Here is a 57,025-nt window from a genome sequence, read left to right as displayed (position 1 = left end):
CGCCGTGCTGCAGCTGCAGGAACATCTGCCCGCCCGCGTCCCGCACGGCCTCGGTGACCCGGCGCCAGCCCGCCACGTGCGTGTCGTCGTAGATCGCCGGGATGTTCGGGTACGTGGCACCCACCGCGTTCGGCGTCGCGGCCTCCGCGATGATCAGACCGGCCGAGGCGCGCTGGGCGTAGTACGTGGCCATGATCGGCTCCGGTACGCCCGTCGCACTCGCGCGGTTACGGGTCATGGGGGCCATGACCAGCCGGTTCGGCAGCCGGAGGGCGCCGAGGCGGGCCGGCCGGAAGAGGGGGGACGCGTCGGCCGAGTCCTGGACCGTCTTCGCTTCTCCGGAATCCACCGAGGTCGTGCCGCTCATGATCGTGCTCCTTCGTCCGTCTCCCGCCGGGCCGGCGGGCCCCGCTGAACCGACTGTCCCGCGGCGCGCTTCGGATCCGCTGACGGTCCGCTGACGGCCGCCGAAGGCCGGATGATCACCGCTGTGTAGGGTCGTTCCCCATGAGGTTCGGGGTGCTCGGTCCGGTGGCGGTGTGGGACGCCGACGGCGCACCGGTGCGCGTACCCGAGACCAAGGTGCGCGCCCTCCTCGCCGACCTCCTCGCCCACGAGGGCCGCCCGGTGTCGACGGACCGCCTCGTCCACGACATCTGGGGCGACGCGGTGCCCGGCAACCCGGCCAACGCGCTCCAGGCCAAGGTCTCCCAGCTGCGCCGGGCCATCGGCCGCGACCGGGTGCTCCACCAGCCGGCCGGATACCGGCTGCGCCTCGACGGCGACCCGGGCGAGGTCGACGCCCTGCTGTTCCGGTCACTCGCGGCGCGGGCCCGGCTCGCCACGGGACCGCACGCCCGGGCGGCCCTGTTCGCCGAGGCCCTGGAACTGTGGCGGGGGCCCGCCTACGCGGACTTCGCCGACGAGGAGTTCGTACGCCCGGCGGCCCAGCGGCTCGCCGAGGAGCGGCTCTCCCTCGTCGAGGAACAGGCCGAGGCCCGGCTGGAGGCCGGCGACCCCCTGCTGCTCGGCGAGACGGCCGGGCTCGTCGCCCGCCACCCCCTGCGCGAGCGGCTGCGCGCCGTCCGGATGCGGGCGCTGTACGGCGCCGGCCGGCAGCACGAGGCGGTCGCCACGTACACGGAACTGCGCACCCTGCTCGCGGACGAACTCGGCCTCGACCCGAGCCCCGGCCTCGCGGCGCTGTACGAGGCGATCCTGCGGCAGGACGCGGGGCTGATACCGGGCGGGGGGCCGTCCGCGGCGCCTTCCACCGCGAGCCCGTCAGGAGACCCTTCCGCCACCCCCGACCCGTACGGGCTCGCGTCCCAGCGACAGAACCGACAGAACTGCCGGAACCTCCCCACCCCGCCGACCGCGCTGATCGGACGCGGCCTGGCCCTGGAAGCTGTCGGCCGGCTCGTCCGCGGCGAGCGGCTGGTCACGCTGACGGGGCCCGGAGGAGTGGGCAAGACCCGGCTGGCGCTCGCCGTCGCCGAGCGGCTCTCCCGCGACCCGGACGGCGGCCCGCCCGACGGCGTGTGGCTCGTGGAGCTCGGAGACCTGCCCCCGGACGCCGCCGGTCTCGCCCAGGCGGTGTCCGTGACGCTCGGCGTCCGCGACACGGCGTCGTCGGCGCCCGGTCCCGCCGACGCCTCCGCCGTTCTGCGCGCCGCGCTGCGGGACCGCCGCATCCTGCTCGTCCTCGACAACTGCGAGCACGTGATCGAACCGGCGGCCGAGCTGACCGCGTCCCTGCTGCGTGCCGCCCCGGGGCTGCGCGTGCTCGCCACGAGCCGGGAGTCCCTCCGCCTCCCCGGCGAAGCGGTGTACGCCGTCGCTCCACTCGAACCCGCCGACGCCGCACGGCTGTTCACCGAGCGGGCCGCGGCGGCGGCGCCCGGCTTCACGCTCGCGACCGAGGCCGGCGGGGAGGATCCGCGGGCCGCCGTCCAGGAGATCTGCGGCCGCCTCGACGGTATCCCCCTCGCCCTGGAGCTCGCCGCCACACGCGTCCGCTCCCTGGGCGTACGCGAGTTGGCCGACCGCCTCGACAACCGGTTCCGCGTCCTCGCCTCGGGGCAGCGCGGCCTCCCGGCCCGCCAGCAGACCCTGCGCGCGGTGATCGACTGGAGCTGGGACCTCCTGGACGACGCCGAGCGGGCGGTGCTCCGCCGGCTCGCCGTCCCCGTCGGCGGATGCACCCTGGAGGCGGCGGAGGCGGTGTGCGCGGGCGACGGCATCTCCCTCGGCGAGGTGCCCGACCTGGTGGGGCGACTGGTCGACCGCTCGCTCGTCTCCGTGGTCGGGACGACGGAAGGCCCCCGCTACCGGCTGCTCGAATCCGTCGCCGCCTACGCGCGCGAACGACTCCACGAGGCGGGGGAGTCCGGGACCGCCGCGGACCGTCACGCCGCCTACTACCGGGCGTTCGCCGAGCGCGCCGAACCCCACCTGCGCGACGCCGGGCAACGGAGCCGGCTCGCCCGCCTCGACACCGAGGCCGCCAACACGCGCGCCGCCCTCGACCACGCCCTGCGGACGGCCTCCCCGCAGGACGCCGCACGCCTGGCCGCCGCCCTGTGCCCCTGGTGGCTGCTGCGAGGCCGCCTGCACGAGGGGCGACGCGCCCTCGCCGCGGCCGTGGACGCCGTCCCCGCCGACGCGTCGGCCGAACTGCGCGTGCTCCACGGCGCCTTCGCCATGCTGACGGGAGGCCGGGCGCCGGAGGCGGACTGCCCCGAGGCGGACATCGCGGACCCCGTACGGCGAGGGCGGGCGCTGTGGCTGTTCGCGTACGGCCTCCACCACGCGGGCGACCCGGCGGCGGCACACGCCGTCAACGCCCGCGCCCTCGACCGCTTCACCGAGGCCGCGGACCGGTGGGGCATCGCGGCCTCCCGGTCCCTGCGCGCCCACACCGCGTTCGCCGCCGGGGACCTGGCCGCCGCCCGGGAGGACGGCCTCGCGGGCGCCGAGGCGTTCCGCGCGCTCGGCGACGGCTGGGGAGAACTGCTGACCGTCCCGGTCCTCGCCGCGCTCGCCGAGATCGAGGGCGACTACGCCACCGCCACCTCCCGCCAGACCGAAGGGCTGCGCCTCGCCGAGGACCTGGGCCTGGCCGCGGAGGCCTCGGCACGGCTCGCCGGCCTCGGCCGCCTGGCGCTCCTGGCCGGCGACTGGGAGCGGGCCCGCGTCCTGCACGAGCGGGCCCGGCGCGCGGCGGCGGAGCAGGGCCACATGTACGGCGAGGTGTTCGCGCTGATGGGCCTGGCCCTCGGCGCGCGCCGCTCCGGCGACCTCGACGCCGCCGAGCACCACCTGCGGACGATGCGGGACGCGTATCCGTCGTCGACCGCCGGAAAACACCTGATCCACGTGGAGCTGGGCTTCGTCGCCGAACTCCGCGGCGAGGCGGAGCGAGCCGCCACGTACCAGGCGCGCGGCCTGGAGTTCGCCGAGCGGCTCGCGGACCCGCGCGCCCTCGCTCTCTCCCTCGAAGGCGTCGCCGGCGTCGCGAGCCTCGCCGCCGCCACGGGCGACACCTCGGGCCCCACCCGCGCCGCCCTGCTCCTCGGCGCGGCGGACGCGGCCCGGCGGAGCGCCGGAGCGCCGCTCCCGGAGGCCGAGAGCGGCGACGTGCACCGCATCGCCGCGGCGGCCGGGTCGGCCCTCGGCGCGTCCGGGTACGCAGCCGCGTTCCAGCGGGGCGCGGCGCTGCCCCTCGCGGCGGCGGTACGTACGGCGGCCGAGGCCGCCGCCGGGACGGCCGACAGCGCGTCCGGCCGGACCGACCGTCCCGGCGGCTTCGACCAAACCGCCGTCAGCCCGGCAGCGGCGTCTCCCGCCAGCGGTTCGTGATCGGCAGCCGCCGGTCCTTGCCGAAGCCCTTCGCCGAGATCTTGGTGCCCGGCGGGTACTGGCGCCGCTTGTACTCCGCCGCGTCCACCATCCGCAGCGTCCGCGTCACCAGCTCCTCGTCGAACCCGGCCGCGACGATCGCCTCCCTGCCCTGGTCCCGGTCCACGTACAGGGCGAGGATCGCGTCCAGGACCTCGTAGTCCGGCAGCGAGTCCGTGTCGACCTGGCCGGGCCGCAGTTCGGCGCTGGGCGGCTTGGTGATCGAGCTCTCCGGGATCGGCGGGACCTGGCCGCGCTCCTCGGCCGCCCGGTTCCGCCAGCGCGCGAGCCGGAACACGGTCGACTTGTACACGTCCTTGATGGGCCCGAACGCGCCGACGGAGTCGCCGTACAGGGTCGAATACCCCACCGCGAGCTCGGACTTGTTGCCCGGCGCGAGGACGATGTGGCCCTCCTGGTTGGAGATCGCCATCAGCGTCGTACCGCGCAGCCGTGACTGGAGGTTCTCCTCCGCGAGACCCGTGAGGCCGAGCGCGCCCATGTACGCGTCGAACATCGGCTCGATCGACACGGTGCGGAAGTTGAGCCCGGTGCGGCGGGCCAGCTCGGCCGCGTCGCCGCGCGAGTGGTCGGAGGAGTACTTCGAGGGCATCGACACCCCGTACACGTTCTCCGCGCCGAGCGCGTCGCAGGCGACGGCCGCGACGAGCGCCGAGTCGATGCCGCCGGAGAGGCCGACGAGCACCGAGCGGAAACCGTTCTTCGCGACATAGGCCCGCACCCCGATCACCAGGGCGGAGTACACCTCCTCGTCGTCGTCGAGCCGGTGCGCGTACCCGCCCGTCAGCTCCGGCTCGTACGCCGGCAGCGGCTTCTCCGAGAGCACCACCCGGTCGATCCGCAGCCCGTCGTCCACCAGGCCCTCGGGGGCGTCCTCCTCGGCCGCCGGCAGATCCAGGTCCAGGATCACGCTGCCCTCGACGAACTGCGGCGCCCGCGCGATCACTTCGCCGTTCGCGTCCACGACGATCGAGTCCCCGTCGAAGACCAGATCGTCCTGACCCCCGGTCATCGCCAGATACGCGGTGACACAGCCGGCCTCCCGGGCGCGTGTGCTCACCAGCTCGAGGCGGGTGTCGTCCTTGTCCCGCTCGTACGGCGAGGCGTTGACGGACAGGAGCAGCCCGGCGCCCGCGCTGCGCGCCGCCGGCACCCGGCCGCCGTCCTGCCACAGGTCCTCGCAGATCGCCAGGGCCACGTCGACGCCGTGGACCCGGACGACCGGCAGGGTGTCGCCCTGGACGAAGTAGCGGTACTCGTCGAAGACGCCGTAGTTCGGCAGGTGGTGCTTGGCGAAGCGCAGCACGATCTCGCCGCGGTGCAGCACCGCGGCGGCGTTCTCCGGGGAGCCGGCGGGCCTGCCGAGCCGGGGCTCGGCCCGCTCGGAGCGGTCCAGGTAGCCGACGACGACCGGCAGCTCCCCGAAGCCCTCGTCGGCGAGCCTGCGGGCCAGGCCGCGCAGGGCCGTCCGCGACGCCTCGACGAAGGAGGAACGCAGGGCGAGGTCCTCGACGGGGTATCCGGTCAGCGCCATCTCGGGGAACGCGACGAGATGCGCACCCTGTCCGGCGGCGTGCCGGGTCCAGTGCACGATCGCCTCGGCGTTCCCGGCGATGTCTCCGACGGTCGAGTCGATCTGATTCAGGGCGAGGCGTAGTTGAGGCACGCGCCCCAGTCTAATCGTCAGACCGACGTTATGTCCTGGGATACGGGACCCGAGTCCCGGATCACCGACGTGCGGGCCCGTCCAGGGCCGCCGACCATGGCCCCATGACGCTTCCTGACGACCCGACAGACCCGACGGAGCCGACAGACCCGACGGAGCCGACACGCATCGGAGCCCCGGCCGCGCCCGCGCCGACCACCGGGAACTCTCCGGCCCGCCGTAACGTCTGACCCACCATGCCCGGAACGGTGACGCGAGCCTCGGCCGCCCTGCTGGCCCTCGGTGCGCTCGTGTACACCGCCTGGGTCCTCGAAGTCCTCCTCATGACGGGGCTGGACCCGGTCCGGACGTACGTCTCCGAGCTCGCGGCGGCGGACCAGCCGTTCGGCGGCCTGTTCCGGGCGACGGACCTGGCGGCCGGACTCCTCGTCCTGGCGGGCGCGGTGACGGGTCTCAGGGGGACATGGCGGCAGGAGCCCGAGCCGGCCACCCGCAGGTCCCGGCCCCGAGCGCCCCGGCCCCGCGAGCCCTGGGCACTCACCGGCTGGGTCGCGCTCGCCGTCTTCGGGGCCGCCACCGCCGTCGACTCGCGCCTCCCGCTCAGCTGCGCCCCGACCGCCGACCCCGCCTGCGCGGCCCGCGAGACCGCCGGGCTCGTGCCCGCCACCCATACGGCCCATGCCGTCAGCTCCGGACTCGCCATGACCGGTGCCGTCGTCGCCCTCGTCGCCCTGACCGTCGCCGCCCGCCGCTACCGCCGCTGGCGGCCCCTCGCCCGTACGGGACCGGTCCTCGTCGCCCTGGAACTCGCCGCCACCCTCTGGACGCTGGCCGCCGTCGCCTCCTTCGAGGCCGGGCAGGGCCTCTGGGCGCTCGGCGCCGGCCAGCGGCTCCAGGTGTTCCTGGTGGCGGTGTGGCTCGCGGTCCTCGCGTACTCCCTCGCGACCGCCGGGCCCCGTGACCCCGAGGAGGCACGATGACCTCCTTCGTACGGCTCGGGGGAGTGGCCCACCACGTCGCCGTCGACGGCTCGGGACCCATCTGCGTCCTGAGCGCCGGACTCGGCCTGAGCTGGTTCGACTGGGACCCGGTCGTCCCGCTCCTCGCCCCGCACCGGACCGTCGTCCGCTTCGACCGCCCCGGGCACGGCCTCTCGGCGCCCGCCGCCGCCCCGCCCACCGCCGCCGGCGAGGCCCACCGGATCGCCGGCCTCCTCGACGCCCTCGGGCTCGCCGGGCCCGTCACCGTCGTCGGGCACTCCCTCGCCGGGTTCCACGCGGAGGCCTTCGCCCGGCTCCACCCGGGCAGGACCGCCGCCCTCGTCCTCGTCGACTCCTCGGTGGAGGAACGCCCGCGCCCCGGCCGCTCGACCGCCGCCGCCCGCCTTCTCGGCACCGTCCTCTGCGCCGCCGGGGTGCCGGCCGCGCTCGGCCCCGCGCTCCGCCGTACGGCCGTACGCCACGACCCGGCGCCCGCCGAACTGGTCCGCCGCGTCTACCGCACGTCACGCGTCCTGCGCGGCACCCTCCTGGAGAACGCCCGCTACGGAGCCGTCGCCGCGGAACTCCTCGCCCTGCGCGACCGCCACCCCCTCCCGCCCGGCCTCCCCGCCACCGTCCTCGCCGCCCCCGACGGCTCCGCCCGCTGGGAACGGCGCCAACGCGCGCTGGCCCGGCGGCTCGGCGTCCACTACGAGGCGGCCGTGCCGTCGGGCCATCTGGTCATGCTGGACCGCCCGGACGCGGTGGCCCGTGCGGTGCTGCTGCCGGGTCAGGAAGTGGCGTAGACGCTCGTACAGAACGCCTTGATCTGCTCGTCCGACAGGTGCTGCGCCAGGTCGGCCTCGCTGATCATGCCGACGAGCCGCTTGCCCTCGATGACGGGGAGGCGCTTGATCTGATGGCTCTGCATCTCCTCGAGGACCGCGGCCACGTCCGCGTTCGCCTCGACCCAGCGCGGGGTGCCCTTCGCCATCTCGCCGCACGTGATCTTCGCCGGGTCGTGCCCCATGGCCACACAGCCGACGACGATGTCGCGGTCCGTGAGGATGCCGCAGAGCCGCTCGTTCTCGTCGGCGATGGGCAGCGCGCCCACGTTCAGGTCGCGCATCAGCTGCGCGGCGCGGTCGAGCGTCTCGTGTGCCGGGATCCACCGGGCCCCGGGGTGCATGATGTCCTTCGCCGTGGTCATGAGGTGCGTACCTTTCGTCGAAACGCGGTCACCGTGATGTCCCCGAGCAGACTCATTCTCGGCGCACGGCACGGCCCCCGCGACCGCAGGGGTCACGGGGGCCGAAAGGTCCGCGGGCTCAAGGGCTCAGGCGGTGGCGCCGCGCTTCTTCAGCATGTCCGCCATCAGCAGGATCTCCGACTCCTGAGCGTCGACCATGCCCTGGGCGAGGTCGCGCTCGACGTCCACCGAGCACTTCCGGACACAGCCCTCGGCCATGTGGACCCCGCCCCTGTGGTGCGCGGTCATGAGCTTCAGGTACAGGATCTCGGCCTCGCGGCCACTGGCCTTCCGCAGGGCGCCCAGCTGCGCGTGGGTCGCCATGCCGGGCATGAGCGCCCCGTCGAGCGGCCCGCTGTCACCGGTACCGCCCATGCCCATCCACGCCATCGGCTCGACGCCGGACTCCAGCTTCGGCAGCCCCCACAGGTCGAGCCAGCCGAGCATCATGCCCCGCTGGTTGGCCTGGGTGTTGGCGATGTCGTACGCCAGGCGGCGCACCTCCTCGTCCTGGGTGCGGTCCCGGACGATGAACGACATCTCGACGGCCTGCTGGTGGTGGACGGCCATGTCCCGGGCGAAGCCGGCGTCGGCCGAGGCGGTGGAGGGTGTCGCCGGGGCCTCGTCCCGGTCGGCGGAGGCGACGGTGACGGCGCCCCCGGCGAAGAGCAGGGCGAGCGCCACGGCGGTGACCGCCGCCCACCGCGTCCGGTCCGGCCGCCGGGCCGGGGGAGGCGTCAGGAGGTCCTCGTCGTCGCTCACTGGTCGAGTCCGCCGGTGCACGCGGCGCCGGGCTCGGGGGTCTGCGGACCCTGGACGTACTTCGTGAAGAAGGCGTCGATCCGGGGGTCCTCGGCGTTGTCCACGGTCACCTGCTTGCCCCAGGCGGACAGCATGATGGCCCCGGCCTGGTCGTCCACGGGGCTGATCAGCGTGTACGTGGTCTTGCCGACCTTCTCCTCCAGCGACTTCACGTCATCGGCGGCGGCCTTCTTGTTGTACGTCACCCAGACGGCGCCGTGCTCGAGGGAGTGCACGGCGTTCACCTCGGGGATGGCCTTCTTGTAGACCACGCCGTCGCAGTTCATCCAGACCGGGTGGTGGTCGCCGCCGACCGGCGGCTTCATGTCGTACTTGACGGCCGTCTCGACGTGGTTGCGGCCGAGCTTCTCGGCGTCCCAGGACTTCTCGGCGGAGATGGGCGCCTTCGCGGCGGCTTCCTTCTGGTCCTGCTCGTCGGACTTCTTCATCAGTACGAAGGTGCCGAAGCCGACGAGGCCGAGGACGACGACCCCGGAGACGCCGATGGTGATCAGACGGTTGCGGCGCTCACGGGCCTGCTCGGCGCGGCGCATCTCCTCTATTCGGGCGCGGCGGTCGGCGTTGGCGGAGCGGTTGGCGGCCATGGTGATGTCGTCCTTCTTCAGGGGTGGGGTGGAGTTCGGGGGTGGACGTGCGGGGGCGGGACGCCCGCCGCCGCTACGTCCGGAGAACTTGAAGGACGTGCAGGTCCGGCGCGCGCGGCTGGGCGCAGGACCGGCGCGCCGGACCGTCGCAGGACGGCGGGTCGAGACGCGGCGGCCCGCCCTCCGCGTGCGGCGGCGGGTCGAGCGGCGGCGCGCTGAGCACCGCGGGGGAGAGGGAGGGGAAGAGGGAGCAGCCCCCGCGGTCGTACGGGCAGACGTACTCGCTCACGGCGGCACCGCGCACGGCGGTCGCGTGCGAGGCGGCACCACTCACGGCGGCCGCGTGCACATCGGTGGCGGGCACGGCGGTCCGGTGCACGGCGACGCCGACGGCGGTCGGCACGGCCCGCTCGGTGTCCGCCCGGTGATGGTCATCGGCCCCGGGACCCGCCCCCGGACAGAAGAAGAGCGCGGCGACGAGCGTCGCCACGGCACTCACCAGTGCCATGGGACGCGCGTGCCGGGACGGGCGTACGAGCCGTGGGGCCCCCATGGGCGCAGATCGTAGTGTGCGCGGGCCCTCCGTGGGCCGAACGGGGTACCACTCGGTACCGGCGGGGACGGACCCGCCGGACGAACGGACACTCGGATCCGGGCGCTCCCGCGTTACCTGAGTCACACCGGAGCAGGCAGTATGGGTGTGCAACGTGCGCGAAACCATGTGGTGGGATGCTCAGGTGCCCCCCGATGTACCCGAGGCGGTGGGAGCAGGCGGCCTGACCAGCGAGGATGGGTGTGGAAATGGACAAGCAGCAGGAATTTGTGCTCCGTACGCTCGAGGAGCGCGACATCCGCTTCGTACGCCTGTGGTTCACCGACGTGCTCGGCTTCCTCAAGTCGGTGGCCGTGGCGCCCGCCGAACTGGAGCAGGCCTTCGACGAGGGCATCGGCTTCGACGGCTCCGCGATCGAGGGCTTCGCCCGCGTCTACGAGTCGGACATGATCGCCAAGCCGGACCCGGGAACCTTCCAGATCCTGCCGTGGCGCGCCGAGGCCCCCGGCACGGCGCGGATGTTCTGCGACATCCTGATGCCCGACGGCTCACCGTCCTTCGCGGACCCGCGGTACGTGCTGAAGCGGGCGCTCGCCAAGACCTCGGACCTGGGCTTCACCTTCTACACCCACCCCGAGATCGAGTTCTTCCTGCTGAAGGACAAGCCGCTCGACGGCTCGCGGCCGACGCCCGCCGACAACTCGGGCTACTTCGACCACACCCCGCAGAACGTGGGCATGGACTTCCGCCGGCAGGCCATCACCATGCTCGAATCGATGGGCATCTCGGTGGAGTTCAGCCACCACGAGGGCGCGCCGGGCCAGCAGGAGATCGACCTCCGCTACGCCGACGCCCTCTCCACGGCCGACAACATCATGACCTTCCGTCTGGTCATGAAGCAGGTCGCGCTCGAACAGGGCGTCCAGGCGACCTTCATGCCGAAGCCCTTCTCGGACTACCCGGGCTCGGGCATGCACACCCACCTCTCCCTCTTCGAGGGCGACCGGAACGCGTTCTACGAGTCGGGCGCCGAGTACCAGCTCTCGAAGGTAGGCCGCTCCTTCATCGCGGGCCTCCTGAAGCACGCCGGCGAGATCTCCGCCGTCACCAACCAGTGGGTCAACTCGTACAAGCGCATCTGGGGCGGCTCCTCCCGCACGGCCGGCTCGGGCGGCGAGGCCCCCTCGTACATCTGCTGGGGCCACAACAACCGCTCCGCCCTCATCCGCGTCCCCATGTACAAGCCGGGCAAGACGGGCTCCTCCCGCGTCGAGGTCCGCTCCATCGACTCGGGCGCCAACCCGTACCTGACCTACGCGGTCCTCCTCGCCGCCGGCCTCAAGGGCATCGAGGAGGGCTACGAACTCCCGGCGGGCGCCGACGACGACGTCTGGGCCCTCTCCGACTCGGAACGCCGCGCGATGGGCATCGAACCGCTCCCGCAGAACCTGGGAGAGGCGATCGCCCTGATGGAGAAGAGCGAACTGGTCGCGGAGACCCTCGGCGAGCACGTCTTCGACTTCTTCCTCCGCAACAAGAAGCAGGAGTGGGAGGAGTACCGGAGCGAGGTCACCGCATTCGAGCTCCGGAAGAACCTTCCGGTCCTGTAAGCGGTCCCGGCCCGGGCGGAAATGCGTTGCCCCGCAGGTGGGGGACGCCGCAGACTGCCGCCGTGAAGATCACTCCCGTCGCCACCGCGCGGCTCGTCCTGCATCCCCTGACCGTCGCCGCCGCCGAGCGCACCATCGCCCGGGAACCCGGGCCGGAGAGCGTCTGGGGTGAGGGGTATCCCGCGGACGGGGACGTCCGGGCGGCCACCGGGTTCCTGCGCGGGGTCGCCGAGCGGGGCGATCCGGGGGCGTTCCGGCCCTACGAGATACGGGTCGGCGGGGTCGCCGTCGGCGGCGTCGGGTTCCACGGGCCGCCGGACGAGCTGGGGGTCGCGACCGTCGGGTACGGGCTCGTGCCCGGCGCACGGGGGCAGGGGTACGCCTCCGAGGCGCTGCGGGCGCTCCTCGGGATCGCCCGGGCGGCCGGCGCCGCCGGGGTGAAGGGCGACGCCGACCTGGACAACCCGGCCTCGCACCGCGTGATGGAGGCCGCCGGGATGCGGTGCGTGGCGGAGGACGAGGAACTCCGCCACTTCGCCGTGGAATTCCAGGCGTGACGGCCCTAGGGGGTGCCCGGCCTGATCGGAAAGGCACCCCCTAGCCCGCTAGCGTCCGGTGTCATGCCGGAATCCCGCCCCCGTGTCTGGTACGCCGCCTACGGCTCCAACACGCACGTCGAGCGTCTGCGGTACTACCTCGACGGGGGCTGCCCGCCCGGCGGCGCCCGGGAGTTCCCCGGGTGCCGGGACCGGAGCGCGCCCGGGCGGTCGGTGCCGGTCGTGCTGCCGGGGCGGGTGTACTTCGCGACCGACTCGCCCGTGTGGGGCGGCGGGCGCGCCTTCTACGACCCGGTGGCGGACGGCACCGCGTGGGGCGTCGCGCATCTGCTGACGGTCGGACAGTTCTCCGACATCGTCGCCCAGGAGATGTACCGCGAGCCCGGCTCCGACCTCGATCTGGCCGAGGCCCTCGGCACCGGGCGCTGTGTGCTCGGGGACGGGCGGTACGAGACCGTCGTCTGCCCGGGGCACATCGACGACGTCCCCGTCCTCACCTTCACCGCGCCCTGGCCGATGCCGGACGACGGCGGCCTTCGGGCGCCCTCCGCCGCCTACCTCCGGCATCTCGCGGCCGGGCTCGGCCGGGCCGGGGCCTGGCCGCACGCCGACGTCGCCGCCTATCTCGCCGCCTGCCCCGGGGCGGCCGGGCACTGGACCGCGGCGGCCGTGGCCGCCCTCAACGTTCCGACAGCTCCGACGGGGCCTCCTGTACGACCCAGCCGTTGCCGTCCGGGTCCTCGAAGGCCATGAACGAGTTCCAGGTCTCGCCCTTGCCGTCCTCCCAGCCCGCCGCGCCGACGTGCCGGACGGGGGTGACGTCGACACCCCGGTCGAGCAGTTCCCGCCGGGCCGCCTCGATGTCCGTGACGCAGAGCTGAAGGCCCTGCAGACTGCCCGGCACCATCTCCTTCGTGCCCGGCATCGACGGCATCCCGCTGAGCATCGCGATCGAGCAGCGCGAGCCCGGCGGCGTCGCCTGGATGATGCGCATGCCCGGCGCCACCTCGTCGTCCAGGTCGATCTTGAAGCCGCACTTGTCGCCGTAGAACTCCTTCGCGCGGTCCATGTCGGTGACGGGGACCGGGACGACTTCCAGGGTCCAGTTCATGGGGGCTCTCCTCAGAAACGCCAGCGGGTCTGGCCGAAGGGGTCGCCCTTGGCGAAGCCGAAGACCGTGCGAGGCGCGACCGCGAACACCAGGGCCGTACCACCGTCGCCCACGAACGCCCCGTCGCGCACCTCGAATCGCCAGTCCGGCCCGTACTTCTCCACGTACGCCTCCGCGAGCGCCGCCAACCGGTCCTCGTCCGTGACCCGCGCCGCCTCGCCCTCGACCACCAGGTCGAAGCCCTCCCCGAGGGTGGGCGTGCCCGTCGTGAGGACCACCGACGGGTTGCCCGCGAGATTGCGGGCCTTGCGCTCCTCGGGGCCGGTGCAGAAATGGAGGGCGCCGTCCGACCAGACGGCGATCAGCGGCGTCACATGAGGGCGGCCGTCGGGCCGTACGGTCGTCAGCCAGAAGACCTCGGCCGCCGCGAGCCGCGCGGCGGCGTCGGACCAGGACGCCGGGGCCGCCTTCGGGTCGCTGAAGCGGGGGTCGAGGGAAGTCCGGGGGTCGGGGGGAGTCCGCGGGTCCATCGTCGTTCCTTTCGCCGGGCCGGGGGCCTACCGGTGTGCGCCCCCACCTGTACGACCCTCCGGCGCCCGCGAACTCATCGGCCCGCCGGCGTCCAGTGCAGTCGGCCGTCGAGACCGATCGCCGCCACCCCGTCCGTCCCCGCGTCCGGCGCCCCCGAGAACAGGAACCTCTCAAGCCGCCACACCGGCCGCGCCCCCGCCCTGCCGTGCGGCGCCGTCGCCAGGAAACCGGTCCGCGAGCGGACCGCGAGCAGGCCCTCGCCGCCGCTCACCGGGCCGAAGCCCGCGACGCCGGTGCCCGCCAGCTCCGTGACCGGGGAGACCGGGCCCACGCCCGAGAAGTCGGCGCTGCGCAGATCGCCGGAGGCCGGCTTGCGGAACCAGAGCCGTACCCCGTCGCCGTCCGCCGCCGGGCTCGCGCTCAGCGCCAGCGTCGTCGCCGGAAGTCCGGTCCGCGCCGGCCCCGTCAGCGGCCCGCCGGGGCGCTGCTGCGCCCACACGAGGACGGTGTCCGGGGTGCTGGCGAAGACGTAGCCGCGCCCGGCGCCGTCCGTCGCCGCGACCGGGTCGCCGTACACCTCCGTGCCGCCGAGCACCCGCCACGGCCCCCAGCCGCCGTCCGGGAGCTGCTCGCGGGCCGTCAGGCGGTGGCCGCTGTCCCGCAGGACGAGGGTCGCCCGGCCGTCGCCGGCGACGGTCACGGCGGGCGCGCTGATGTCCGATGTGCCCCCGGCGTCGTCCCGTTCGGGCGTGCCGAGCGAGAGCCACGGCCCGAAGGCGCCGCCGGGCACCGTCTGCGCGGTGGTCACGACCTCGCGGTGGTAGCCGGCGGGGCCGCCCGCGAGCACCGTCCGGGTGCCGAAGACCGCGATGCGGCCGTCGGGCAGCGTGACGGAGGTGACGCCGCTGTCCAGGCCGCCGCCGGGCAGCAGCGCCGGTCCGAGCCAGGTGGTGGCGGCCGCCGGCTTCCGCCAGGCGGCGAGCCGTCCGTCGAGCACGGAGAAGGCGTGCAGCCCGCCGTCCCGGTCGCGCTGCACCCAGGAGGTGGAGGTGCCCCGGGCGTACCGGATCGTCTGGGTCCAGCCGCGTCCGGCGGGCCGCGCCGCCACCTTGAGGTCGCCGCAGCCGGCGGGGGTCCCGCAGTCGTTGACGCCGTCGAGCCAGGCGTAGGTCTTCAGGGTCCTCAGCTTCGCGCCGGCCGTCTCGGGGTCGAGGGTGTGCGGCAGGACGCTGGTGGGATAGCCGAGGTAGTTCTGCACGCCGACGTGCGGACGGCCGGGGACCTCGGCGTACCGGGCGAGCGCGGCCTGGGTGAACCTCGCCCCGAACAGGTGGTCCTGGTGGTCACGGAACTTCCCGCTCTCCGGGTACGTGCCCGGGCTCGGGTCCTGCATCCGGACGAAGGTCGGCCGGAAGCGGTCGAGCAGCCCCGCGACCGTGGCCACGACCTGGTCCTTCGTGTACGTGAAGTCGGCGTCGACCGGGGTGCCGGAGGAGCGCTGGGACTCCAGCGCGGTGATCCGGCCGTTCCAGAGGCCGTTGAGGCTGTGCGGCCGGTCCCCGTTGGTGGAACCGGCCTCGCGTATCTGCAGCCACACCAGCCTGACCTGCGGCTGCGCCCGCAGCGTGTCCAGCTCGGCCGTCGCCCCGCCGGCCGTGGGGATCGCGACCCGCTCCCAGGGGCTGGTGCGGCTGCCGGTCGCCATCTCGGCGTACGCGGCGCGGATGCCGTTCTGCCGGGCCTCGGCGTAGTCCGCCTTGTCGGGGTCGGCCGCGGCGGCGTCGCGCGGGCGCGCGTTGACGCCGTCGGACTCGCCGGCCGTGAGGTAGACCGAGGTCAGGGGATGGCCGGAGCGTATCGACTGGGATATGTCCGGGTTCATGAAGAACAGGTCGTCGTCCGGGTGCGCCACGATCTGCACGACGGACATGAGGCCCTTCGAGGACGGCGCGGCCTCCACCGGCCGCGCGGCCGTCGCCGTCTTCGGCTCGGTGCGGTCCGCGCGGGCCCCCGGCGCCTTCCCCGCGGGGCGGGCCGCGTGGGCCTCGGACCGGCCGGCGGGCGCCTCCGGGGCCGGCGTCCCGGCTGCTCCCGTCACCGTGAGCAGCCCAGCGAAGGTGCCGCCGACCAGGGCGGCCGTCACCGCCGTGGAGACGGTCGCGCGGCGGGACGGGAGGAGACGGCGGCGGGGACGGACGGGCATCTTCGGCGGCGTGCTTTCGACGGGGGCGGGCAGGAGGACGGGGCCCGCCCCGAGTGGGGCGGACCTCCGGACAAACAAGACGGACTTTCAAGAAATACGGTTCATCGGGCCCGAAAAGCGATCGATGTGCGAGACGTCACGTGTGATCCGCTGCGAACCGAAGGCCCGGCCGCCGCTGATCCCCGATCCGGATAGGCTCGATCCGCCCGGGCCGACCCGGTGCGGACCTGCTCGGAGGGAGCTGCGGAATGACGGTGCCGGGACGTAGAAGCAGCACCTTCTCACGTCTGCTGCGGCACGGATTCACCGACCCCTCCGCCGCCGAACGGCTCCTGGACGTGCCCGAACTCGCGGCCCTGCGCGGCGATCCCGTCCTCCTCGACGCCCTCGGCGCCACCGCCGACCCCGACCTCGCCCTGCGCGGCCTCGTCCGCCTCGCCGAGGCGCAGCCCGAGACCGAGCGGGGGACCTTCACGACCACGCTGCTCTCCGCCAAGCCGTTCCGGGACCGGCTCCTCGGCGTGCTCGGCGCGTCCGAGGCGCTCGCCGACCACCTGGCCCGCCACCCCCGCGACTGGGAGTCCCTCGTCACCTACGAGGCGGCCGACCTGCACCCGGGGGTCGCCGAGTTCGAGCGGGGGCTCGCCGACGCCGCCGACGCCGTCGCGCTGCGGGTCTCCTACCGCCGCTGCCTCCTCGCCATCGCGGCCCGTGACGTGTGCGGCACCATCGACGTCGCCGAGACCGCCGCGGAGCTCGCCGACCTGGCGACGGCGACCCTGCGCGCCGCGCTGAATCTCGCCCGCTCCGCCGCCCCGGCCGACGCCGCCCAGTGCCGGCTCGCCGTGATCGCGATGGGCAAGTGCGGCGGCAACGAGCTGAACTACGTCTCGGACGTGGACGTGATCTTCGTCGGGGAGCCGGCCGAGGGCGCCGACGAGGGCAAGGCGCTCCAGGCCGCCACCCGGCTGGCCTCCCACCTCATGCGGATCTGCTCGGAGACCACGGTCGAGGGCACCATCTGGCCGGTCGACGCCAACCTGCGCCCCGAGGGCCGCAACGGCCCCCTCGTCCGTACGCTCTCCTCCCACCTCGCCTACTACCAGCGGTGGGCGAAGACCTGGGAGTTCCAGGCCCTCCTCAAGGCCCGCGCCGTCGCGGGCGACCCGGAGCTCGGCGCCCAGTACATCGACGCCGTCTCCCCGCTCGTCTGGCAGGCCGCCGAGCGGGAGAACTTCGTCCCCGACGTGCAGAAGATGCGCCGCCGGGTCGTCGACAACATCCCCGCCGCCCAGGTCGACCGCGAGCTGAAGCTCGGCCCCGGCGGTCTGCGGGACGTCGAGTTCGCCGTCCAGCTCCTCCAGCTCGTGCACGGCCGCAGCGACGCCGGGCTGCACAGCGGCACCACCCTCGACGCGCTCGCCGCCCTCGCCGCCGGCGGCTACGTCGGCCGCGCCGACGCCGCCCAGCTCGACGAGGCGTACCGCTTCCTGCGGGCCATGGAGCACCGCATCCAGCTGTACCGGCTGCGCCGCACCCACCTCGTCCCCGAGGACGAGGCCGACCTGCGCCGCCTCGGCCGCTCGCTCGGCCTGCGCACCGACCCGGTCGCCGCGCTGAACAAGGAGTGGAAGCGGCACGCGGCCGTCGTCCGCCGCCTCCACGAGAAGATCTTCTACCGGCCGCTGCTCGACGCGGTCGCCCAGCTCGCCCCCGGCGAGATCCGGCTCAGCCCGAAGGCGGCCGGGCAGCGGCTCGAAGCCCTGGGGTACGAGGACCCCGCCGCCGCCCTGCGGCACCTGGAGGCCCTGGCCTCCGGGGTGAGCCGGAAGGCCGCCATCCAGCGCACGCTGCTCCCGGTGCTGCTCGGCTGGTTCGCGGACTCGGCCGACCCGGACGCCGGCCTGCTCGGCTTCCGCAAGGTCTCGGACGCCCTCGGCAAGACCCCCTGGTACCTGCGGCTCCTGCGCGACGAGGGCGCCGCCGCCGAGAACCTCGCCCGGGTCCTCTCCGCCGGGCGGCTCGCCCCCGACCTGCTCCTGCGCGCCCCCGAGGCCGTCGCGCTGCTCGGCGACCCGGAGGGGCTGAAGCCGCGCGGCCGGGACCATCTGGAGCAGGAGGTCCTGGCGGCGGTGGGCCGCGCGGGCGACGCCGAGCAGGCCGTGGCGGTGGCCCGCGGGGTGCGGCGCAGGGAGCTGTTCCGTACCGCCGCGGCCGACCTCATCGGCTCGTACGGCACGGAGGACAGCCCCCGCGAGCCCGATCCCGGGGCGCTCGTCGACCGGGTGGGGGAGGCCGTGACCGACCTCAACGCGGCGACGATCGCCGGCGCGCTGCGGGCCGTCGTGCGCGCCGAGTGGGGCGAGGAGCTGCCGACCCGGTTCGCCGTCATCGGCATGGGCCGCTTCGGCGGTCACGAGCTGGGGTACGGCTCCGACGCCGACGTCCTGTTCGTGCACGAGCCGCGGGAGGGCGTCGACGAGCAGGAGGCCGCGCGGGCCGCGAACCGGGTGGTCGCCGAGATGCGCCGGCTCCTCCAGCTGCCGACGGCCGACCCGCCGCTCCTGATCGACGCGGACCTCAGGCCGGAGGGCAAGAGCGGTCCCATGGTCCGCACCCTGAAGTCGTACGCGGCCTACTACCACCGCTGGTCGCTCGTCTGGGAGAGCCAGGCGCTGCTGCGCGCCGAGCCCATGGCGGGCGACCCGGACCTCGCGGAGCGGTTCATCGACCTCGTCGACCCGCTGCGCTATCCGGCCGAGGGGCTCGGCGAGGACGCGGTCCGCGAGATCCGCCGTCTCAAGGCCCGGATGGAGTCCGAGCGGCTGCCGCGCGGGGCCGATCCCACGCTCCACGCGAAGCTGGGGCGCGGCGGTCTCAGCGACGTCGAGTGGACGGTCCAACTGCTGCAGATGCGGCACGGCTGGGCGGAGCCGGGGCTGCGGACGCCCCGCACCCGGGAGGCGCTCAGGGCGGCGCACGCGGCCGGTCTGATCGCGACGGAGGAGGCGCAGACCCTGGAGGAGGCGTGGGTCCTGGCCACCCGGGTCCGCAACGGGGTCATGCTGGTCCGCGGCCGGCCCGGCGACACCTTCCCCTCGGAGCCGCGTGAGCTCGCGGCGGTGGGGCGTTACCTCGGATACGGGCCGGGTCACGTAGGGGAGATGGTCGACGACTACCGGCGGATCACCCGCCGCGCCAGGGCGGTCGTCGAGGAGCTGTTCTACGGGGCGGCGTAGGGGGTGTCTTGTTGATCAGGCGTCGCGAGCCCGGCCTGATCGGCAAGACACCCCCTAGGGCCTCCGAGGGCACGTCACGGGGTGCGCAGGAGCCCCCGGACGTGCGTCAGGTAGCCCGTGAGCGCCAGCTCGAAAGCCTGGTCCGCGCGGCCCTCGGGGACCGCGTCGAGCGCCCGGGCCAGGCGCGGGGTCGCGGTCTCGTCGGCCACCACCCACATCGCCTCGGGGGCCGCGAGGTCGAGCGCCGAGCCGAGGACGAGGTTCTCCAGGGCGATGATCACGGGCATGACGTCCGGCAGCGCGAAGCCCGCGTCGAGGAGGCGGGCGACGGCCCGTTCGTACTGGTCGAGGACCTTCGGCGCGCGTACCGGTGAGGTCATGAGCATCGGGATCACGCGCGGGTGGGCGGCGAACGCGGCCCGGTAGGAGCGGGCCCAGGCGGCCATGGCGGCGTCCCAGGGCTCCCGGTCCAGGGTCCCGGTGTCGATGGCAGAGCACACGTGCTCGCGGAGGAGCTCCACGATCCCGTCCCGTCCGTCGACGTGGTGGTAGACCGACGCCGTCTGCACGCCGAGCCGCTTCGCGATCTGCGGGACGCTGAACTCGCCCTGCTCGTCGACGATCCCGAGCGCCGTGGTGGTGATCCGCTCCCGGTCGAGGAGAGGTCTGCGCGGCCGGCCCATGAATCGTCACTCCCTGTTCAGCTGCCCGTCGGGTCTTCCCGAACCGTCGGAGCCGAGGCTACATTGCGCGAACCGAAAGCCTTTAGGTTTCCTGCCACCGGAAGGGCTTCCCCCGCCATGCCCTCACCCACCCCCGAGTCCACCCCCGAGCTCACCCCCGAGTCCACCCCCGAGCTCACCCCCGGGCCCGCCCCCGACGAACCCCCGGGTCTGAGAACCGGCACCCTCACCACCGCCGACATCACCTTCTTCGTCGTCTCCGCCGCCGCCCCGCTCACCGTCATGGCCGGCGTCGCGCCCATCGCCATCGTCCTCGGCGGCATCGGCGCACCCGCCGGCTACCTCATGGCCGGTATCACCCTCGCGATCTTCGCCGTCGGATTCACCACCATGAGCCGCCACGTCAGGAGCGGGGGCGCCTTCTACGCCTTCATCACCCGCGGCCTCGGCAAGCCGGCCGGCATCGCCGCCGCCCTCCTCGCCATGCTCGGCTACAACGGCATGGAGATCGGCGTCTACGGCCTCCTCGGCACCGCCACCGCCGACACCGGCCACGCCCTGTGGGGCGTCGACATCCCCTGGCTCCCCGTCTCGATCGCCGGACTGCTCCTCATCTGGTACGGCGGATTCCGCTCCATCGACTTCGGCGCCAAGCTCCTCGGCGTCCTGCTCGTCGCCGAGACCGGCATCCTCGTCCTGCTCGCCGGCGGCGTCCTGATCGACGGCGGGGCGAACGGCCTCTCGCTCGCCTCCTTCACGCCCGACAGCGTCCTGGTCCCCGGCAGCGCCGCCGTCCTCGCCTTCGCCTTCACCGCCTTCACCGGCTTCGAGTCGACCGTGATCTACCGGCGCGAGGCCCGCGACCCCGCCCGCACCATCCCCCGCGCGACCTACATCGCCGTCTCCTTCCTCGGCCTCTTCTACGCCTTCGTCGTCTGGACCGTCATCCAGGCCTTCGGGAACGACAAGGTCGTCGAGGCCGCCGCCGGCGACACCGGCGGGCTCTTCTTCGCGGCGATCACCACCTACGTCGGCGGCTGGGCGGCGGACCTGATGCACGTCTTCATCGTGACCAGCGTCCTCGCCTCGCTCCTCGCCTTCCACAACGCGATCAACCGCTACGGCCTGGCCCTCGCCGAGGAGGGCGTCCTGCCCCCGGCGTTCGGCAAGGTCCACCCCCGCCACCGCTCCCCGTACGTCGCCGGCATCGCCCAGACCGTCCTCGGCCTCGTCGTCGTCCTCGGCTTCGCGGCGGCCGGAGCCGACCCGTACACCCAGCTGCTGCTCTGGGTGAACACCCCCGGCGGCCTCGGCCTGATGGCTCTCCAGCTGCTCGCCGCGCTCGCCATCCCGTGCTACTTCCGCCGCGTCCGCCACGACGAGGGAGCCCTGCGGACCGTCGTCGCCCCCGTCGTCGCCGCCGTGCTCCTCGCCGGCGCGATCGCCCTCGTCGTCGCCAAGATCGACGTCTTCACCGGCGCCTCCGCCACCGTCAACACGGTGCTCGTCTCCCTCGTCCCCGCCGTCTTCGCCCTCGGGCTCCTCCTCGCGTACCGGCTGCGCCGCACCCGCCCCGAGGTCTACGCCCGCTTCGCCGCCGAACCCTCCACCGAAGGAACAGAACCGTCGTGCCCGCACCCGACCTCGTCCTCGTCAACGCCCGCGTCCGCGACCCCGGACTCACCGGCCACACCGCCGTCGCCGTCCATGGCGGACTGATCACCGCCCTCGGCACCGACGCCGAGGCCCGCGCCTGGGCAGGACCCGGCACCGAGACCGTCGACCTCGCCGGCGCCACCCTCACCCCCGGCCTCACCGACGCCCACAGCCACCCCGTCTGGGGCCTGGAGATGTTCACCGGCACCGACCTGTCCGGCGTCACCGACCTCGAAGGACTGCGCGCCGCCCTCAGGAACGCCGAGCGCCGCGACGGCTGGATCATCGGCTTCGGCCTCGACCACAACGTCTTCGGCGGCCGCCCCGTCCACCACGACCTGATCGAGGACGTCCTCGACGGCGCCCCCGCCCACCTGCGCCTCTACGACGGACACTCCGTGCTCGTCAGCGTGACCGCCCTCAAGGCCGCCGGCATCCAAGGCCCCCGCGCCTTCGCCCAGCACTCCGAGATCGTCTGCGACGCCGACGGCCGCCCCACCGGCCACCTGATCGAGCACGCCGCCATGGACCTGCTGACCCCGGTCCTGCCCACCCAGTCGTACGCCGAGCGCCGCGACCGGCTCGTCGAGCTGCTCACCGGCATGGCCGCCACCGGCCTCACCTCCGCCCACGTCATGGACCTCGGCGGCGACGACGTACCCGGACTGCTCACCGCCCTGGAGGAGGAGGGCGAGCTGCCGCTGCGGCTGCGCCTCGCCCCCTGGTGCATGCCCGGCACCACCGCCGAGGAGCTGGACGCGCTGGTACGGCTCCAGGAACGGGCCGGACGGCTCTGGGCGGTCGGCGGCGTCAAGTTCTTCATGGACGGGACCGTCGAGGGCGGCACCGCCTGGCTGGAGCACGCCGACTGCCACGGCCGGGGCACCGATGCCTTCTGGCCCGACCCGGCCGCGTACTCCGCCGCCGTACGCCACCTGCACCGCGCCGGGGTCGGCACCGCCACCCACGCCATCGGCGACGCCGCCGTCCGGCACGTCCTCGACACCGTCGAAGGCCTCGGGGGATTCCATGAGGGCGGCCCACGGCACCGGATCGAGCACATCGAGACCGTCCCCGACGATCAGCTGGGGCGTTTCGCGGCGCTCGGGGTCGTCGCCTCGATGCAGCCCCCGCACACCGCGTACACCCGCGCCGACCACACCGACGAATGGTCGAAGCGGCTCGGTGAGGAGCGGGCAGGGCGCGCCTGGCGCTGCCGTGACCTGCGGGACGCCGGGGCGCACCTCGCGCTCGGCTCCGACTGGCCCATCGCCCACTACGACGCCCGGCAGGTCCTCGCCACCGCGCGGGCCCCGCGCGGCGCCGCCTCGGTCCGGCACGGGCTCACCGGTCTCATGGCCCTGGAGGGGATGACCACCCACGCGGCGGTCGCCGCGGGGGAGGAGAGGTTCGCCGGCCGGATCGCCCCCGGCCACCGGGCCGACCTCACCGCGTTCGCCGTGGACCCGGTGGAGGCCCCGGCGGACGAGACCGCCGAGGCCCCGGTCAGGCTCGCCGTCGCCGGCGGCCGGATCACCTGCCGGAGCTGACCCGCGGCTGCGTCTCGTCCGTCTCGTCCGTCGTGCGGGAGGCCTCGTCGGCCTCGTCGCCCGCGCGGTCCGTCCCCTTCGCCGGGGGCAGGCCGCTCCGCTGTGCCGTCGACGCCGCGGGCTCCACCAGCTTGGGCAGGTGGTGCGGCCGTGAGCCGTACCAGAAGTACGAGACGAGGAAGCCGAAGGCGAGGCAGATCATGCCGCCGACCGCGTCCAGCCAGAAGTGGTTCGCGGTGGCGACGATCACGACGAGCGTGGCCATCGGGTAGAGCAGGCCCAGGATCTTCGCCCAGGGCGCCTTCGCGAGCAGGAAGATCGTCAGACCGCACCAGAGCGACCAGCCGATGTGCATCGACGGCATCGCCGCGTACTGGTTCGACACGTGCTTCAGGTTGCCCGAGGCCATCGAGCCCCACGTCTCGTGCACGAGGACCGTGTCGATGAAGTTGTGGCCGGTCATGAGCCGGGGCGGCGCGAGCGGATACAGGTAGTAACCGACGAGGGCCACACCGGTGGTGGCGAACAGGACGGTGCGGAATCCCGCGTAACGGCCCGGGTGCCACCGGTAGAGCCACACGAGCACACCGATGGTCACGATGAAGTGCAGCGTGGCGTAGTAGTAGTTCATCGAGACGATCAGCCAGGTCACCGAGTTCACGGCGTGGTTGACGGCGTGCTCGAAGGCGAGGCCGAGGGACTGCTCGGCCTCCCAGATCCAGTCGGCGTTCTTGAACGCCTGGGCCTTCTGCTCCGGGACCGCGTTGCGGACGAGGGAGTACGTCCAGTAGCTCACCGCGATGAGCAGGATCTCGAACCAGATCGTGGGCCGCCGGGGCGTGCCCGCGCGCAGGCGCGCGAGCCTGCCGTCGGCCACGATGGGTGACGACGGGGTCGTCCGGTTGTCCAAACTCTTCACGGTCGCTTCACCCATAGGAGGAGAGTCTGCCAGATCCCGTCCCTCCGACCGATCATCCCTCGGGCGGGTTCGGGCCGCACCCGGTCCCCCTCAGGAAGGAGTCCCCGGGACGGGCCACGTAGGGGTCAGGCAGAGGGACGGACGGCGGTCGGGGCCGACGCGGTCGAGCCGCGGACGACGAGCTCCGGCATGAAGACGAACTCCGAGTGCGGGGCCGGTGTGCCCCCGACCTCTTCGAGCAGCGCGCGGACCGCGGCCTGCCCCATCGCCTGCACCGGCTGCCGGATGGTGGTCAGCGGCGGATCGGTGAACGCTATGAGGGGGGAGTCGTCGAAGCCGACGACGGAGACGTCCCGCGGCACGTCGAGCCCCTGCTGCCGGGCGGCCCGGATCGCGCCGAGCGCCATCATGTCGCTGGCGCAGACGACCGCGGTGCAGCCCCGGGAGATCAGTGCCCCGGCCGCGGCCTGGCCGCCCTCCAGGGTGTACAGGGAGTGCTGGATCAGTGCCTCGGACTCCTCGGGGCCGAGGCCGAGCCGCTCGGCCATGCCCTGCTGGAAGCCCTCTATCTTGCGGAGCACCGGCACGAAGCGCTTCGGCCCGACGGCGAGCCCGATCCGGGTGTGCCCGAGCGCGGCCAGATGCGTCACCGCGAGCCGCATCGCCGCCCGGTCGTCGGGGGAGACGAAGGGCGCCTGCACCTTGGGGGAGAAGCCGTTGAGGAGGACGTACGGGACACCCTTGCCGCGGAGCTGGTCGTAGCGCGTCATGTCGGCGGTGGTGTCGGCGTGCAGGCCGGAGACGAAGATGATGCCGGCGACACCGCGCTCGACCAGCATGTCGGTGAGCTCGTCCTCGGTGGACCCGCCGGGGGTCTGGGTGGCGAGGACCGGTGTGTATCCCTGCCGGGTGAGGGCCTGCCCGATGACCTGCGCGAGCGCGGGGAAGATCGGGTTGTCCAGTTCGGGGGTGATGAGGCCGACGAGTCCCGCGCTGCGCTGACGCAGTCGCACGGGCCGCTCGTAGCCGAGCACGTCGAGCGCGGCAAGGACGGACTCGCGGGTGGCGGTGGCCACCCCCGGCTTGCCGTTGAGCACGCGGCTGACTGTGGCCTCACTGACCCCCGCCTGGGCTGCGATGTCGGAAAGCCGCGCGGTCATGGGGATGGACTGTACCGGTCACGCGGCGTATTGCCCACCGCACGGATGATGCAAGCCACCTCGCAAGGCCTTGCAGTTCTTGCAGGGCGTGCGGGGTCGGTCACGGGGCGCACGCGGGCACCGGAGGGCGCGCGGGAGGCGTGTGTCATCTGCTGTCAAGCGATGCGACGGCAACCTTCGGGACACGTCGATGTAACGATCGCCGGTGCTTGCAGAAAGTTCTCGCAAGGTCTTTCGGCTCGTTTTCATCTTTGTTACGTTCCTGGCAACCCGGAGCGCCGCGAGGGAGCGGTCGCATGAGGAAGGTTCCAGCCCCTCGTCCCCCCGGGATCAGTTGAAGGAGTTCACATGCGGCGTGGCATAGCGGCCACCGCGCTGGTCGCGGCCCTGGGCGTGACCCTGGCGGCGTGCGGTAGTGACAGCGGTTCGAACGGCGGCGGCTCGAAGAGCTCGGGCGAGCTCTCCGGCACCGTGACCTGGTGGGACACCTCGACGGTCGGCTCCGAGGACAAGGTCTTCAAGAAGGTCGCCGAGGACTTCAAGAAGAAGCACCCCAAGGTCACCGTCAAGTACGTGAACGTGCCGTTCGGCGAGGCGCAGAACAAGTTCAAGAACGCCGCGCAGTCCGGCTCCGGCGCCCCCGACGTCATCCGCTCCGAGGTCGCCTGGACCCCCGAGTTCGCGGACCTCGGCTACCTGGCCCCGCTCGACGGCACCGCCGCCCTCAAGGAGTCGGACGACTTCCTGGAGCAGGCCGCCGCCTCCACCAAGTACAACGGCAAGACGTACGCGGTGCCGCAGGTCATCGACTCCATGGGCATCTTCTACAACAAGAAGATCTTCAAGGAGGCCGGTGTCGCGGTCCCCAAGACCATCGACGAGCTCAAGACCGTCTCCGCCAAGATCAAGCAGAAGACCGGCAACCCCGGCCTCTACCTGCGCGGCGACGACGCCTACTGGTTCCTCTCCTTCCTGTACGGCGAGGGCGGCGACCTCGTCGACGCCGAGAAGAAGACGATCACCGTCGACAACGCCGCCGGTGTGAAGGCCTTCAAGGTCGTCAAGGACCTGGTGGACTCGGGCGCGGCCAAGACCGACGCGACCGACGGCTGGAACAACATGCAGACGGCCTTCAAGGACGGCAAGGTCGCCATGATGATCAACGGCCCGTGGGCCGTCGCCGACACCTACGCCGGCAAGGAGTTCACGGACAAGGCCAACCTGGGCATCGCCCCGGTCCCGGCCGGTTCGGCCGGCCAGGGCGCCCCGCAGGGCGGTCACAACCTCGCCGTCTACGCGGGCTCCAAGAACCTCGACGCCTCCTACGCCTTCGCCGAGTACATGACCTCGGCCGAGACGCAGGCGACGGTCGCGAAGGAGCTCAGCCTCCTCCCGACCCGTCAGTCCGTCTACATCAAGCCGGACGTGGCGACCAACGAGATGATCACCTTCTTCAAGCCGGTCGTCGACAAGGCCGTCGAGCGCCCCTGGATCCCGGAGACCGGCAGCCTCTTCGCGCCGCTCGTCACCGAGTACACCAAGGTCCTCACCGGCCAGACCACCCCGGAAAAGGGAGCCAAGGCGACGGGTGACTCCTACCGCAAGCTCCTGAAGGACTGGAAGTAACAGGAAGGCAGGCCGGCTGATGGCTGTGGACACCCCCAGCCAGTCGGTGGTGAAGGCCGCGGGCGACCACGTCGCCCGCGGCCGGAGCCGCGGAACTGGTAAGCCCCGGGGCGCGGCGAAGAAGCGCTCCCTCTCCACCCACTGGTACGCCTGGGCGATGGTCGCCCCGGTGACCGTCGTGATCGCCGTGATCATCGGCTACCCGCTGGTCCGCGGCATGTACCTGTCGCTGACCGACGCCAACGAGCGGAACGTCGCGCGGTCGATCGGTGTCAACGAGATCCCGGCCACCTACGAGTTCGTCGGTCTCGACAACTACGTCGACGCGATCACCGGCAGCCAGTTCCTCGCGACGCTCGGCTGGACGATCCTCTGGACCGTGTCCTGTGTGGCGATCACCTTCGCCCTCGGCCTGAGCCTCGCCAACATCCTCAACCGCAGGATCGCCGGCCGCTCCGTCTACCGGATGCTGCTCATCCTGCCCTGGGCCGTCCCGGGCTTCGTCTCCGTCTTCGCCTGGCGCTTCCTCTACAACCAGGACAACGGCCTCCTCAACAAGCTCCTCGCGGGCGGCGGCATCGACGCCGTCCCGTGGCTGAACGACCCCACCTGGGCCAAGTTCTCGGTCATCCTCGTCAACGTCTGGCTCGGCGTCCCGTTCATGATGGTCGCCCTCCTCGGCGGGCTCCAGTCCATCCCCGGCGAGCTGTACGAGGCCGCCGAGATGGACGGCGCCAACGCCTGGCAGCGCTTCCGGCACATCACCATGCCCGGTCTGAGCTCGGTGTCGACGACGGTGATCCTGCTCTCCACCATCTGGACCTTCAACATGTTCCCGGTGATCTTCCTGCTCACCCGGGGCGGGCCCGGCGAGGCCACCCAGATCCTCGTCACCCAGGCGTACAAGTTCTCCTTCGAGATCAGCCCGCGCGACTTCGCCCAGTCGTCCACGTGGGGCGTCCTGATCCTGGTCCTCCTGATGATCTTCGCCGCGATCTACCAGCGCGTCCTCCGCAAGCAGGGAGAAGTCTGGTGACCACCACGACCCCCACCCCCCAGGCCGCGAACACCCCGCTCCGCGGACGCCGTTCGCCGCTCGCCTCGGCCGCGCTGCACCTCACGCTCGTCGTGGCGTCCGTGATCGCCGTCTTCCCGGTGCTCTGGGTCCTGCTGACCTCGCTCAAGCCGGCGCAGTTCGCCACGACGACGGACTTCTTCAAGGAGACGACGCTCGCGAACTACACGAACCTGCTGAACGACACCCCGTTCCTCACCTGGTTCGCCAACTCGCTGCTCGTCGCCGGTCTCACCACCGTCGTCGGCGTCTTCATCTCCGCCACCACGGGGTACGCCGTCAGCCGCTTCCGCTTCCCCGGCAAGCGCGGACTGATGTGGACGCTGCTCATCACCCAGATGTTCCCGGTCGCCGTCCTCATCGTGCCGATCTACAACATCATGGCGTCGATGGGGCTGCTCAACGAGCCGCTGGGCCTGGTCATCACGTACCTGACGATCGCCGTCCCGTTCTGCGCCTGGATGATGAAGGGCTTCTTCGACACCATCCCGCGCGAGATCGACGAGTCCGGCTACGTCGACGGCCTCACCCCGTTCGGCACCTTCTGGCGGCTGATCCTGCCGCTGGCCAAGCCGGGCATCGCCGTCACCGCCTTCTACTCCTTCATCACCGCCTGGGGCGAGGTCGCCTACGCCTCCGCCTTCATGGTCGGGGACGAGAACCTCACCCTGGCCGGCGGACTGCAGAAGTTCGTCAACCAGTACGGCGCCCAGTGGGGCCCGATGGCCGCGGCCTCCGTGCTCATCGCCGTCCCCGCCGCCCTGGTGTTCCTCTTCGCCCAGCGGCACCTGGTCACCGGCATGTCCGCCGGTGCCGTCAAGGGCTGAGCCCGACCACCGCCTCCGTACGCCGCCACTCCTTACCTCTCAGGGAAGCCATGACCCAGCATCTCGCCACCCCGGCCGACGCCCCGACCACCGGCACGCACACGGGCTGGTGGAGAGACGCCGTGATCTACCAGGTCTACCCGCGCAGCTTCGCCGACGGCAACGGCGACGGCATGGGCGACCTGGAGGGCGTCCGCAGCCGGCTGCCGTACCTCAAGGAACTCGGCGTCGACGCCGTCTGGCTCTCGCCGTTCTACGCCTCGCCGCAGGCCGACGCCGGCTACGACGTCGCCGACTACCGGGCCATCGACCCCATGTTCGGCTCGCTCCTCGACGCCGACGCGGTGATCCGCGACGCCCACGCACTGGGCCTGCGCATCATCGTCGACCTGGTGCCCAACCACTCCTCCGACGAGCACGAGTGGTTCCAGCGCGCCCTGCGCGAGGGCCCCGGCTCTCCGCTGCGCGAGCGCTACCACTTCCGCCCCGGCAAGGGGAAGAACGGCGAACTGCCGCCCAACGACTGGGAGTCCATCTTCGGCGGCCCCGCCTGGACCCGCACCGAGGACCCGGACGGCACCCCCGGCGACTGGTACCTCCACCTGTTCGCCCCGGAGCAGCCCGACTTCAACTGGGAGCACCCCGCCGTACGGGACGAGTTCCGCTCGATCCTGCGCTTCTGGCTCGACATGGGCGTCGACGGCTTCCGCGTCGACGTCGCCCACGGCCTGGTCAAGGCCGAGGGCCTGCCCGACCTCGGCGCCCACGACCAGCTGAAGCTGCTCGGCAACGACGTCATGCCCTTCTTCGACCAGGACGGCGTCCACGAGATCTACCGCTCCTGGCGGAAGGTCCTCTCCGAATACGACGGCGAGCGCGTCCTCGTCGCCGAGGCCTGGACCCCGACCGTCGACCGCACCGCGAACTACGTGCGCCCCGACGAGATGCACCAGGCGTTCAACTTCCAGTACCTGGGCACCCACTGGGACGCGGCCGAGCTGCGGACCGTCATCGACGACTCGCTCGCCGCGATGCGCCCGGTCGGCGCCCCCACCACCTGGGTGCTCTCCAACCACGACGTCACCCGGCACGCCACCCGCTTCGCCAACCCGGCGGGCCTCGGCACCCAGCTGCGGACCCCCGGCGACCGCGCGCTCGGCCTGCGCAGGGCCCGCGCCGCGACCCTGCTCATGCTGGCGCTGCCCGGCTCGGCGTACGTCTACCAGGGCGAGGAGCTCGGCCTGCCCGACGTCACCGACCTGCCCGACGAGGTCCGTCAGGACCCGTCGTTCTGGCGGGCCAGCGGCCAGGACGGCTTCCGCGACGGCTGCCGGGTGCCGATCCCGTGGACCGTCGAGGGTTCCTCGTACGGCTTCGGCGCCGGCGGCTCCTGGCTGCCGCAGCCGGCGGCCTGGGGCGGCCTGAGTGTCGAGGCGCAGACCGGCGACCCCGGCTCCACCCTGGAGCTGTACCGCAGCGCGCTCGCCGTACGGCGCGAGCGTCCCGAACTCGGTGCGGGCGATTCCGTCGAGTGGCTGGAGGCACCCGAGGGTGTGCTCTCCTTCCGCCGCGACGGCTTCGTCTGCACCGCCAACACCACCGGCCGGGCCATCTCCGTCCCGCTGCCCGGCCGGTATCTCCTCTCCAACGAGGACGTCCAGATCGTCGACGATGAGGCCCTGGTGCCCGCCGACACCACCGTCTGGTGGGCGGTGTGACGATCCCCCTGCCGCGGGGCGCCGGGAACGGCGCCCCGCGGCTCGCGGACATCGCGGCCCAGTCGGGCGTCAGCGAGGCCACCGTCAGCCGTGTCCTCAACGGCAAGGCGGGAGTGGCCGGCGCCACCCGGCACAAGGTGCTCGCGGCGCTCGACGTCCTGGGGTACGAGCGTCCCGTACGGCTCAAACGCCGCAGCGCGGGCCTCGTCGGGCTCGTCGTGCCCGAGCTGACCAACCCGATCTTCCCGGCGTTCGCCCAGGTCGTCGAGCAGGTCCTCGCCGGGCACGGCTACACGCCGGTGCTCTGCACCCAGATGCCCGGCGGCGCCACCGAGGACGAGCTCGTCGAGCAGCTCGTGGAGCGCGGGGTGGCCGGCATCGTCTTCCTCTCCGGCCTCCACGCCGACGCCTCCGCCGACCCGGCCCGCTACGCCCGGCTGACCGCGCGGGGCGTGCCGTACGTCCTCATCAACGGCTACAACGAGCACATCGACGCCAACTTCGTCTCCCCCGACGACCGGGCCGCGGCCCGCATGGCCGTACGGCACCTGGTGGAACTCGGCCACGAGCGGATCGGCCTCGCCATCGGCCCCACCCGCTACGTGCCCTCCCGACGCAAGGCCGAGGGCTTCACCGCCGAGCTGTACGAGCTCCTCGGCGTCGAACGCGCCGAAGCGGAACGGTTCATCAGGCCCACGCTCTTCGGTGTCGAGGGCGGCCACGCCGCCGCCGACATCCTGCTCCGCGAGGGGTGCACGGGCATCGTCTGCGGCTCCGACCTGATGGCGCTCGGTGTGATCCGAGCCGTCCGCGCCTGCGGCCTCGACGTGCCGGGGGACGTCTCCGTCGTCGGCTTCGACGACTCGCCCCTGATCGCCTTCACCAGCCCGCCGCTCTCCACCGTGCGCCAGCCGGTCCAGGCCATGGCGACGGCCGCCGTCGGCGCGCTCCTCGAGGAGATCGAAGGCAATCCCGTGCAGCGCACGGAGTTCGTCTTCCAGCCGGAACTGGTGGTCCGCGGCTCGACCGCGCAGCCGCCCACGAAGGCCCCGGCCGCGTTTCCGCAGGTGGCCCCGCAAGTCCTTTCGTAACAACTTGCGTTGCGGCGTCCGGAGGGTTGACCGGGCGCCGGGGCGCTCGTACGGTCACGGCTGAAAACAGTTGCTGAACTTTTCGGCAACTTCTTGCGACACCCGACTGCGACACCGCCGTCGCACAGGAGGAAGCATGGCCAGAAAAACCGTGGCCGCTGCACTCGCCCTCGTGGCGGGAGCCGCCGCTGTGGCCGTCACGGGAAACGCCCCGGCGCAGGCCGCCCCCACAGGCGACAAGGACGTCACCGCGGTGATGTTCGAATGGAACTTCGCCTCGGTCGCCCGGGAATGCACCGACCGCCTCGGCCCCGCCGGATACGGATACGTCCAGGTCTCCCCACCCCAGGAGCACCTCCAGGGCGGCCAGTGGTGGACCTCGTACCAGCCGGTCAGCTACAAGATCGCCGGACGCCTCGGCGACCGCACCGCCTTCAAGAACATGATCGACACCTGCCACGCGGCGGGCGTCAAGGTCGTCGCCGACTCCGTCATCAACCACATGGCGAACGGCTCCGGCACGGGAACGGGCGGGACCCCGTTCTCCAAGTACGACTACCCGGGCCTCTACTCCGGCTCCGACATGGACGACTGCCGCTCCGAGATCACCAACTACCAGGACCGCGGCAACGTCCAGAACTGCGAACTCGTCCAGCTCCCCGACCTCGACACCGGCGAGGAGTACGTCCGCGGCAAGATAGCCGGCTACCTCAACGACCTCCTCTCCCTCGGGGTCGACGGCTTCCGGATCGACGCCGCCAAGCACATGCCGGCCGCCGACCTCGCGAACATCAAGTCGCGGCTGACCAACCCGAACGCGTACTGGAAGCTGGAGGCCATCCACGGCGCCGGCGAGGCCGTCTCCCCGAGCGAGTACCTCGGCAGCGGAGACGTCCAGGAGTTCCGCTACGCCCGCGACCTCAAGCGGATCGTGCAGAGCGAGAAGCTCGCCTACCTCAAGAACTTCGGCGAGTCCTGGGGCTACATGCCCTCCGGCCAGTCCTCCGTCTTCGTCGACAACCACGACACCGAGCGCGGCGGAGACACCCTCTCCTACAAGGACGGCGCGAACTACACCCTCGCCTCCGTCTTCGCGCTCGCCTGGCCCTACGGCTCCCCGGACGTCCACTCCGGCTACGAGTGGACCCAGAAGGACGCCGGACCCCCCAACGGCGGCCAGGTCAACGCCTGTTACACCGACGGATGGAAGTGCCAGCACGCCTGGCGCGAGATCTCCTCCATGGTCGCCTTCCGCAACACCGCACGCGGGCAGGCCGTCACCGACTGGTGGGACAACGGCAACAACGCCATCGCGTTCGGCCGCGGCTCCAAGGCGTACGTGGCCGTCAACCACGAGTCCTCGGCGCTCGCCCGCACCTTCCAGACCTCCCTGCCCGGCGGCGCCTACTGCGACGTCCAGTCGAACACGCCCGTGACGGTGAACTCGTCCGGCCAGTTCACGGCCACCCTCGCCGCCCACACGGCCCTGGCCCTGCACGTCAACGCGACCGGCTGCGGCGGCGGCACCACCCCCACCACGTCGCCGACGACCCCGCCCGCCACCGCGGGCGCGGCCTTCAACGTCACCGCCACCACCGTGGTCGGCCAGAACATCTACGTCACCGGCAACCGCGCCGAGCTCGGCAACTGGGCCCCGGCCTCCGCCCTGAAGCTCGACCCGGCCGCGTACCCCGTCTGGAAGCTCACCGTCGGCCTCCCCGCCGGAACGGCCTTCGAGTACAAGTACATCCGCAAGGACGCGGCCGGAAACGTCACCTGGGAGTCCGGCGCCAACCGCACCGCGACCGTCCCGGCCTCGGGCCAGATCACCCTGAACGACACCTTCCGCAACTGAGCCCCCTCCCTCCGCAGGGCCGCCCCACCCGGGGCGGCCCCCTCTTCCCGTACCTCCAGGGAGCACCCCCGTGACACGCAAGAGAACGGCGGTCGCGCTCGCCGCCGCCCTGTGCGCCACCCTCGTGCCCGCCGTCCCCGCGGCCGCCGCCCCCCGGCCCCCCGCGCCCCCGTCCGACCGGACGCTCGCGGCCGAGCCCGCCCGCCAGGACCTCACCCGCGAGCAGTTCTACTTCGTGCTGCCCGACCGCTTCGCCAACGGCGACGCCTCCAACGACCGGGGCGGTCTCACCGGCAGCCGTACGCAGACCGGCTTCGACCCCACCGACAAGGGCTTCTACCAGGGCGGCGACCTCAAGGGCCTGACCCAGCGGCTCGACTACATCAAGGGCCTCGGCACCACCGCCATCTGGATGGCGCCGATCTTCAAGAACCGGCCCGTCCAGGGGGAGGGGAAGGACGCCTCCGCCGGCTACCACGGCTACTGGATCACCGACTTCACCCAGGTCGACCCGCACTTCGGGACCAACGAGGACCTGGAGAAGCTGATCGCCGCCGCCCACGCCAAGGGCATGAAGGTCTTCTTCGACGTCATCACCAACCACACCGCCGACACCGTCGACTACGCCGAGCGGAAGTACGGCTACCGCCCCAAGGGCGCCTACCCGTACCTCGACGCCTCGGGCCGCCCCTTCGACGACCGGACGAAGATCGGCGAGGTGGACGCGGACTCCTTCCCGTACACCCCCGTCGCCTCGGGCGAGAAGGCGGACACCAAGGTCCCGGCCTGGCTCAACGACCCCACGATGTACCACAACCGGGGCGACTCCACCTGGGCCGGCGAGTCCGCCGAGTACGGCGACTTCGTCGGCCTCGACGACCTGTGGACCGAGCGCCCCGAGGTCGTCGAGGGCATGAAGCGGATCTACGAGACGTGGGTCCGCGACTTCAAGATCGACGGCTTCCGCATCGACACCGTCAAACACGTCGACCTGGACTTCTGGACGCAGTGGGCCACCGCCCTCGACGCGTACGCGAAGAAGCGGGGCCGCGAGGACTTCTTCATGTTCGGCGAGGTCTACTCCGCCGACACCACCGTCACCGCCCCCTACGTCACCCGGGGCCGGCTCGACGCCACCCTCGACTTCCCCTTCCAGGACGCGGCCCGCGCCTTCGCCTCGCAGGGCGCCGGAGCCGACCGCCTCGCCAAGGTCTTCGCCGAGGACTACCGCTACACCACCGACAAGGCCAACGCCTACGAGCAGGTCACCTTCCTCGGCAACCACGACATGGGCCGCTTCGGCACCTTCCTCAAGCAGGACAACCCGCGGGCGAGCGACGCCGAACTCCTCCAGCGGGCCCGGCTCGCCAACGAGCTGATGTTCCTCTCCCGCGGCAACCCGGTCATCTACTCCGGCGACGAGCAGGGCTTCACCGGCGCCGGCGGCGACAAGGACGCCCGCCAGCCGCTCTTCGCCGCGCGGTCCGCCGACTACCTCGACGACGACCAGCTCGGCACCGACCGCACCCACGCGAGCGACGCCTACGACACGAAGCACCCCGTCTACACGTCCGTCGCCGCACTGTCGCGCCTGACGAAGACGCACCCGGCGCTCCGTGACGGCATCCAGCGGGAACGGTACGCCGAGGGCTCCGTCTACGCCTTCTCCCGTACGGACGCGAAGGCGCGCACCGAGTACCTGGTCGCCACCAACAGCGCCACCACCGAGAAGACCGTCACCGTCCCCGTCGACTCCGCGAGCTTCCGCGTCCTGTACGGCGGTCAGGGCGCCGTCGCGGCTTCCGACGGCAAGGTCACCGTCACCGTCCCGGCCCTCTCCTCCCTGGTCCTCAAGGCCGACGCCCCGCTCCCGGCCCCCGCCGCGAAGCCCACCGTCGACCTCAAGGCCCCCGCCGCGGGCTCCACCGGCACCGTCGAACTCACCGCCGACGTCACCGGCGGCGGCCTCAACCGCGTCGTCTTCGCCGCCCAGACCGGCAACGGCCGCTGGCAGACGCTCGGCACCGCCGACCACGCCCCCTACAAGGTCACCCAGCACGTGACCGCCCCCGCCGGCACCCCGCTCCGCTACAAGGCCGTCGTCGTCGACAGCGCCGGCCGCACCGCGAGCGCCACCGCCGCCACCACGGCCGGCGCGCCCCCGGCCCCCGAGAAGCCCGTCGCCGTCGAGCGGACCCACGCGATCGTCCACTACAAGCGCGAGGACGGGAACTACGACGGCTGGACCCTGAAGGCCGCCGGGCAGGAGGCCGCGTTCACCGGCCGCGACACCCACGGCGCCTTCGCCTGGGTGAAGGTCCCCGAAGGCGCCTCCACCGTCACCTACACCGTCGAGAAGGACGGCACCGCCGACGGCCCCCAGCGGAGCATCACCCTCGGCCGCACCGGCGAGGTCTGGATCACGCAGGGCGCCGACGGCCAGTCCGACACCAACCCGGCCCCGGCGACCCCGGACAAGACCAAGGCCGTCATCCACTACCAGCGCCCGGACGGGAACTACGACGGCTGGGGCCTCCACACCTGGACCGGCGCCGCCCAGCCGACCGACTGGTCCAAGCCCCTCATGCCCGTCCGCACCGACGCGTACGGCGCCGTCTACGAGGTGCCGCTCACCGAGGGCGCCACCTCCCTCTCGTACATCCTCCACAAGGGCGACGAGAAGGACCTGCCCACCGACCAGTCCCTCGACCTCGCCACCTACGGCCACGAGATCTGGACGCTCTCCGGACAGCAGAAGTACCTGCTCCCGACCGTCGGCGGCGCCCCGAACCTCGACCTCACCAAGGCCGAGGCCCAGTGGATCGACCGCGACACCGTCGTCTGGAAGGTCAAGGCCACCGACGCCACCAGCCAGCAGCTGGTGTACGCGAAGGACGGCGGGATCACCGTCACCGACGGGTCGCTCAGCAGCGAGGGCCAGTGGCTCCGGCTGAACCCCTCCTCCTTGAGCGACGCCCAGAAGGCCAGGTTCCCGCACCTCAAGGACTACCCGGCCTTCACCCTGGACCCGCGCGACGCCGACCGCGTCCGCGCGTCCCTGCGCGGCCAGCTCATCGCCACCCAGCGCGCCGCCAACGGCGCCCTCCTCGCCGCCACCGGCGTCCAGACCGCCGGGATCCTCGACGACCTGTACGCGCCGAAGGCGACGAAGGCGAAACTCGGCCCCACTTTCCGCGACGGCCGCACCACCCTCTCCGTCTGGGCCCCCACCGCCCAGTCGCTCGCTCTCGAACTCGACGGGAAGACCGTGCCCATGCGGCGCGACGAGGCCTCAGGCGTCTGGTCCGTCACCGGCCCCAGGTCCTGGGCGGGCAAGCCGTACCGCTACGTCGTGAAGGTCTGGGCGCCCACCGTCCAGAAGGTCGTCGTCAACAAGGTCACCGACCCCTACTCGACCGCCCTCACCACCGACTCCGCCCGCAGCCTCGCCGTGGACCTCACCGACACCCGGCTCGCGCCCAAGGGCTGGACGTCCCTCAGGAAGCCGGCCGCCGTGCCGCTCCGGGACGCCCAGATCCAGGAACTCCACGTCCGTGACTTCTCGGTCGCGGACCCGACGGCGAAGCCCGACCACAAGGGCACCTACCTCGCCTTCACCGACAAGGACAGCAAGGGCTCCCGGCACCTCAAGGCGCTCGCCGACTCCGGCACCTCCTACGTCCACCTCCTCCCGGCCTTCGACATCGGCACCATCCCCGAGAAGAAGTCCGACCAGCAGGCGCCCGCCTGTGACCTGAAGGTCTACGCCCCCGACTCCGAGGAGCAGCAGGCCTGCGTCGCCGCCGCCGCGGCGAAGGACGCCTACAACTGGGGCTACGACCCGCTGCACTACACCGTCCCCGAAGGCTCCTACGCCACCGACCCGAACGGCACCCGCCGCACGGTCGAGTTCCGGCAGATGGTCCAGGCCCTCAACGGCCAGGGCCTGCGCACGGTCATGGACGTCGTCTACAACCACACCGTCGCCGCCGGACAGTCCGACAAGTCCGTCCTCGACCGGATCGTGCCCGGCTACTACCAGCGCCTCCAGGCCGACGGCACCGTCGCCACCTCCACCTGCTGCGCCAACACCGCGCCCGAGAACGCCATGATGGGCAAGCTCGTCGTCGACTCCGTCGTCACCTGGGCCCGCGACTACAAGGTCGACGGCTTCCGCTTCGACCTCATGGGCCACCACCCGAAGTCCAACATGCTCGCCGTGCGCAAGGCCCTGGACGAGCTGACCGTCGCCCGCGAAGGCGTCGACGGCAAGGCGATCGTCCTCTACGGCGAGGGCTGGAACTTCGGCGAGATCGCCGACGACTCCCGCTTCGTCCAGGCCACCCAGAAGAACATGGCCGGCACCGGCATCGCGACCTTCTCCGACCGGGCCCGCGACGCCGTCCGAGGCGGCGGCCCCTTCGACGAGGACCCCGGCGTCCAGGGCTTCGCCTCCGGCCTCTACACCGACCCCAACACCTCCACCGCCAACGGCACGCCCGAGCAGCAGAAGGCCCGCCTCCTCCACTACCAGGACCTGATCAAGGTCGGCCTCACCGGCAACCTCGCCTCCTACACCTTCACCGACACCTCCGGGCGTACGGTCAAGGGCTCCGAGGTCGACTACAACGGCGCCCCCGCCGGCTACGCCGCCGCGCCCGGCGACGCCCTCGCCTACGCGGACGCCCACGACAACGAGACGCTGTACGACGCGCTGGCCTTCAAGCTCCCGGCGGGCACGTCGGCCACGGACCGCGCCCGCATGCAGGTCCTCGCCATGGCGACCGCGACCCTCTCGCAGGGCCCGGCGCTCTCCCAGGCCGGTTCGGACCTGCTCCGCTCCAAGTCCCTCGACCGCAACTCGTACGACAGCGGCGACTGGTTCAACGCGATCCACTGGGACTGCCGCGAAGGCAACGGCTTCGGCATCGGCCTCCCGCCGGCCGCCGACAACAAGGCCAAGTGGGGCTACGGCAAGCCGCTGCTCGTCAACCCGGCCCTCACGGTCGGCTGCGAGCAGATCGACGGAGCCTCCGCCGCCTACCGCGACCTCCAGAAGATCCGTACCACCGAGCCGGCGTTCTCGCTGACCACGACCGGCCAGGTGCAGGAGGCCCTCTCCTTCCCGCTCTCCGGCCGCGACGAGACCCCGGGCGTCATCACGATGCGCCTCGGCGACCTGGTCGTCGTCCTCAACGCGACCCCGGCCGGCACCTCGCAGAAGATCACCGAACTGGCGGGCAAGGGCTACGCCCTCCACCCCGTCCAGGCCGCAGGCTCGGACCCGGTCGTCAAGTCGGCTTCGTACGAGGCTGGTTCGGGCACCTTCACGGTCCCGGCACGCACGGTGGCCGTCTTCAGAGCGGGATGACGGTCACCTCGGGGGTGACCCGCTAGCCCGTGCCGTCGGCGCCGAGCACCCCGCTACGCGCCGACGGCACACCTGTCCCGCCCCGTGTGGGCAATCGTCCCGCAGGGCGTGGGGGTCCCCCCGGACGGAGTCTGGGGGAGGGTGGGCACACGGGACGGCGCCCCCTGCCGGGCCCAGGCTTCCGCGCCTGAACGTGCACCACGGGTGCGCCGGGGTCACTTGTGCCGTCACGGCGATCACCGCGAAGCTGTGGCCAGACATCCGACCGCCGTACCCCTCCGCCCGGGAGTGACCCTCATGCCGCAGATCACCGTCGACTACTCCGCGCCCCTCGACCGCCGCGGCTTCGCCCGCGCCCTGCACCCGCTCGTCGTCGAGACGGTCGACACCACGCTCGACGCCTGCAAGACCCGGTTCCGGGAGGTCGAGGAGCTGATCGTCGGCGACGGATCGACCTACGACGCCGTCGTGCACGTCGAGATCGCCCTGCTGCCCGGCCGTACGGAAGAGCTCAAGGCCCGACTCTCCGAGGCCGTCCTCGACCTGCTTGAGACCAGCCTCAAGACGACCGAGGGCGTCCGCCTCACCGTCGAGATCCGCGAACTCGAAGCGTCCTACCGCAAGCGCTGACCGGACGAGGCCGACGCCTCGGGCACGAGCGCGACGAGCCGGGCCACGAGCTCCCCGAAGGGGCCGTCGGCCGGCTCGTCGGCGAGGATGCCGACGAGGATCCCCGCCATCTCCGGGTCGTACGCGGCACTCACCGCCGCGAGCGCCGCGAAGTCGTGCACCAGCTGCAACTCGAGCTCCGCGCGCGGGACCCGGCGCCCGTCCAGCCAGAGCAGCGCCGTCGACTCGGCGAGCGACACCCAGGACCGGACGACCAACTCGAGCCGGGCCGAGGGCTTCTCGACCTCCAGGTGCGCCAGGATCTGCTCGTACGCGGCCTGCCGCACCTCGTCGATCATCGCGTTCGTCGTCGAGGACCCCACCGCGGGGCCGCCCCGCATCAGCGCCGCGAACCCCGGCCCGTGCTCGTCCACGAAGTCGAAGAACCGCCCCATGACGCGCAGCAGCCGCGCCCCGAGCGGCCCCTGCGGCGGCTCCACGAACCGGGCCGCCAACTCGTCGGCCGCCCGCCGAAGGGCCGCCTCGTACAGGCTCTGCTTGCCGGGGAAGTAGTGGTAGACCAGCGGCCGCGAGATGCCCGCGGCGGCGGCGATCTCGTCGATGGAGACCTCGTCGGGAGAGCGGTGGCTGAAGAGTTCGAGAGCCACCCCGATCAACTGCTGCTTGCGCTCCTCGACGCCCATCCTGCGGCGTACCCCGGTCGTCATACGAACAGCCTAACGGGGTCCGTTACGCTGCTGCTCCATGAGCGCTTCCGACCAGGACACCAAGGCCGCGAAGGCCCCGGAGGCCCCTGAGGCCGACGAGCCGAGCCGCGAGGCCTCCGCGGGGGAGACCCCTGCGGAGAAGCCGGAGGAGAAGCCGGAGAGGACTTCCACGGAGACTCCTGCCGAGCATGCCGAGGAAGGCCCTGGAGAAGGCGCCGAAGACGCCGCTGCGGACGGAGCCGACGAGGGCGCCGACGAGGGCGCCGACGAGGACTCCGCAGCCGTCGAGGAGGGCTCCTCGGGCCTCACCCCGAAGCAGGCACGGCGGCTGCGCGTCGCCGCCGCCTCCGTACTGCTCGTGGCGATGGCCGTCGTCCTCGTCATCCGTCTCGCGAGCCGGACGTCCGTCCTGGTCGTCGGTGTGTACGGCCTCGCGATGATTCTCTGCGGCGTCGTGATCGAGCTCTCCCGCAACGGCCGTACGCGGCTCGGCACCTGGCTCCTGGTGGGAGGGCTCCTCGCCGCGCTGGCCTTCGACTGGCTGATCCTGCCGTAGGACGGCGGTCAGAGGTCGAGCACGAGCCGCTCTCCCGCGCAGCGCGAGACGCAGATCAGCATCGAGTCGTCCCGCTCGGCGTCGGTGAGCAGCTCGTCCCGGTGGTCGACCTCCCCTTCGAGGACCTGCTGGCGGCAGGTGCCGCAGAACCCCTGCCGACAGGAGTACATGACTCCGGGAACCTCCTCGCGCACCACCGAGAGGACCGACCGGTCGGCCGCCACCGTCACCGTACGGCCGGAGCGGCGCAGTTCGAGCTCGAAGGCCGTGCCGCCGGTCGTCGCCGCGGCCGAGAAGCGTTCGAGGCGCGGCGCCCGGCCCTCCGGCATCGCCGCCGTCACCGCGTCCATCAGTCCGTCGGGACCGCAGCAGTAGACGAGGGTCTCGGCGGGGACGTGCGCGAGGAAGCCGAGGTCGGGGCGGCCCGACTCGTCCTCGGCGACGACGGTGACCCGGTCGGCGAGCGCCTCGACCTCCGTCAGGTACGGCATCGTGGACCGGCTCCGCCCGCAGTACACGAGCCGCCAGTCCGCCCCGGCCGCCTCGGCGGCGCGCAGCATCGGCAGGACTGGGGTGATGCCGATGCCGCCGGCGACGAACACGTACGCGGGGGCGTCGACCAGCGGGAAGCGGTTGCGCGGGCCCCGGATCTCGATCTCCGCGCCCGCGTGGAGCCGTTCGTGGACCTCGCGCGAACCGCCTCCGCCGTCCTCGATGAGACGCGTGGCCACCGTGTACGAGGAGAGGTCGGCCGGGTCACCGCAGAGCGAGTACTGCCGCACCAGGCCGGAGGGCAGGACGAGGTCGACATGGGCGCCGGGCTGCCAGGCGGGCAACCCGCGCCCTTCCAGGCGCAGTTCGACGACGCCGTCGGCGGGCGTGGCGCGTCCGGTCACCACGACCTTGCGGGGGACGGTGCTGCCCCTGCCGTATCCGGACACGGGCTCGTCGAGGGCGGGCATCGGCCACAGCGGGGCCGTGGACATGCGGCTGCTGACGGCGCGGCGGACGAGCAGGGCGGCGCCCGCGACGAGGGCGACGGTGGCGAACCGGGGCATCAGCGGCCTCCGTTCGCGCCGGGCGACGAGGCCAGGTAGGCCATGGCCTGGGCGGTGTCGCCCTCCTGGGAGGGGTGGTAGGCGCGGCTGAGGTAGCGGGGTATCGAGCGCAGCATGTCCGGGGTGGAGGGCAGGACGCCCTGCCGGCCCTTGCGGACGAACTGGCCGAGGGAGGCCTTGCCGTCGAGGAGGCTCGGGTCGTTCTCCATGAAGAAGCGGACGCCCCGCTGCCAGAGGAAGACGAGCGCGGAGAGGGCGAGCGCCCAGGTGCGGGCGCGCCGCCGGTAGCCGCCGTCGAGGTGCAGGAAGAGCTCGAAGGCGACCGAGCGGTGCTCGACCTCCTCCGCGCCGTGCCAGCGCAGCAGGTCGAGCATGACGGGGTCGGCGCCGACCCGGTCGAGCTCGTCGGCGTTGAGGACCCAGTTTCCGAGGAAGGCGGTGTAGTGCTCGATGGCGGCGATCAGCGCGACCCGCTCCATCAGCCACCAGCGGCGCGGCCGGCCCGGCGGCAGGGTGCGGTCCCCGAGGAGCTTCTCGAAGAACCAGTCGACCTGCGCGGTGTACGGGGTGGGGTCGAGGCCCTGCGCACGGAGGTGGGGGAGGACGTCGTCGTGGGCCTGGGAGTGGACGGCCTCCTGGCCGATGAAGCCGATGACGTCCTGGCGCAGCCGGTCGTCGGTGATGTACGGCAGCGCCTGCCTGTAGACGTGCACGAACCAGCGTTCGCCGGCCGGGAGCAGCAGGTGCAGCACGTTGATGGTGTGCGTGGTGAAGGGATCGCCGGGTACCCAGTGGAGCGGGGTCCGCTCCCAGTCGAAGGAGACCTTGCGGGCCTTGAGCTCCACGTGCTCCGACGCCACCGGTGCGGGCTGCGTATTAGACATGACGTCAATGTACTGAGGCGTAGGGGAAGGCGACAGGCCTGTGCACCCCGAATTTCGCCACGCCCCTGCCCGCGCCCGACCGGCTCGGGCTCCGCGTCCGCTGGCGCTCCCGGTTCGGCTCCGGCTCGGGCTCCGCGTTCGCTGGCGCTCCCTGTTCGGATCCGCTTCCGCTCGCGTCGCCCCTCGTCGGCTTCGTCCCCCCTCGGGCTAGCGCAGGGCGTCGACGCGTGTCCCGTCCCGCAGGGTGCCGTCCAGGTCCGCCCGTGCCCCGGCGGCCGCCTTCACCGCGAGGACCGGGCCGTCCGAACGGCCCTTCACGCCGCCCGAGGTCTCCAGGGCGGAGAAGTCCGGGCTGCCCGCCGCCAGGACGTACCAGCCGCCGCTCGGCGCCTGCCACAGGACGCCCGCCAGGACCCGGGGATCCCGCACCCCGCAGGCCGGTGACCCCTCGGAGCGGGCCGCGAGCGCCGCCGGGACCTCGGGGGACGGGACCAAGAACTGGGCGAGGACCCTGCTGCCCGTGCCCCGCCAGGTCTCCGCGCGCGTACAGAGCCAGGTGCCCTGCCCGGCGCCCTCGGGGAGCGGCTGGTGGGCGAACCGCCAGGCGTGCACCGACCGCACCCCGTGCGCGCGTACCGCCGACAGCTGGCAGACGGTACGGGCCCAGGCCTCGCGCGCCTCCGTCCCCGTCGCGTCCACCGGCGCGTCCGGCGGGCCCCACAGGAGCCGGGCGGGGGCCAGTTCGCCGAGGTCGGCGAGGAGCCGCAGCCCCGAACCGTCCCGCACCTGGAGGGTGTTCCAGCGGGTGCAGTCCTTCGCGAGGGCGGGGCTCGGCACGGGCTCGGTCATCCCGTGCGCGTCCCGCGCCAGGGGCCGGGGGTCCTTCGAGGGCGCGAGGAGGTCCCGTACGGCCGTCTCCTTGACCCAGGGAGCGGTCAGATAACGGACGTTGCCCGCGGCGCGGGACACGACGAGAGCCGCCGAACCGATGGCGTCGGCGCCGTCCGTACGCGCGAAGTCGAGCGCGGCGCCGGCCGTTCCCTCGACCGGCTCCGCGTACCGCACCGCCCGCAGCCCGTCGTGGAGGAGCACCACACGGGCGCCGTCGACCACACCGGCGAACAGCAGCTGCGGCGGGCCCATCGGCGGCCCCACCGGCGTCCCGGGCGTCGCCGAGGAGCGTACGGAGGCGCCCGGCCTCGCCCAGACTGCGAGCGCACGCCGCAACAGCGCGCTGTCGCCGGTCAGACCGCCACGGGCGGGCCACACGGAGAAGTCCTGCCGGGTCGAACCGGGCCAGGCGGCCGGGGCGACGCGCTTGAGCGCGCCGGGGTCGAGCGCGGCCTCGGCGGCCGGGTTGCGGGCGTACGAGGGCGCCGCAGCACCGTTTCTTCCCCACCCGTCCCCGGGCAGCCCGAGCAGCGCCCCGCACACGACGAGCGCGGCGACGGCGACGACCGCGGCCCGACCGTGCTGCCGCCGCCGCAGCAGATCGGTGGGTCGCGCCTGCAGCGCACAGGGATCGAACTCGTCGGACTCGAGCAGGGCGGCACCACTGAGGCGGCGGGAACGAGCGGGGGGCGCGGTGGTGTGCCGACCGGGGCCGCTCGCGCGGCCGGGCGCACCGCCGGGTGCGTCCGGGCCGCCGGGCCCCCGGGGGCCGGCCTGTTCGCCGACCTTCTCCGTACGCCCGTCCGGGCCGAGGGGCCTTCCCACGACGGGCGGCCCGGCCGAGGCCCCGGCCTCCGGCTCACCCGCCGCCCCCGGCTCGCCGGATCCTCGGGGGCCGGCCTGCTCGCCGACCTTCTCCGTCGTACGCCCGTCCGGGCCGAAGGGCCTCTCTTCGGCGGGGGCTCCGGCCGAGGCCCCGCCCTCCGCTGCGCCCGCCGCCTCCGCCGCCTCCGGTTCGTCCACCGCCTCCGCCTCCGCGAGCGCCCCCGCCGGGTCCTCGACGCCGACCGACGCCAGGACCCGCAGCACCTCGGGGTCGCCCTGGCGTTCCAGGCCGCGCAGGACGTACGCCGCGCGTCCGGGCCCCGAGAGCCGGGACAGGCGCTGGTCGAGGGCGAGTTCGTCGGCTCCGCCCACCCGGGGGAACAGCCGCAGCCCCCACACGTGCGGGAGCAGCGGCGGGAACTGCGCCCGGCGCGGCAGCGCGAGGCGCCGAAGCGGCAGCCCGGCGACGAGCGCCTGCCGCAGCACCTCACCCCGTACGTACGCGTAGCCGGGATCCACCGCGTCCTCCGCGAGCCGCGGCGCCGGCAGGGCAGGGCCGGGCACCCGGCGGCGCGGCAGCGAACGCTGGACGAGCGCGTGTGCGGTCAGCACCCGGCGGTTGCGGCCGAGCGAGGGCGGCAGCACGAGATACGCGATGCGGACGAGACGCGGATAGCGCTCGACGAGCGCGGCCTCGGCCTGCTCGACGTCGACGGGGCCCATGGGGGAGGGGACGAGATCCTGGGTGCTCACGTTCAGCAGAACGAGCGATTCTTCCGATGGTCACCCCGGCCCCAGGGCCGACACGCCGTGCGCCGCGGGCCGACGAGACAACCGCAGCCCGGCGACACGGCCCCCGACGGTCACGCGGTCCCGTTCCCGTCGGCTCGGCCCGTCGGCACTTCCGCCTACACCGTCAGCCGCTCACGGATCCGCTCCGTCACCTCGTCCGGGACGCCCAGCCCCTCCCGTACGTACTTCTCCATCGACCCGTGCCGCACGGCCACTTCGTCGAGCGCCGCCTCCAGGTACTCCGGCACGACCCCGATCAGGTCAAGCGCGAGGTCCGGGTCGCCGCCCTGTGCCGTGAAGCCCTCGATCATCGGCGCGAACGCATGTCGTACCGCCGTGTTGACCGCAAGGTACTCGCTCCGCACGGTCCGGTCGTCCGCGCCGAGCAGGCCGAGGACGACCGTCGCCGCCCAGCCCGTACGGTCCTTGCCCGCCGAGCAGTGGAACAGCAGCGGCCCGGCGCCCGGAGCGCCCAGTTCGGTGAGGAGGGTGCGGTAGGAGGCGCGCCCGGAGTCGCTGGAGACGAAGGTCCGGTACGTCCGGGCGAAGGCCGCCCGGACCTGGCCCCCGCCGAGGAACTCCTCGGCGAGCGCCGGGTCGGTGAGCAGTTCCCTCAGGCGGGCGGCGGGCGGCAGCCCGCTGATGGCCAGATGGTCGGCCAGCACGTCCGCGACGAGCAGCCGCGCGCCGGTGGGCAGCCGGTCGGGCCGGTCGCAGCGCTCCCTCTCCGTACGGAGGTCGACGACCGTACGGATGCCGAGGTCGGCGATCGCCGGTTCGTCCGGGTCGAGCCGGTCGAGCTGCGCGGAGCGCAGGACCTGGCCGGGACGGACGGAACGCCCGGCTCCGAGCGGCAGGCCGCCGAGATCGCGCAGGTTGGCCACGGAGGCGGCGGGGATGGCGGGCATGCGGCGGCTCCTCCGGTTCGTACCCCTTCGTCTTGACCGTAAGGGATCATCCCGGTTCGAGCAGGCCAGGGCCTCAGGAGCCGCGCCAGAGCTACGCCAGGAGCTCCGCCTCCCGCGCGGCGGAGAGCCCGACCGGCGGCCGGTCGGGGCGGTGCGGCGGGACCCCGCCGAGCGATTCCAGCCACGCCCAGGTGTCGGCGACCGTCTCCTCGACGGGCCGGCAGCGCAGCCCCGCCGCGAGCGCGCGGGAGACGTCGGCGGTGTGCATCGCGTCGTACATCTCACCCGGCGGCAGCCACACGGGCAGCTCCGTCCACGGCTCGACCCCGGCCGCGAGCAGCGTCTCGGGCTCGGTCCAGCGGAGCTCGGCGTCCGCGCCGGTGACCCGGACACAGGCGTCGAGCAGCTCGCCCATGGTCGTGTGGCCGGGCGGCGAGACGAGGTTGTACGGCCCCGAGAGCCCGGCGGCGACCGCGTCGAGCGTCCACTCGGCCAGGTCGCGGCCGTCGACGTACTGGATCGGCAGGGCGGCGGGTCCGGGGGCGAGGACGGGGCCGCCGCGTGCGATCCGGCCGAGCCACCAGGGGAGCCGGCCGATGTTCTCGTACGGGCCGACGATGAGGCCCGCCCGGACGAGCAGCGTCCGGTCCGCGCCGAAGGCCTCCGTGACGGCGAGCTCGCCGCCGCGCTTGGCCTCCGCGTACGGCACGTCCCCGGCGTCCGGGGAGCCCTCCACCAGCGGTCCGTCCTCGTCGAGCCCGGCGGCCGGCGGCCACGCGTAGACGGAACGGCTCGACACGTACGCGTACCGCCCGACCCGGCCGGCGAGCAGCCGGGCCGCGTCCCGTACCGCCGAGGGAGCGGCCGACCAGGTGTCCACGACGGCGTCCCAGGAGCCGGTGGCGAGAGCGGCGAGACCCTCAGGACCGGTGGTGCGGTCGCCGAGCAGCGAGGTGACCCCCGCGGGCGGCGCGTGCCGGCCCCGGTGGAAGACGGTCACCTCCCAGCCCCGTTCGAGCGCGGCCTCGACGACCGCGCGGCCCACGAACTCCGTACCTCCGAGCATCAGCAGCTTCATGATCGGATCCTCTCCGGAGGCGCGTCGGGGGGCCAGCGCTTTCCGCTCCGGGAGGATTCCGCCACGGGAGGAACGGCAGGAACGGGAGGAACGGCAGGAACGGGAGGAACGGCACGGGAACCCGCGCGGACGTCACACGATCCGCGTGGCAGCGGGAGGCGGTCTCGTGCGGGGCCCGGCCGGGTGACAGCATGGCGGGCGATGACGGATGCCCGGTCGCCCCTGCGCGCGCTGCGAGCCGCCCTGTTCGCGGTGGTGTGCGTGACTTTGGCGGCTGTGGGGCATTCGTCCATGTCTGCCCACCGGCTTCCGGCGCTCGCCCTGCTCGGCGCCTTCGCCGTGACCACGGCCGCCGGCTGGGCCGCGGCGGGCCGGCGCAGGGGCGCGCCGGCGATCGCGGGCGCACTGCTCGCCTTCCAGGGTGCGCTGCACCTGATCTTCTCGACGGCCGGTTCCCACCCGGGGGACACGGGCCACGCACCGCCGACGCATCCCGGGCACCACGGCGGCGGAACGCACGCGACGCACAGCGCGGGCACAGCTACGGGCACGGGCGCCGACACGGGCATGGAGGTGCTCTCCGGCGCTTCCTCGAGCACGGCCGGCATGCTCGCCGTCCACCTCCTCGCCGCGCTCCTCTGCGGCCTCTGGCTGGCGCACGGCGAAGCGGCGTTCTTCACCCTGGCCCGAGCCGCCCTGGCGTACGCCTTCACCCCCCTGCGCCTGCTCTCCGCACGCGTCCGACTCCCCGACGCCCCGCGCCGCCCGGTCCGCAGGACCCGGCGGAACACCCACCGGCCGCACACCGTCGTCCTCGCGCACACCCTCTCCCGGCGCGGCCCGCCCCACGCGCGCGTACCCCACGCCACGGCCCTCGGAGCAGACGTCTGACCCGGGGGTCCTCCCCCTGTCTGCACCGACTCCCAGGACAGCCATGACCGTCGACGATCCCGCACGCCCGGAAACGACCGCACGCCCGGAAACGACCGAGGCGCCACCGGCGCAAGCCGCGCACACCACTCCCACCCCCCACAAGCCCGGGACCTGGAGCGCCCTGCGCCCCCTCGTCCTCCGCCTCCACTTCTACGCGGGCGTCCTCGTCGCCCCGTTCCTCCTGGTGGCCGCCGCAAGCGGCCTGCTGTACGCGCTCTCCTTCCAGGCCGAGAAGATCGTGTACGCGCACGAGCTCGACGTACCCGTCGGCGACACGACCCTGCCGCTCGACCGGCAGGTGAACATCGCCCGCAAGGTCAATCCGAACGGCACCGTCACCGCCGTATGGCCGGGCGCCGAACCGGGCGCCACCACCCGGGTCCTGATGACCGACCCCGACGTCCCCGAGGGCACGTCCCTCGCCGTCTTCGTGGACCCGTACACGGGGGACGTACGCGGGCAGCTGCCCAGCTACGGCAGCTCCGGCGCCCTCCCGCTGCGGACCTGGATCGACGGTCTGCACCGTGATCTGCACCTCGGTGAGTTCGGCCGCAACTACAGCGAGCTGGCCGCGAGCTGGCTGTGGGTCATCGCGCTGGGCGGCCTGCTGCTCTGGCTCGGACGGCGACGGAGGAACCGCCGCGCCCTGTTCGTCCCCGAGGGCGGTCCGGCGTCCCGCCGCCGGACGCTGTCCTGGCACGGCTCGGTCGGGCTGTGGGCGGTGACCGGACTCGTCCTGCTGTCCGCGACGGGCCTCACCTGGTCGCGGTACGCGGGGGAGAACATCGGCGCGGTCCAGGACGGCCTCGGCGGCGCGACGCCCACGCTCTCCGCGACGGTCGACGCGGGGACGGCCGGCGGCTCCTCGGAACACGAGGGCCACGAGGGCCACGGCGGCGCGCACACCGGGGGCGGCACCACCGCCCAGGGGCCGGACATCGGCCTCGACAAGGCACTGGAGGCGGCCCGCGCGGCCGGCATCGACAGCCCGAGGATCTCGGTGGTCCTGCCGGCCGAGGGCAAGGGGTACGTGGTCAAGGAGACGGACACGCAGTTCCCGCTCCAGCTGGACTCGGCGGCCGTGAACCCGGCGGACGGCACGGTCCTCGACCGGCTCGCCTTCGCCGACTACCCGCTCCTCGCCAAGCTCACCCGGATAGGCATCGACGCGCACACCGGCGTCTTCCTCGGCCTGTTCAACCAGCTGGCCCTGGCGGCCCTGGCGCTCGCCGTGATCCTGCTCGTCCTCTGGGGCTACCGCATGTGGTGGCTGCGCCGACCGGGCCGCCCGGTGGCGCGGGGGGCGTGGCGGAGCGTCCCGGTGACCATGCTGCTGCCGCTCGCCGCCGCCACGGCCCTGGTGGGCCGGTTCGTCCCGCTGCTCGGTCTCAGCCTGCTGCTGTTCCTGGCGGCCGACCTCGCCCTGGCCCTGGTGTCCCGGCTTCGGGCGAGGTCGCGAACGAACTGATCAGGGCGTGTACTTGTAGCCGACCCGCCGCACGGTCTGGATCGTGTGGCGGTGCTCGGCGCCCAGCTTGCGACGCAGCCGGGCCACGTGCACGTCGACCGTCCGGCCGTCGCCGACGTGCCCGTACCCCCACACCGTGGTGACCAACTGGTCGCGGGTGTGCACCCGGTGGGGGTTCGCCACGAGATGGGCGAGCAGTTCGAACTCCAGATACGTCAGGTCGAGCGCCCGCCCGTCCACGAGGGCGATCCGCCGCACGCCGTCGATGACGACGGGCCCCTGCTCCTCCACCGCGACGGACGCGGGGGCGGACGCGGGCGCGGCGACGGGCAGCGGCGGCTGCTGGTCGGCCGGTACGAGCACCAGGTACCCGACCATCGGCGGCCGTCCCGGCAGCGTCGGCAGGGTGTGCGGGGGAGCGGGCAGCAGGGTGGCGCCGGGCGGCAGGAAGTCCGCGACCCGGGCGAAGTCGACGCCCTCGTCGGGGTCGACGGCGCGCAGTCGGTGCCGGCCGGGACGGACGGCCGTGAGGGAAGCACTCTGGGTGTGGGCCATGAGAGGTCAGCTCTTTCGCGCGGAGAAACGGACGGACAGGAGTCGTACGTCGTGCGCGTCGGCCGAAGGCCGGGGATCGGACCGTACCGATCGGGGCTTTAGAGGGCCGACGCGTTCCTCGCGCGGCAACACACCCGGTCGAAGTCGTGATGCTGCCGGGAAGGCCAGAACGGCTCGAGGTCATGACGACCCGTCGCGCTGTCGTTCCGTGTGAAGGCCATATCCCTATTCAACCAGAAGGGAATGCCGGTGAGCAGCCCCTGTCCGGTCCGAGCCCGTGTCGCCCTCACCACACGAGGAAAGGGGGCGCCACGAGGAAAAGGGGCGCCCCCCGTACGAAACGGTGGGCGCCCCTTCCGGGGATCCGGAGACGTGCGGATCAGACCTGGCCGGCCTTCTCCAGGGCCTCGCAGCAGGTGTCCACCAGGAGGCGGGTCACCACGTACGGGTCCACGTTCGCGTTCGGGCGGCGGTCCTCGATGTAGCCCTTCTGGTCCTGCTCGACCTGCCACGGGATGCGGACCGAGGCGCCGCGGTCCGAGACGCCGTAGGAGTACTGGTCCCACGGGGCGGTCTCGTGCAGGCCGGTGAGGCGGTCGTCGATGCCGGCGCCGTAGTTCTTGACGTGGTCGAGCGGCTTCGAGCCCTGGCCGAGGGACTCGGCGGCGGTGATGATCGCGTCGTAGCCCTCGCGCATCGCCTTGGTGGAGAAGTTGGTGTGCGCGCCCGCGCCGTTCCAGTCGCCCTTCACCGGCTTCGGGTCGAGCGTCGCCGAGATGTCGAAGTCCTCGGCCGTGCGGTAGAGCAGCCAGCGGGCGATCCACAGCTGGTCGGAGACCTCGAGCGGCGCCAGCGGGCCGACCTGGAACTCCCACTGGCCCGGCATGACCTCGGCGTTGATGCCGGAGATGCCGAGACCGGCGGTGAGGCAGTTCTCCAGGTGCGCCTCGACGACGTCACGGCCGAAGATCTCGTCCGCGCCGACACCGCAGTAGTAGCCGCCCTGCGCGGCCGGGAAGCCGGCCTCGGGGAAGCCGAGCGGGCGCGAGCCCTTGAAGAAGGTGTACTCCTGCTCGATGCCGAAGATCGGCTCCTGAGCGGCGTACTTCGCGGCGACCTCGGCAAGGGCGGCACGCGTGTTGGACTCGTGCGGCGTCATGTCCGTGTTGAGGACCTCGCACAGCACCAGGATGTCGTCGCCGCCGCGGATCGGGTCCGGGCAGGAGAAGACCGGCTTGAGGACGCGGTCCGAGGCGTGGCCCTTGGCCTGGTTCGTGCTGGAACCGTCGAAGCCCCAGATCGGCAGCTGGTCGAGCGCGAGCGCGTCACCGACGATGATCTTCGTCTTGGAACGAAGCTTCGCGGTCGGCTCGGTGCCGTCGATCCAGATGTACTCAGCCTTGAAGGTCACGGGCCTCATCCTTTGGGCGTGCTGCTGCGGGAATCGCAACGGCTCGCGGCGCTGCGAGAAGCTGCGGTGTCTGTGTCCGGTCGCAGCTTCGCAACACGGGATTTCCCGTCGGTTGCCCGAATGTGAACCCCGTGTTACTCAGCCTTCCTGTGTTTGCCGCAGCCCCTGTGCGACACCGTGCGCGTCCAGGAGTCCGCCGAGCCCCGCGGCCCGCACCCGCCGCACCACCTCGGCGTACGAGGTCCCGAGGGCCTCCGCGGTCCGTCCCGGGTGCCAGTCGCAGGCGGCGAGCCGGTGCAGCAGATACCCCTTCCGGATCTGGTTCTCCGAGAGCCGGAACGTCTTCAGATACACCGCCCGGCCCTTGCGGTCGGTGATCAGCTCCCCGATGTGCTGCTCCCGGCCACCGCGCTGGAACGGCGGAAGGAACCGGTACAGATCGAACGGCCCCGCCCGGTACACCCGCTCGAAGGCGTACGAGGTCTCCAGGAGGTCCCGGGCCATCAGCCCGTCATGGGCCACCGCCCAGGCCCGTTCCTGCTCCCGCGCCGCCGCCCGCAGGTCGGCGAGGGTGCGGATGCCTCCCGCCCCGTCCCTGATCCGCGCCGTGAACTCGGGCACGGGCCCGCCGTAGTGCGCGTACTGGTGCACCAGCTCCCCGAACAGGTCCTCCACGAGCGTCGGGTGCAGCAGCCGGTAGTCGTCCGGGTGCGGCACCACGAACGCGGCGGCCAGCGCGTCGGCCACGTACAGGAACATCCCGCACTGCCCGGGGTGCACCTCGAAGACCCGCAGCGCCTCCGCGAGCCCCGGCACCGCCCACCCCGCGTACGCCGCCTCGGCACGCGGCGAGAGGCCGTGCCGCAGCGCCTCGCGCGACCAGTCGTCCCAGACCACGGACGGCCCGCCGAAGTGCAGCGCGAGATACCCCTCAAGGGCGAGGTGCAGCGGGAGGAACCGCAGCCTCCGCTCACCGTGGCGCCGCTTGGCCATGCGGTGGAGCCGGCGTACGGGCACGTGGGCGGGCGGCTCCTCCCCGCCGAGCCGGGTCCCGTAGGCGGCGGACTCCGCCCCCGTACCCGTCCAGTCGGCGACGAAGCCGTGCGGGATGTACGAGCTGTAGACCGTGCGGTCGCCCACTTCCACAGCGCCGTACCCCTCGTACACCTCACGGTGCAGCCGCAGCCCCGCCACCGGCTCGGCCCGCACGAGCGGCACCAGCCGCACCCCGCCCCACACCTGCGCGGGCCGCACCTCGAGACCGGTGAGATCGATCCGGGTCATCCTTCGGTCCCTTCGAGGAAGAGCTCCACCCGCCGGTCCAGATAGGCCCGCAGCTCGCCGAACCCCGTCCGTCCCTCGGCGAACTGCGCGATCTCCACCAGCGCCGCCAGGTCCTCCGCGTCCCGGATCCCGGCCACGGGCACGCTCGGGGCGAGCCGGCGCACGTCGAAACCCTCCGCGTCGTATACGGGGTTCAGGTGCACCACGCTGGTCCGCCGCTCCGGATCGAGCCGCGTCCGCCACACCCGAAGGACCTCGCCCGCGAGCCCCGGCGGGGCGTTGTCCCAGCCGTCCGAGACGATCACGAGCCGGTCGGGGCCGGTCTCCAGGGCGTCGAGGATCCGCAGGCCCAGCGGGGTCGGCCCGGACGGCCGGACGAGCAGCGGATCGCTGCCGCCCGAGGTCCACAGCGGGGTGTACGCCCCCGGCGCCGCGAGGGCCTCCAGGAGGTGGTGGGAGCCGAGCGCCACGGCCAGCGGACGGCGCCGCTTCACCGCCGAGCCCGAGGAGGAGAAACTGTCGTCGAGCACGGCCGCGACCCGCCCCCAGCTCCCGGCGTACGGGCCCGCCGCGCGCCGGGCCGCGGCCCGCAGCGCACCCGTCAGTTCGGCCCGCCGCTCCACCCGCTCGCCGAACGGCAGCGAGAGGACGTACAGGGCGAGACGGGTCAGCGGCATCACCGACAGGTCGGCGGCCCGCTCGGTCCTGAGCTGTTCGAGGCGGGTCATCCGAGGGGCGATCCGCTCCAGGAACACCGCGCGCGGCACCCCGTGCTTCGCCGCGAACCCCTCCGCGACGGTGAACGGCAGCTCGTAGAGCGCGCCCTGTTCGTAGTGGGCCCGGCGGAAGGCGTCGAGCGTCGCGTTCTCGTACCGGACCCGGCGGCCGGGCGCGAAGAGGAAGTCGCCGGTCTCCGGATCGGGCAGCCGCCCGTGGACGTGCCGCAGGGCGGACTTCAGACCGGCCCGGTACTTCACCGCGTCCAGGGCGTGATCCGGGCGGGCCGCGAGCCACGCGCGCGTGATCGCGCGCGTACGCCGGTTGTTGACCCCGGCCCCGCGCAGCGCGCGGAACAGCCGGTAGACCCGCTGCGGCGGGAGCAGCGCGAGACGCGCGCCGATCAGCCGCCCCTCGGCGCGCTTCTCCTCGGGCCCGCCCGCCTCGTCGGCGGTGCGCAGCAGCTGCTCGATGATGAGGCAGGCGTTGTGGTGGTTGATGTCGAGCGCCAGGGCGGCGGCGTACACGGGCCGGTAGTTGATCCGGACGTACTCGTGGACGAAGCGGAGTGAGAAGTGCTGCTCGGCGGCGGAGGAGCGGAACTCACGCTGTCCTGTGGCGGTCACGGCGGCGTTGACGAAGAGGAGCACGTCCTCGGCGGCGACGAGCTCGGACAAGGCTCTCCCCTTCTTGTGGGCGCCGGCCGGGGAATGAGGGCGCGAACAGCGAAGACGTTGCTTCAGAGGCAGGTTCCGGAAGTCGCACCGGAGTCCCGCGGCCGGCCCGGACACGCTAACACCGGGCGGGGGGAGGTCCGCCAGGGCATTTCGGGGCGACCGGCATCACCGGGGCCGTTGTCACTGCCACCCGGCAGACTGGGGGCATGGTGAAGAACCCGGGCGCGAAGCCCCGTATCGGACTCCTCGGCACCGGCCCCTGGGCCGCGCGCACGCACGCGCCCGCGCTCGCCGGGCACGCCGGGATCGAGTTCAGCGGGGTGTGGGGCAGACGCCCCGAGGCGGCGGCCGCGCTCGCCGCCGCGTCGGGCACGCGCGCCCACGACGACGTGGACGCCCTGTTCGAGGCCAGCGACGCCGTCGCCCTCGCGCTGCCGCCGGACGTACAGGCCCCGCTGGCGGTGCGGGCCGCGGCGGCCGGGTGTCACGTGCTCCTCGACAAGCCGGTCGCGACGACGGTCGCGGGGGCGCGCGAGGTGACCGAGGCGGTCGAGGCGGCCGGGGTCGCCTCGGTGGTCTTCTGCACGCTGAGGTTCGCCGAGCCGACGGCCCGCTGGATCGAGGAACAGGCGGCGGCCGGCGGCTGGTTCCTGGGCCAGGCGCACTGGCTCGGCTCGCTCTACGGACCCGGTTCGAGCAGCGCGTACGCGGCCTCTCCGTGGCGACGGGCGAAGGGCGGCCTCTGGGACGTGGGCCCGCACGTGCTCTCCGTCTACCTGCCGGTCCTCGGCGACGTCACCGAGATCACCGCGGCGCCCGGCCCCGACGACACCCACCACCTGGTCCTGCGGCACACCTCGGGCGCGAGCAGCACGGCCACGCTCACCCTCAGCGCCCCGCCGGAGGCGGCGGAGGCGGCCCTCACGCTGTACGGCTCCGGCGGCAGAGCCGAACTGCCCCGGTGGAACGGGGCGGTGGACGCCTTCGGCGCGGCCGTCGACGCCCTCGTCACGGCGGCCCGCACGCGCGTGCCCCACGCGTGCGACGCCCGCTTCGGCCTCCGCCTCACCGAGATCCTGACGACGGCGGAGAGGGCAGCGGCAAGCCGTACGTAGGGCGCGCACCCGCGTGGGTGCCGGTCACCGCACCCGGCTCATGAGATCCCGGACACCGCTCAGGAACCGCCGGACGGCCTCCTTCTCCCGCTCGTCGAAGCCGCCGAGAAGCGTCACGGCCCCGTCGATCAGAGGCCCGAAGTGCACCCGGCCCAGCTCCTTCGCCCGTTCCTCCACGGTGAGGAGCACGCGCCGCCGGTCGCGGGTGTCCCGGACGCGGGCCACGTACCCGAGGCGCTCGAGCCGGTCGACGACGGCGGTCGTACCGGCCGAGTTGAGTCCGAGCCGCTCGCTCAGCGAGATTATTGCCGAACGAGAGGACGGTGTCAGCCCATGCCCGCCACCTTCGACTCCGCGTACGACGAACTCCTCGCGCGCTGGCCGCACCCCACGGAGGCCGCGGAACTCCCCACCCCCTTCGGCGCCACGCACCTCCTGCGCCACGGCGTCGAGGACGGCCCGCCCGTCCTCCTGCTGCCGGGCGGCGGGGCGACCGCCTGCTCCTGGCGCACCACGGCGGCCGTGCTCGGCGCGACGCACCGGGTGCACGCCGTGGACCTCGTCGGCGGACCGGGCCGCAGCAGGGCGGACGGGCGCCCGATCCGAACAGCCGCCGACCTCACGGCCTGGCTGGACGCCGTACTCGACGGCCTCGGGCTGACCTCGGCGGCCTTCTGCGGCCACTCGTACGGAGGGTGGATCGCGCTCCGGTACGCCCTGGCGGCCCCGGACCGGACGGACCGCCTGGTCCTGCTCGACCCGACCGGCTGCTTCGCCGGCTTTCGCCCCGGCTACCTGCTGAGGGCCCTGCCGATGCTGCTGCGCCCGACGCGGGCGAGGACCGCGGCGTTCCTGGCGTGGGAGACGGCCGGCGCGGAGCACGACCACGAGGTACGGCGCCTCGACGCCCTGGCGGCGGAGCTTCCCCGCCACCGCCCGGTCACGGGCCCGCGCCCGACCCCCGCCGAACTCGCGGAGCTGCGACCACGGACGCTGCTGCTCCTGGCGGAGGGCAGCCGAGCGCACGACGTGCGCAGGGTGGCGGCGAGCGCGACGGCCCTCGGCCTGCGGACGGAGCTCCTGCCCGGCGCGACGCACCACACGCTCCCGGCGACCCTGCCGACGAAGGCACTGACCGAGATCAGCGCCTTCCTGAAGCCGACGTGACCTCAGCTCCCCGACCTCTCCAGGGGTTCACCGGGACAGGGCGTCCCGAACGGCCTCCTCGGACCGGCCGACGACGGCGGTGCCGTCCTCGGCGGTGATGATGGGCCGCTGGATGAGCTTGGGGTGCCCGGCGAGCGCCTCGATCCACCGGTCACGGTTCTCGGCGTCGCGGGGCCAGTCCTTCACCCCGAGCTCCTTGGCGTCGGCCTCCTGCGTCCGCGTGATGTCCCACGGTTCGAGCCCGAGCCGCCCGAGCACCTCCCGGATCTCCTCAGGCGAGGGCACGTCCTCCAGATAGCGCCGCACGGTGTACTCGGCGCCCTCGGCGTCGAGAAGGGTGAGGGCGCTGCGGCACTTGGAACAGGCGGGATTGATCCAGATCTCCATGGGCCCACGGTACCCCCCAACCCACTTCCCACCACCCCTCAAACCCTGTCTGGCCAGGGGCGATTGTCAGTGGGGGCCACTAAAATAAGGGGTGAAGGTGAGGGTCCCGGGGAGGGCCCCCACCACCGTTCGCCAGGAGGTAGCCCATGGCTCTCGCCGTGATCCGGACGCCGTCCATCGAACCCTGGAAGCCCCTCCAGAGGAAGCCCCTTCCCGCGGGCCGCCCCCGCGAGTGGTACGTCACGCACAACCGGCGCCTGAAGGCCATGCGCCTCGCGATCGCCCTCCTCGACGCCGGCGTCTACGTCCCGTCGAAGGCGACGAACGCGACGATACGCACCACGGCCGACCACATCGGCATCCACCCGCCCTCGGACACCACCTGCCGCATGGTCCGCACGTTCATCCGCCACGGCCGCTGACCG

47 protein-coding genes (1 of these 47 cut by a window edge) are annotated in these 57,025 nt (G+C 73.0%); 23 read left to right on the top strand and 24 right to left on the bottom strand.

Annotated features, from left to right (window positions below):
* On the bottom strand, positions 1-367 hold the beginning of the coding sequence (locus ACZ4VK_RS02265) for an alkene reductase (RefSeq protein ID WP_468347557.1). Its footprint begins 773 nt before the window's first position; the window shows 367 of its 1,140 coding nt (coding positions 1-367); the start codon lies at positions 365-367; its stop codon lies beyond the left edge, outside the window.
* A gap of 140 nt (positions 368-507) precedes the next feature.
* On the opposite strand from ACZ4VK_RS02265, the gene ACZ4VK_RS02260 reads away from it, so the two are divergent.
* Positions 508-3,861, top strand: a complete 3,354-nt coding sequence (locus ACZ4VK_RS02260) for a BTAD domain-containing putative transcriptional regulator (protein WP_468347555.1) — start codon at positions 508-510, stop codon at positions 3,859-3,861.
* Here ACZ4VK_RS02260 and ACZ4VK_RS02255 read toward each other — a convergent pair.
* Positions 3,824-5,587 (bottom strand): NAD+ synthase, encoded by a 1,764-nt coding sequence (locus tag ACZ4VK_RS02255; protein WP_468347553.1) that lies wholly within the window; start codon positions 5,585-5,587, stop codon positions 3,824-3,826. The genes ACZ4VK_RS02260 and ACZ4VK_RS02255 overlap by 38 nt on opposite strands.
* A 236-nt stretch (positions 5,588-5,823) precedes the next feature.
* Between ACZ4VK_RS02255 and ACZ4VK_RS02250 the strand changes: the two genes are divergently transcribed.
* Both ACZ4VK_RS02250 and ACZ4VK_RS02245 read left to right on the top strand, forming a co-directional pair.
* On the top strand, positions 5,824-6,567 hold the full coding sequence (locus tag ACZ4VK_RS02250) for a DUF998 domain-containing protein (protein ID WP_468347551.1): 744 nt from the start codon (positions 5,824-5,826) through the stop codon (positions 6,565-6,567).
* On the top strand, positions 6,564-7,373 hold the full coding sequence (locus ACZ4VK_RS02245) for an alpha/beta fold hydrolase (protein WP_468347549.1): 810 nt from the start codon (positions 6,564-6,566) through the stop codon (positions 7,371-7,373). The genes ACZ4VK_RS02250 and ACZ4VK_RS02245 overlap by 4 nt, the downstream gene beginning before the upstream one ends.
* Here the strand turns inward: ACZ4VK_RS02245 and ACZ4VK_RS02240 are convergent.
* The 4 genes from ACZ4VK_RS02240 to ACZ4VK_RS02225 form a co-directional block, all read right to left on the bottom strand.
* Complete coding sequence (locus ACZ4VK_RS02240) at positions 7,358-7,777, bottom strand: CBS domain-containing protein (protein WP_468347547.1); 420 nt, start codon at positions 7,775-7,777, stop codon at positions 7,358-7,360. The genes ACZ4VK_RS02245 and ACZ4VK_RS02240 overlap by 16 nt on opposite strands.
* Positions 7,778-7,903: 126 nt before the next feature.
* On the bottom strand, positions 7,904-8,557 hold the full coding sequence (locus tag ACZ4VK_RS02235; RefSeq protein WP_468348799.1) for a DUF305 domain-containing protein: 654 nt from the start codon (positions 8,555-8,557) through the stop codon (positions 7,904-7,906).
* A gap of 17 nt (positions 8,558-8,574) precedes the next feature.
* Entirely contained in the window at positions 8,575-9,222 is a 648-nt protein-coding gene (locus ACZ4VK_RS02230) for a DUF3105 domain-containing protein (RefSeq protein WP_468347545.1), read from the bottom strand.
* Between the two features lie 73 nt (positions 9,223-9,295).
* Positions 9,296-9,730, bottom strand: coding sequence for a hypothetical protein (locus tag ACZ4VK_RS02225; RefSeq protein WP_468347543.1), 435 nt, complete (start codon positions 9,728-9,730; stop codon positions 9,296-9,298).
* Between the two features lie 293 nt (positions 9,731-10,023).
* Between ACZ4VK_RS02225 and ACZ4VK_RS02220 the strand changes: the two genes are divergently transcribed.
* The 3 genes from ACZ4VK_RS02220 (at position 10,024) to ACZ4VK_RS02210 (ending at position 12,695) form a co-directional block, all read left to right on the top strand.
* Positions 10,024-11,385, top strand: a complete 1,362-nt coding sequence (locus ACZ4VK_RS02220) for a glutamine synthetase family protein (RefSeq protein ID WP_384109592.1) — start codon at positions 10,024-10,026, stop codon at positions 11,383-11,385.
* A gap of 62 nt (positions 11,386-11,447) precedes the next feature.
* Positions 11,448-11,942 (top strand): GNAT family N-acetyltransferase, encoded by a 495-nt coding sequence (locus ACZ4VK_RS02215; protein ID WP_468347541.1) that lies wholly within the window; start codon positions 11,448-11,450, stop codon positions 11,940-11,942.
* Between the two features lie 63 nt (positions 11,943-12,005).
* The gene (locus ACZ4VK_RS02210) at positions 12,006-12,695 is read left to right on the top strand and encodes a histone deacetylase (RefSeq protein WP_468347539.1); all 690 of its coding nucleotides are present in this window, start codon (positions 12,006-12,008) and stop codon (positions 12,693-12,695) included.
* On the opposite strand, the gene ACZ4VK_RS02205 is transcribed toward ACZ4VK_RS02210, so the two are convergent.
* The 3 genes from ACZ4VK_RS02205 to ACZ4VK_RS02195 all read right to left on the bottom strand — a co-directional run bounded on the left by ACZ4VK_RS02205 (position 12,622) and on the right by ACZ4VK_RS02195 (position 15,787).
* A complete protein-coding gene (locus ACZ4VK_RS02205) occupies positions 12,622-13,053 on the bottom strand; it encodes a VOC family protein (protein WP_468347537.1) in 432 nt (143 codons plus the stop codon). The two genes, ACZ4VK_RS02210 and ACZ4VK_RS02205, sit on opposite strands and share 74 nt — an antisense overlap.
* Before the next feature lie 11 nt (positions 13,054-13,064).
* A complete protein-coding gene (locus ACZ4VK_RS02200; RefSeq protein WP_468347536.1) occupies positions 13,065-13,583 on the bottom strand; it encodes a pyridoxamine 5'-phosphate oxidase family protein in 519 nt (172 codons plus the stop codon).
* A 74-nt stretch (positions 13,584-13,657) separates the two neighbouring features.
* A complete protein-coding gene (locus ACZ4VK_RS02195) occupies positions 13,658-15,787 on the bottom strand; it encodes a PIG-L family deacetylase (protein WP_468347534.1) in 2,130 nt (709 codons plus the stop codon).
* A 248-nt stretch (positions 15,788-16,035) separates the two neighbouring features.
* On the opposite strand from ACZ4VK_RS02195, the gene ACZ4VK_RS02190 reads away from it, so the two are divergent.
* A complete protein-coding gene (locus ACZ4VK_RS02190) occupies positions 16,036-19,026 on the top strand; it encodes a bifunctional [glutamine synthetase] adenylyltransferase/[glutamine synthetase]-adenylyl-L-tyrosine phosphorylase (protein ID WP_468347532.1) in 2,991 nt (996 codons plus the stop codon).
* A 74-nt stretch (positions 19,027-19,100) separates the two neighbouring features.
* Here ACZ4VK_RS02190 and ACZ4VK_RS02185 read toward each other — a convergent pair whose 3' ends face one another.
* Entirely contained in the window at positions 19,101-19,709 is a 609-nt protein-coding gene (locus ACZ4VK_RS02185; RefSeq protein ID WP_468347530.1) for a TetR/AcrR family transcriptional regulator, read from the bottom strand.
* 117 nt (positions 19,710-19,826) lie between these two features.
* Between ACZ4VK_RS02185 and ACZ4VK_RS02180 the strand changes: the two genes are divergently transcribed.
* Together ACZ4VK_RS02180 and ACZ4VK_RS02175 are read left to right on the top strand one after the other, a co-directional pair.
* Positions 19,827-21,428: an APC family permease gene (locus ACZ4VK_RS02180; protein WP_468347528.1), complete on the top strand. Its 1,602-nt coding sequence runs from the start codon at positions 19,827-19,829 to the stop codon at positions 21,426-21,428.
* The gene (locus tag ACZ4VK_RS02175) at positions 21,338-22,915 is read left to right on the top strand and encodes an amidohydrolase (protein ID WP_468347526.1); all 1,578 of its coding nucleotides are present in this window, start codon (positions 21,338-21,340) and stop codon (positions 22,913-22,915) included. The genes ACZ4VK_RS02180 and ACZ4VK_RS02175 overlap by 91 nt, the downstream gene beginning before the upstream one ends.
* On the opposite strand, the gene ACZ4VK_RS02170 is transcribed toward ACZ4VK_RS02175, so the two are convergent.
* Both ACZ4VK_RS02170 and ACZ4VK_RS02165 read right to left on the bottom strand, forming a co-directional pair.
* Positions 22,899-23,849, bottom strand: coding sequence for a phosphatase PAP2 family protein (locus ACZ4VK_RS02170; RefSeq protein WP_468347524.1), 951 nt, complete (start codon positions 23,847-23,849; stop codon positions 22,899-22,901). The two genes, ACZ4VK_RS02175 and ACZ4VK_RS02170, sit on opposite strands and share 17 nt — an antisense overlap.
* A 110-nt stretch (positions 23,850-23,959) precedes the next feature.
* Positions 23,960-24,994: a LacI family DNA-binding transcriptional regulator gene (locus ACZ4VK_RS02165; RefSeq protein ID WP_468347522.1), complete on the bottom strand. Its 1,035-nt coding sequence runs from the start codon at positions 24,992-24,994 to the stop codon at positions 23,960-23,962.
* Between the two features lie 348 nt (positions 24,995-25,342).
* On the opposite strand from ACZ4VK_RS02165, the gene ACZ4VK_RS02160 reads away from it, so the two are divergent.
* The 8 genes from ACZ4VK_RS02160 to ACZ4VK_RS02125 all read left to right on the top strand — a co-directional run bounded on the left by ACZ4VK_RS02160 (position 25,343) and on the right by ACZ4VK_RS02125 (position 39,187).
* The gene (locus ACZ4VK_RS02160; protein ID WP_468347520.1) at positions 25,343-26,620 is read left to right on the top strand and encodes an extracellular solute-binding protein; all 1,278 of its coding nucleotides are present in this window, start codon (positions 25,343-25,345) and stop codon (positions 26,618-26,620) included.
* Between the two features lie 19 nt (positions 26,621-26,639).
* Complete coding sequence (locus tag ACZ4VK_RS02155) at positions 26,640-27,656, top strand: carbohydrate ABC transporter permease (RefSeq protein WP_468347518.1); 1,017 nt, start codon at positions 26,640-26,642, stop codon at positions 27,654-27,656.
* Positions 27,650-28,522 carry a sugar ABC transporter permease gene (locus ACZ4VK_RS02150; protein ID WP_468348797.1) on the top strand — a complete coding sequence of 291 codons (873 nt, stop codon included), beginning with the start codon at positions 27,650-27,652 and terminating at the stop codon, positions 28,520-28,522. The genes ACZ4VK_RS02155 and ACZ4VK_RS02150 overlap by 7 nt, the downstream gene beginning before the upstream one ends.
* A 50-nt stretch (positions 28,523-28,572) precedes the next feature.
* Positions 28,573-30,240: a glycoside hydrolase family 13 protein gene (locus tag ACZ4VK_RS02145; protein WP_468347516.1), complete on the top strand. Its 1,668-nt coding sequence runs from the start codon at positions 28,573-28,575 to the stop codon at positions 30,238-30,240.
* A complete protein-coding gene (locus ACZ4VK_RS02140) occupies positions 30,228-31,331 on the top strand; it encodes a LacI family DNA-binding transcriptional regulator (RefSeq protein WP_468347514.1) in 1,104 nt (367 codons plus the stop codon). The genes ACZ4VK_RS02145 and ACZ4VK_RS02140 overlap by 13 nt, the downstream gene beginning before the upstream one ends.
* Positions 31,332-31,467: 136 nt before the next feature.
* The gene (locus ACZ4VK_RS02135; protein WP_468347512.1) at positions 31,468-33,186 is read left to right on the top strand and encodes a carbohydrate-binding module family 20 domain-containing protein; all 1,719 of its coding nucleotides are present in this window, start codon (positions 31,468-31,470) and stop codon (positions 33,184-33,186) included.
* Between the two features lie 70 nt (positions 33,187-33,256).
* On the top strand, positions 33,257-38,557 hold the full coding sequence (pulA, locus tag ACZ4VK_RS02130; RefSeq protein ID WP_468347510.1) for a pullulanase-type alpha-1,6-glucosidase: 5,301 nt from the start codon (positions 33,257-33,259) through the stop codon (positions 38,555-38,557).
* A gap of 297 nt (positions 38,558-38,854) precedes the next feature.
* The gene (locus ACZ4VK_RS02125; RefSeq protein ID WP_468347508.1) at positions 38,855-39,187 is read left to right on the top strand and encodes a 5-carboxymethyl-2-hydroxymuconate Delta-isomerase; all 333 of its coding nucleotides are present in this window, start codon (positions 38,855-38,857) and stop codon (positions 39,185-39,187) included.
* Here ACZ4VK_RS02125 and ACZ4VK_RS02120 read toward each other — a convergent pair.
* Positions 39,172-39,894 carry a TetR/AcrR family transcriptional regulator gene (locus ACZ4VK_RS02120; RefSeq protein ID WP_468347506.1) on the bottom strand — a complete coding sequence of 241 codons (723 nt, stop codon included), beginning with the start codon at positions 39,892-39,894 and terminating at the stop codon, positions 39,172-39,174. The genes ACZ4VK_RS02125 and ACZ4VK_RS02120 overlap by 16 nt on opposite strands.
* A 37-nt stretch (positions 39,895-39,931) precedes the next feature.
* On the opposite strand from ACZ4VK_RS02120, the gene ACZ4VK_RS02115 reads away from it, so the two are divergent.
* The gene (locus tag ACZ4VK_RS02115) at positions 39,932-40,450 is read left to right on the top strand and encodes a hypothetical protein (protein ID WP_468347504.1); all 519 of its coding nucleotides are present in this window, start codon (positions 39,932-39,934) and stop codon (positions 40,448-40,450) included.
* An 8-nt stretch (positions 40,451-40,458) separates the two neighbouring features.
* Here the strand turns inward: ACZ4VK_RS02115 and ACZ4VK_RS02110 are convergent, their stop codons facing one another.
* The 5 genes from ACZ4VK_RS02110 to ACZ4VK_RS02090 form a co-directional block, all read right to left on the bottom strand.
* Complete coding sequence (locus tag ACZ4VK_RS02110) at positions 40,459-41,508, bottom strand: PDR/VanB family oxidoreductase (RefSeq protein ID WP_468347502.1); 1,050 nt, start codon at positions 41,506-41,508, stop codon at positions 40,459-40,461.
* Positions 41,508-42,392 (bottom strand): metal-dependent hydrolase, encoded by an 885-nt coding sequence (locus ACZ4VK_RS02105; RefSeq protein ID WP_468347500.1) that lies wholly within the window; start codon positions 42,390-42,392, stop codon positions 41,508-41,510. Before ACZ4VK_RS02105 ends, ACZ4VK_RS02110 begins: the two co-directional genes overlap by 1 nt.
* 207 nt (positions 42,393-42,599) lie before the next feature.
* On the bottom strand, positions 42,600-44,831 hold the full coding sequence (locus tag ACZ4VK_RS02100) for a hypothetical protein (protein WP_468348795.1): 2,232 nt from the start codon (positions 44,829-44,831) through the stop codon (positions 42,600-42,602).
* A 185-nt stretch (positions 44,832-45,016) separates the two neighbouring features.
* Positions 45,017-45,808: a tyrosine-protein phosphatase gene (locus tag ACZ4VK_RS02095; protein WP_468347498.1), complete on the bottom strand. Its 792-nt coding sequence runs from the start codon at positions 45,806-45,808 to the stop codon at positions 45,017-45,019.
* Between the two features lie 91 nt (positions 45,809-45,899).
* A complete protein-coding gene (locus ACZ4VK_RS02090) occupies positions 45,900-46,886 on the bottom strand; it encodes an NAD-dependent epimerase/dehydratase family protein (RefSeq protein ID WP_468347496.1) in 987 nt (328 codons plus the stop codon).
* 291 nt (positions 46,887-47,177) lie between these two features.
* On the opposite strand from ACZ4VK_RS02090, the gene ACZ4VK_RS02085 reads away from it, so the two are divergent.
* On the top strand, positions 47,178-47,777 hold the full coding sequence (locus ACZ4VK_RS02085) for a hypothetical protein (protein WP_468347494.1): 600 nt from the start codon (positions 47,178-47,180) through the stop codon (positions 47,775-47,777).
* Positions 47,778-47,820: 43 nt separating this feature from the next.
* A complete protein-coding gene (locus ACZ4VK_RS02080) occupies positions 47,821-49,287 on the top strand; it encodes a PepSY-associated TM helix domain-containing protein (RefSeq protein ID WP_468347492.1) in 1,467 nt (488 codons plus the stop codon).
* Here ACZ4VK_RS02080 and ACZ4VK_RS02075 read toward each other — a convergent pair whose 3' ends face one another.
* From ACZ4VK_RS02075 to ACZ4VK_RS02060, 4 genes are all read right to left on the bottom strand, one after another.
* Positions 49,288-49,842, bottom strand: coding sequence for a winged helix-turn-helix domain-containing protein (locus tag ACZ4VK_RS02075; protein WP_468347490.1), 555 nt, complete (start codon positions 49,840-49,842; stop codon positions 49,288-49,290).
* 379 nt (positions 49,843-50,221) lie between these two features.
* Complete coding sequence (gene glnII / locus ACZ4VK_RS02070) at positions 50,222-51,253, bottom strand: glutamine synthetase (protein ID WP_468347488.1); 1,032 nt, start codon at positions 51,251-51,253, stop codon at positions 50,222-50,224.
* A 138-nt stretch (positions 51,254-51,391) separates the two neighbouring features.
* Complete coding sequence (locus ACZ4VK_RS02065) at positions 51,392-52,537, bottom strand: ARPP-2 domain-containing protein (protein WP_468347486.1); 1,146 nt, start codon at positions 52,535-52,537, stop codon at positions 51,392-51,394.
* Positions 52,534-53,931, bottom strand: a complete 1,398-nt coding sequence (locus tag ACZ4VK_RS02060) for a hypothetical protein (protein ID WP_468347484.1) — start codon at positions 53,929-53,931, stop codon at positions 52,534-52,536. The genes ACZ4VK_RS02065 and ACZ4VK_RS02060 overlap by 4 nt, the downstream gene beginning before the upstream one ends.
* A 206-nt stretch (positions 53,932-54,137) precedes the next feature.
* Here ACZ4VK_RS02060 and ACZ4VK_RS02055 point away from each other — a divergent pair, with 206 nt between their 5' ends.
* Entirely contained in the window at positions 54,138-55,046 is a 909-nt protein-coding gene (locus ACZ4VK_RS02055; RefSeq protein WP_468347482.1) for a Gfo/Idh/MocA family protein, read from the top strand.
* A gap of 24 nt (positions 55,047-55,070) precedes the next feature.
* Here the strand turns inward: ACZ4VK_RS02055 and ACZ4VK_RS02050 are convergent, their stop codons facing one another.
* Positions 55,071-55,433, bottom strand: coding sequence for a MarR family transcriptional regulator (locus ACZ4VK_RS02050; RefSeq protein WP_468347481.1), 363 nt, complete (start codon positions 55,431-55,433; stop codon positions 55,071-55,073).
* On the opposite strand from ACZ4VK_RS02050, the gene ACZ4VK_RS02045 reads away from it, so the two are divergent.
* Positions 55,380-56,213 (top strand): alpha/beta fold hydrolase, encoded by an 834-nt coding sequence (locus ACZ4VK_RS02045; RefSeq protein ID WP_468347479.1) that lies wholly within the window; start codon positions 55,380-55,382, stop codon positions 56,211-56,213. The genes ACZ4VK_RS02050 and ACZ4VK_RS02045 overlap by 54 nt on opposite strands.
* A gap of 27 nt (positions 56,214-56,240) precedes the next feature.
* Here the strand turns inward: ACZ4VK_RS02045 and ACZ4VK_RS02040 are convergent, their stop codons facing one another.
* On the bottom strand, positions 56,241-56,600 hold the full coding sequence (locus ACZ4VK_RS02040) for an arsenate reductase family protein (RefSeq protein ID WP_468347477.1): 360 nt from the start codon (positions 56,598-56,600) through the stop codon (positions 56,241-56,243).
* Positions 56,601-56,746: 146 nt separating this feature from the next.
* On the opposite strand from ACZ4VK_RS02040, the gene ACZ4VK_RS02035 reads away from it, so the two are divergent.
* A complete protein-coding gene (locus ACZ4VK_RS02035; RefSeq protein ID WP_468347475.1) occupies positions 56,747-57,022 on the top strand; it encodes a hypothetical protein in 276 nt (91 codons plus the stop codon).
* Positions 57,023-57,025: the final 3 nt, after the last annotated feature.

The sequence above is a fragment of the Streptomyces sp. NPDC028711 genome (assembly GCF_055565415.1).
Note: the sequence above shows the minus strand (reverse complement) of the source record. Positions and strands in the feature narration are given on the sequence as shown.

Coding starts and splice junctions, on each gene's coding strand:
- ACZ4VK_RS02260 (WP_468347555.1), top strand. CDS start 508: ATGAGGTTCGGGGTGCTCGGTCCGGTGGCGGTGTGGGACGCCGACGGC.
- ACZ4VK_RS02250 (WP_468347551.1), top strand. CDS start 5,824: ATGCCCGGAACGGTGACGCGAGCCTCGGCCGCCCTGCTGGCCCTCGGT.
- ACZ4VK_RS02245 (WP_468347549.1), top strand. CDS start 6,564: ATGACCTCCTTCGTACGGCTCGGGGGAGTGGCCCACCACGTCGCCGTC.
- ACZ4VK_RS02240 (WP_468347547.1), bottom strand. CDS start 7,777: ATGACCACGGCGAAGGACATCATGCACCCCGGGGCCCGGTGGATCCCG.
- ACZ4VK_RS02230 (WP_468347545.1), bottom strand. CDS start 9,222: ATGGCCGCCAACCGCTCCGCCAACGCCGACCGCCGCGCCCGAATAGAG.
- ACZ4VK_RS02225 (WP_468347543.1), bottom strand. CDS start 9,730: ATGGCACTGGTGAGTGCCGTGGCGACGCTCGTCGCCGCGCTCTTCTTC.
- ACZ4VK_RS02220 (WP_384109592.1), top strand. CDS start 10,024: ATGGACAAGCAGCAGGAATTTGTGCTCCGTACGCTCGAGGAGCGCGAC.
- ACZ4VK_RS02210 (WP_468347539.1), top strand. CDS start 12,006: ATGCCGGAATCCCGCCCCCGTGTCTGGTACGCCGCCTACGGCTCCAAC.
- ACZ4VK_RS02205 (WP_468347537.1), bottom strand. CDS start 13,053: ATGAACTGGACCCTGGAAGTCGTCCCGGTCCCCGTCACCGACATGGAC.
- ACZ4VK_RS02200 (WP_468347536.1), bottom strand. CDS start 13,583: ATGGACCCGCGGACTCCCCCCGACCCCCGGACTTCCCTCGACCCCCGC.
- ACZ4VK_RS02195 (WP_468347534.1), bottom strand. CDS start 15,787: ATGCCCGTCCGTCCCCGCCGCCGTCTCCTCCCGTCCCGCCGCGCGACC.
- ACZ4VK_RS02190 (WP_468347532.1), top strand. CDS start 16,036: ATGACGGTGCCGGGACGTAGAAGCAGCACCTTCTCACGTCTGCTGCGG.
- ACZ4VK_RS02185 (WP_468347530.1), bottom strand. CDS start 19,709: ATGGGCCGGCCGCGCAGACCTCTCCTCGACCGGGAGCGGATCACCACC.
- ACZ4VK_RS02180 (WP_468347528.1), top strand. CDS start 19,827: ATGCCCTCACCCACCCCCGAGTCCACCCCCGAGCTCACCCCCGAGTCC.
- ACZ4VK_RS02170 (WP_468347524.1), bottom strand. CDS start 23,849: ATGGGTGAAGCGACCGTGAAGAGTTTGGACAACCGGACGACCCCGTCG.
- ACZ4VK_RS02165 (WP_468347522.1), bottom strand. CDS start 24,994: ATGACCGCGCGGCTTTCCGACATCGCAGCCCAGGCGGGGGTCAGTGAG.
- ACZ4VK_RS02160 (WP_468347520.1), top strand. CDS start 25,343: ATGCGGCGTGGCATAGCGGCCACCGCGCTGGTCGCGGCCCTGGGCGTG.
- ACZ4VK_RS02155 (WP_468347518.1), top strand. CDS start 26,640: ATGGCTGTGGACACCCCCAGCCAGTCGGTGGTGAAGGCCGCGGGCGAC.
- ACZ4VK_RS02145 (WP_468347516.1), top strand. CDS start 28,573: ATGACCCAGCATCTCGCCACCCCGGCCGACGCCCCGACCACCGGCACG.
- ACZ4VK_RS02135 (WP_468347512.1), top strand. CDS start 31,468: ATGGCCAGAAAAACCGTGGCCGCTGCACTCGCCCTCGTGGCGGGAGCC.
- ACZ4VK_RS02125 (WP_468347508.1), top strand. CDS start 38,855: ATGCCGCAGATCACCGTCGACTACTCCGCGCCCCTCGACCGCCGCGGC.
- ACZ4VK_RS02120 (WP_468347506.1), bottom strand. CDS start 39,894: ATGACGACCGGGGTACGCCGCAGGATGGGCGTCGAGGAGCGCAAGCAG.
- ACZ4VK_RS02115 (WP_468347504.1), top strand. CDS start 39,932: ATGAGCGCTTCCGACCAGGACACCAAGGCCGCGAAGGCCCCGGAGGCC.
- ACZ4VK_RS02110 (WP_468347502.1), bottom strand. CDS start 41,508: ATGCCCCGGTTCGCCACCGTCGCCCTCGTCGCGGGCGCCGCCCTGCTC.
- ACZ4VK_RS02105 (WP_468347500.1), bottom strand. CDS start 42,392: ATGTCTAATACGCAGCCCGCACCGGTGGCGTCGGAGCACGTGGAGCTC.
- ACZ4VK_RS02100 (WP_468348795.1), bottom strand. CDS start 44,831: ATGGGCCCCGTCGACGTCGAGCAGGCCGAGGCCGCGCTCGTCGAGCGC.
- ACZ4VK_RS02095 (WP_468347498.1), bottom strand. CDS start 45,808: ATGCCCGCCATCCCCGCCGCCTCCGTGGCCAACCTGCGCGATCTCGGC.
- ACZ4VK_RS02090 (WP_468347496.1), bottom strand. CDS start 46,886: ATGAAGCTGCTGATGCTCGGAGGTACGGAGTTCGTGGGCCGCGCGGTC.
- ACZ4VK_RS02085 (WP_468347494.1), top strand. CDS start 47,178: ATGTCTGCCCACCGGCTTCCGGCGCTCGCCCTGCTCGGCGCCTTCGCC.
- ACZ4VK_RS02080 (WP_468347492.1), top strand. CDS start 47,821: ATGACCGTCGACGATCCCGCACGCCCGGAAACGACCGCACGCCCGGAA.
- ACZ4VK_RS02075 (WP_468347490.1), bottom strand. CDS start 49,842: ATGGCCCACACCCAGAGTGCTTCCCTCACGGCCGTCCGTCCCGGCCGG.
- ACZ4VK_RS02065 (WP_468347486.1), bottom strand. CDS start 52,537: ATGACCCGGATCGATCTCACCGGTCTCGAGGTGCGGCCCGCGCAGGTG.
- ACZ4VK_RS02055 (WP_468347482.1), top strand. CDS start 54,138: ATGGTGAAGAACCCGGGCGCGAAGCCCCGTATCGGACTCCTCGGCACC.
- ACZ4VK_RS02045 (WP_468347479.1), top strand. CDS start 55,380: ATGCCCGCCACCTTCGACTCCGCGTACGACGAACTCCTCGCGCGCTGG.
- ACZ4VK_RS02040 (WP_468347477.1), bottom strand. CDS start 56,600: ATGGAGATCTGGATCAATCCCGCCTGTTCCAAGTGCCGCAGCGCCCTC.
- ACZ4VK_RS02035 (WP_468347475.1), top strand. CDS start 56,747: ATGGCTCTCGCCGTGATCCGGACGCCGTCCATCGAACCCTGGAAGCCC.